Here is a 57671-nt window from a genome sequence, read left to right on the forward strand (position 1 = left end):
TCACTCGGGACTGTCTTTTTTTATGGATGCTCACCGTAACGTGTGGTTGATTTCCGTTCAGACTGTGTGCTTTGTTGCTGCCGCTTCGCTTTCGCACAGATAAAACAATTGTAGCTGACGCTTTGCTTTCGCTACAGAAAACAATTGTAGCTGCCGCTTCGCTTTCGCACAGATAAAACAATTGTAGCTACCGCTTTGCTTTCGCACAGATAAAACAATTGTAGCTGCCGCTTTGCTTTCGCTACAGAAAACATTTGTTGCTGTCGCTACGCTTTCGCACAGATAAAACAATTGTAGCTGCCGCTTTGCTTTCGCTACAGAAAACATTTGTTGCTGCCGCTTCGCTTTCGCACAGATAAAACAATTGTTGCTGCCGCTACGCTTTCGCACAGATAAATTGCCACAGGACGTGGTGTTCTTAGACTGAGTTCTTCTATTTCAGTAGGGTTTGGACACCCATTGATAGGGAACTACATTCGTATTCAACCCCTTTAGAGGTGGGAGTCTTCTACTGAATGAAGATACATGGCATACGTTTTAACAAATATCTCCCTAACTTTGGTGATTAGTTAATTCTTAGGCTCTTCACCATAACGTGTGGTTGATTTCTTTGCTAGAAAGAGCTTGTTTTTCGATAAAAGCCCAAAAAGTTTCGATAAAATGAGATTTTGTTTCGATAAAAGCTCAAATAGTTTCGATAAAGAGCGATTTTGTTTCGATAAATCCAGGATGTGATGCTCTTAGTCTTCGTTCCTCTACATGCTCGCCACAGGGTCTTATCTGTAACGCTAATCCCCAAGGAGTCGCCCAGTCGGAACGGAAATTAACCACACGTTTTGGTGGTTAGCAAATTCTTAAGAGTTTATGAATATTCTTGAAGATATCATAAGAAATGGAACAAAATGCGATTTTAATCGTATAATTATTTATATTATCAATTTACAGAAAAGGGGTTGAGCTTTTGAAAAAAACGAATATAACGGCACTCATACTATTATTCATGCTTGTTATTAGCTTTATTCTGCCTATAGATCAGGCAAAAGCGTCTGCTACTTTAGAGGTACAAGCTAAGGTAGGGATATCAGGTAAAGCTAAATACCAATCAGTTGTGCCACTTCAAGTAACAGTAAAAAATAATGGTGCAGATTTTTCGGGAGATATGGCCATCAATGCTTCCCGTTCCTTTGAGGTTGCATCAGCCCTAGTGCTTCCAATAGATATAGCTGCAGGAGAAGAAAAAACATTCAATCTTTATATAGATGGGTTAGCTGACTATAATTATTCGAATGCAGATGTGTTTGCATTTTATGAAGGAAGTATTGAAAAGGGAAAAAAGGTTGCTTATAAAGGAACAAAGCAGCTACAAGCAAACTTTTTAGATCCTTCATCCGTTTTTATTTATACATTAACAGATAAAAGCGATCGTTTATCAGCATTTTTGCGTCTAGCTCAATCTGCTCCTCAAAGTAATGTTGAAGTTTTCAATTTAAATCAAATTAAGGACTATACATTGCCGGAGGATGCACAAGGATATGCAATGGCGAACGTTATCGCCATCGATGAAATGGCTGTTGCTGATTTATCGCAAAAGCAACAAGAGTCTTTACTAAAGTGGGTGCAGGATGGCGGAACATTATTGTTCGGAGCTGCTGATCAAGTAAATGCAACAGCAGGTATTTTCAAGGATTATTTACCACTTGCATTATCACAGCAAACGACATCAGTTTCTGCAGATAGCCTATCAAAATTATCTGGGGGCGGAATTTTTACTCAACCAATTTCCGTTTATACAGCGACTGAAAATCAAGGAAGTATTCCTGTATTAACAGATAACAAGACGATTTTAGCGTCTAAGAAAAAAGTGGGCAGTGGGGAAATTATTCAAACAACCTTTTCTTTAGGGGATCAACCACTTGCTTCTATGGATGGCTACGCAGCATTGATATCGAAGGTGTTAAATATTCAAAATGTTCAGCAACAAGGGACTATGGTTAATGGTCAGTCAACAATGGACCAAATTTCATATGAACTTCGTAATGTAAATGAATTATTCCCTTCATTTGAAGTATCTGTTAGCTATATGTTAATTGTTATCATTTTATATATTGTCGTTATCGGACCTATTTTATATTTTATCTTAAAGAAAATGGATAAGCGTGAGCATGCGTGGTGGATTATACCTGCAATATCAGTTGTGTTATCTATTGCTTTATTCGTTTTTGGTGCTAAAGATCGAATTTTACAACCGCAAATTCAGCAATCAGCATTTTATAAAATAAATAACGATAGTAGCCTAAATGGTTATTATGTGGAGTCTATTTTAACAAATCGTAGCGGTGATTTTGTTGTTAACACAGATAAGGATTCAAGTGCACTTGCTTTCCGAAAGAACAATGATTTTACGGGGACAATGGGAGATTTACATGAATCATCCTATATTAAAGAAAATGCGAATGGTTCAACATTAACACTACGCGATTTGAACTATTGGTCTGTTCAATCGTTTGCAGGGAAGACGACGCCACAAAATATTGGCAAGATGGATATTGATATTACGTTAAAAAATGAAAAGCTGACTGGGACAATTAAGAACAATTTCCCGTTTGCCCTAAAGGATGTTACTTTAATCTCTGGCATTAAAGAAGTTCAACTTGGCGACATTGAAGCGAATGAAACACTTAAAGTCGACGAGGAGCTAACAGCAACAGTTCTTCAAAAGCCATCAACTTTTACTAGTTACAATTATAATTATCCATCGAAGAAGGAAGAAGTGGATCCTCAACGGATCGATCGTATGAAATCTTTGGCACTACCGCTCGTAGAAAATGAAATGAAACCTGTCGTTACTGCTTGGGCAGATCAAGCAATTGCTGGGGTTGAGCTAGAAACAAGTGCCAATATGTCACCAATTTCATATTTTGTTCAGCCATTTGACGGCAAAGTAGAGCTATCAGGTCCATTTACGATGAAGCGTAACAATTTTACGTATTCAGTAAACCCGAAATCTCCTAATTCGTATTTCGAAAAAATAGATGAACAGTTAAACAATTGGTCCTTGTCTGACGGTTTATATGAAGTATCAATTGTGATGCCAGATAATTTTATGAATGCAGTTCAAGCATTAAACGAACTGACGATTTCAAATAAAGATGTTAACCGTATGGAGCTATCGATTTGGAATAACGAAACGAAAAAATATGAGCCATTGGTAGATACGAAACAGGTGTTTACAGATAACATTACAAAATATTTCAATGAAAATAATGAGTTACTTATTGAAATTAAATTCGGACCAGATCAAACAGGTGAGCCAACAAAATTACCAGATGTAGAGCTGAAGGGAGTGGCGAAATAATGATTGAAATTCGTGATTTAACAAAAAGGTATGGCTCCTTTACAGCACTAGATCAATTAAATCTATCATTGGAGGAAGGGGTAGTATTTGGCTTTGTAGGTGCCAATGGGGCTGGTAAATCGACTACATTTTCAATATTAGCAACCCTGTTGTCTCCAACCTCTGGTGATGCGCTTATTAATGGGAAAAGTGTTATTAAGGAACCGAAGGAAGTTCGAAAGCTAATTGGCTATATGCCCGATTTCTTTGGTGTATATGATCAGTTAAAAGTAGATGAATATTTAGATTTTTATGGTGCAAGTTATGGCATTGGTGCAGCTGAGCGTAAAGTATTGATTCCTCAGTTGCTAGAACTTGTGAATTTAACGAATAAACGTTATGACTATGTAGATTTACTGTCGCGTGGGATGAAGCAGCGCCTATGTTTAGCACGTGCTCTTATCCATGATCCCAAGGTATTGATTTTAGATGAGCCTGCATCAGGATTAGACCCACGTGCACGTGTAGAAATGCGTGATATTTTACGAAATTTAAAATCTATGGGTAAAACGATTTTAATCTCCTCTCATATTTTGCCTGAGCTTGCAGAAATGTGCGATGAAATCGGTGTAATTGATAATGGCAAACTGATCGCTCATGGCAATGTGGCTTCTATTCAAGCTCAGCTACAGGGGGAGAAGCGTATTGTGATAAAAGTAACGGATCAGTTAAATGAGGTGCGTGCATTTTTAGAGGAAGATCCACTGATATCTTCTATAGATTTGATAGATAGTCGCTTAGAAATAGCCTTTAATTATCGCGGAACAGATGCTGATCAGGTGGCATTGTTGAAAAAAGCGATACTTGCAGATTTACCTATTTATGCGTTAAGTGAAGAGGAAAAAGATTTAGAGGATGTCTTTATGGCTATTACGAAGGGAGCGGACAATCAATGATGGAACGATTTTATAATCCGGTACTCGTAAAAGAATTGAAGTTACGCTTCCGTTCTTTTAAAAGCTTTTCAGGTTTAATGTTTTATTTAGCGGTTATTTGTATTTTTATCGCAGGGTTTTTACTATTAACAACTGAATTCACAGGTAAAGGATTCTTTAGACCAGAAACAAGTTTTTTGATGTTTGCGGTATTAACAATTTTACAAATGGCTCTTGTTCTTTTTATTACACCAAGCTTAACTGCTGGTGCAATAAGTAGCGAAAGGGAAAAGCAAACGTTAAATATTTTACTAACAACGACACAAAGCTCTACGCAAATCGTCATTGGAAAGTTACTATCTTCTGTAGCATTTTTAGTATTAATGCTCATCGCAGGGCTTCCATTATATAGTTTAGTATTTTTATTTGGTGGCGTATCGCCGTCTCAATTAATTTCGATATTTTTATTTTACTTATTAACAGTTGTAGCAATAGGTAGTATTGGTGTTATGTTTTCAACGATTACCAAACGAACAATTGTCGCAATGATTTCTACGTACGGCTCGATTATCTTTTTAGGTGGCATTACGGCATTTTTCTTCTTTTTAACAATGGCCTTCCATCAAATGGGTAATGTTAATGCCGTTGGTACTACCACTTCTTATATGACGTATTTCTGGGCTTCTATTAATCCAGGTGCATTGATGCTAACGCTTATTTCACCAGACATGGGCGATGCTTTAGCGCAACTTTCGGGAGTGAAATTACCTGTATGGATTGCTTATTTAATAGCTTATTCATTGATTATTGTTCTTTGTTTAACAATTGCCATTAAAAAATTACGTGCCAATATGAAAAGTAACCGATGAGGAGGAAAACTTATGGAGCATCGTAAGCAATTACGAAAATATATTCAACGTGCAAAGACGAGTTTAACAGTAGAAAGAAGCATTCCTATTGCACAGTACGGCTTGTTTTTGGCATTGCTTTCGAGTGCTTCCCTCTTCCTCGTTTCAAGGCTATTTGTTTGGCCGTATTATCGCGAAACAGCTTTTGCTGTCTTTCTCGTTGTCATACTAGCAACAGTGCTGTTTATGTGGTGGAAGCGTGTAAAAGAAAAGGAAGCATTGCATACACTGGATGATTATTTTTCTCACAATGAACTGGTGACAGCCTTATCGTTCGAGGACGATAAGGATCCACTTGTTCAATCTTTGGTAAATAAAGCAATGCAAAGCGTCGAAAATGCGTTTGCGAGTTTTAAAGCTCGAAAGAAAAATTTGTTTCGGCCAAAAGCTTTAGTTGGTCTATTCGTAACAGCTGTTGGACTGGCAATTCTTTATATGTTTCCAGCGGCTACGCAAATTGAAGCTATTGAGGTGGAAAAGGAAAAAGCTGTTATCGAAGACGTAAAGAAGGAAGTAGCTAAACTAGAGAAAAAAACAGAAACAAAAGAAGTGAAAGAGCAATTGAAGGAATTGCAAAATACGTTAAAAGAGGCAGAAACAGCTGAAGAGGCATTACGCGAAGTCGTGAAAAAGCAAAAGGAGCTTTCCTTGAAGGAACAGCAATTAAAAGATAAGCAAACTGCTAGTAAAGAGGGCGCTTCTGAAGAGCAAGGCTTATCAAAAGAAGAAGTGGAGCAATTGAAGGAGCTTGCCCAAATGCAACAGGAGCTAACGCAAAATGCCAATGCTACTCAGACAGCTATGAGCAAGCTAGGGAAACCTGCCAGCAATACTCTACAAAATGCTATTGCGAGTGCTAATAGTGCAAATAACAATCAGCAAAACAATACTAATCAAAATCAAAATTCATCAGCGAATTCACAGCCGAGCAATCAGCAAGGTCAAACCGGGCAGCAAGGCCAAAATAATTCTCAAAATGGTTCCCAACAGGCTAGTGGTAATGGTCAGGCACAAGGATCGAATCAAAGCAAACAACAAGGACAGGGCAATGGTCAAGGTCAAGGACAAGGCCAGGGCAATGGACAGGGCCAGGGACAAGGAAATGGTAATGGTTCAGGTCAAGGCACTGGTTCAGGTGGTCAAGGTGCAGGAACAGGACAGGGTGGCCGCGATTTATTAACGACACCGAATAGAATCGGTGGCTCTAGTCAGACTTCAGTTGATGGCGGAGCATTAGGAGATGGCTCGAATATTTCGGAACAACAAGGAAATGGCCCCATTACTAAAGGTTCTATCCGCCCATATGAGGAAGTTATAGGCTCCTATAAAGATAGCTATTTAGAAAGCTCAGAACGATTACAATTACCGAAGGATTTACAAAATGTCGTGCAATCATATTTCACGTCAATTGAGTCGCAGTAGGAGGAAAAAGAATGGCATTTACAGAGCAACAGTATGTTGAGATGAGTACGAAATTACAACAAGTAAAGGAAGAAATTCATCACTTTATCGTTGGGCAAGAGGAAGCAATTGATTATACATTATATGCAGTTCTTGCTGATGGGCACGCATTATTAGAGGGCTTGCCAGGTTTAGGGAAAACGATGTTAATCCGTACAATTTCTGAAGTACTAGATTTATCATTTTCACGTATTCAATTTACACCGGATTTAATGCCGGCCGATATTACAGGGACAAGTATGATTGAGCGCACACCAGATGGCAAGCAGCAGTTTTCGTTCCAGCCAGGTCCAATTTTTAGTCAAATGGTATTAGCGGATGAGATTAACCGAGCTACGCCAAAAACACAAAGTGCGTTGTTGGAAGCGATGGGGGAAAAAACGGTAACGATTTTGGGAGATACAAAGAAGATGGCAAGACCATTCTTCGTGTTAGCAACGCAAAACCCAATTGAGATGGAAGGAACGTACCCTTTACCAGAAGCACAAATGGACCGTTTCCTATGTAAAATTCTTGTACCGTACCCTGAGAAAAGTGAGCTAATGGAAATTATGAAGCGTACAACAGGCGCGAAGGAAGTTAATTTACAGAAGGTTATGAATACGGACGGGCTTATTGAAGCACAGCAAATGGTGAAGGAAGTGCTTGTCGCTGATGAAATGCTAGAATTTGCGACGGATCTTATTGTAGCTACTCATCCTGAAAGAGTGGATGCAATTGATGAGGTCAAGCGATATGCCATGTACGGTAGTGGGCCACGTGGTTTACAAAGTTTAATCAAATTAGCGAAGGCAAGGGCGCTTATGAATGGACGTTTCCACGTTTCTGTGGCAGATATTAAATCTGTTGCTAAGCCAGTTTTACGCCATCGTATGTTGTTGAACTATGAAGGGGAGGCTTCAGGCAAAACAGCAGACGATGTGATTGACGTAATTTTAGAAAAGGTACAACAAGGTGTTAGCAGGTGACGCAAAAATTATTATTGCCCGAGGATTGGTTAGCGAAAATCAGTCGCTTCCAAGTGGCGACGGCCTCCAAATTACGTGGGCAGCATAAGGGCTCGCACCGTTCGCAACGCTTCGGGGCATCGCTCGATTTCTCAGATTTTCGTGAGTATCATTTAGGTGATGATGTACGTCAGGTCGATTGGAACGTCTTTGCGAGAACGGATAAATACTTCATTAAACGTTTTTTAGATGAACAAGAGATGCGCGTACACATTTTGCTAGATACAACTAAATCTATGGGCGATCATGAAAAATGGACTTTTGCCCGGCAAATTGTCGCCTCACTTGGCTTAATGGTGCTAGGCCGTGATGATCGCTTATCATTTTCTTTTGTACAGGATGAGGTGAAGCCACCGTTTCGTCGTAAAGGTGCCATGTATCGTCGTGCCTTTTTACAGGTGGTCACAGAAATCGAGGAAGCAACTTATACAAATAGCTTTGCACAGGGAGCTTTAAAAGCATTGCCTAAAGATAGTACAGTGCTATTTATTGTTACTGATGGACTAGAACCAATCGAGGAGTGGGAGCAACTTTTAAAACGGCTACCACGTTTTGCAGGGGACGTACGTATTTTGCAAATTGTGACGCAGGAAGAAATATCACCCGAATACAATGGTGATGTACGTTTACTCGATCGTGAAACTGGCAGAGATGTGAATGTTACGATGTCTTCAAGAGTTCTGGACACATACAAGGCAAGACGTTTATTACACGAAGAGGAATTTGAAGCAATTTGTCGGCGCTTCGGTGTTCGACAATTACAGCTTAAAGTAGAGGATGGCTTACAGCACGCCATCTTTCAACAATTATTAAAAGCACATTGGATTAGGTGAGGTGAGCCGTATTGGGCTTTAGTCAAATACTTTTTAGCTGGACGGCCATCATCCCGGTCATTGTCCTTCTATATTATTTCTTTCGAAAAAAATATACCGATCAAACCGTATCCTCGACACTTTTTTGGTCGGAAATTATGCAAGAAACACGTGTATCACCGTACTTAAAACATTTACAAAAAAATGCACTGCTTTATTTACAACTGCTAGCACTTATTTTACTTGTACTCGCACTAATGAATCCTTATGTAAAAAAATCAACAATTGTTGGGGCTCAAACGATTTTTGTTGTGGACACATCTGCAACGATGTTAGCAGGGAAAGAGCAGTCAACATTTGATCAACATAAAAAGGAAATGCTGTCATTAGTAAATGAGCTTGATGGAAGACCTGTTACACTCATTACAACAGGCAATACACCAAAAGCTATACTACAGCAAGAAACGAATACAAAAGCAATTGAAAAGGCTATTCAAGAGTTGCAAGTAACCTATGAAACAGATCAGATGCATAAGGCACTTGATGCGGCACAAGCTTTTGTCGGTGACACGCCAACATCTATTTACGTCTTTACGGATACGCTCGATAAAAAGCGATTACCAATGGAAAAGGATACGGTGAAGTGGATCGTAAAAGGGTCTGCTAAGGATTTAACAAATATTGCAATTACACGTTTTGCTGCTACTACAGATGGTCAATCTACGATGGCGCTCGTGCAGCTACAAAATGATACTGACCAAGAGCAAAAAGTAACACTTTCACTAGAAAATGAGAAAGGTAATGAGATAGCTGCAGAGAGTGTCACATTACTGCCAAATGAAACTGTAAAGAAAACATTTAAAGACTTACCGTTAGAAAATACGATGACAGCTAGGTTAGATACTAATGATGATTATGTAGTCGATAATTCACAAACCGTATTGCTACAAACAGCTACTTCAAAAGTAGTTGTCGATCAAAGCATGCATCAACTTATTCAAAAAGGTTTTCAAACGATTAATAGTGCTGTGAAAATTGTTCCGTCCTTACAAGTAGCGGACAATAAAGATGCAACAGTTGTGACAAATCAAACGGCGCTACTCGAAAAGATGGACAAGCCGATTGTATTATTTGGACGTGATGATGCTAAAAAGGTTGAAGCAACTGGGGAAGTCAGTACAACGAGCGACGCATTGTTTGCATTCAGTGAGCTAAAAGATATTTATATTAGTGCTGTATATCCAGGATTCGATGGCTATCAAACGCTTGCATCAGTTGGCGATCAGCCATTTATACAGCGCTCACCAGAAGGAGATATTGTTATATTAGCGGATATTGCTGATACAGATTGGCCGCTACATCCTTCATTCCCATTATTTTTATGGAGTGCTGAACAGCAGCTTTCAGAATCAATTGGTTCACTCGGTATTTTTACACCAAATGAACAACGAGCAGTTGCTTTAGCGCAAGGTGATTGGAGTGTGTATTCACAGGATGATGAGTTTTTATCATCCATTATGAATGGTTTATTAACAGCACCGATGAAGCCAGGGATTTATACAGCACGCTCAAATAATGAAGAAAAGCGCTTCATCGTACAGCTTCATGCTCAAGAATGTGTCATTGAAAAAGGGACAAGTTATACGCTTGGAGAGCTTCCAGACGATGGGAAGGAAGAGATATCAAAAACTTCGTTCGTACCTTGGCTCATCCTCATTATTTTAGTATTACTTGTTTTAGAGTGGGAGGTGCAACGACGTCGTGGATTTACGAATTGATATGCCATTAGCATTGTTGCTTTTACTTCCATTGCTTATGTATTTTGGGTGGACCTATTGGCGTGAACGTCAGCAACTAAAAAAGAGTCATATCGCCGTACTAGGTATTCGTATTGTGGCGATATGCTGCTTGGTTTTTGCGCTTGCTGGGCCCTATATTTTATTACCTGTAAAGGAAGAACAAGTACTGTTTTTAGTTGACCGTTCTGCTTCAATGAATGGAACAGATGATGAGATGGCTCAGTTTATAGAGGAAAGTTTGCAGTCGAAAAAAGATGAACAGCTAGCTGGGATCTATTCTTTTTCATCGACATTACAAACGGAAGCCATTTTATCGAATTCTTTAAAGGAAGTGCCGAAATTTACAGCTATAAAGGAGACAGATCAAACAAATATTGAACAAAGCCTGCAGCTCGCTTCAGGTATTGTTGATCCGAAAAAAGCAACACGACTTGTACTCTTAACTGATGGCAATGAAACCAAAGGAGATGCCTTAGAATTTGCATCAAAGTTTAAAGGGTCAAATATTAGTGTGGATGTAGTGCCATTTAACCAACCTGTTACTAACGATGTATCACTGAAAAGCTTTGTAACCCCACAAGTTGCCTATGTAGGTGAACAGCAGCAGTTAGTCACAGAAATTAATGCAACTGCGGCGGGGCAAGGTGAGCTATTATTATACGAAAATGATGAGCTTATTCATCGTGAGGCAGTGGAACTTGCTGAAGGTTCCAACGTATTTACGTATAAACATGCAGCAAAAGCAGAAGGGCTTGTAAAATATGAGGCACTCGTGCAGGTTGGACAGGACGCCATTTTTGAAAATAATAAATTAACAAGCGTCACGATGGTGCAAAGTGAACCACATTTATTAATTGTTAATGGCTATGACAAAGCATCACCAATTGCTGCAGCACTTGGCAGCCAATCAATTTCCTACGATGTTGTAGATGCTAAAAGTTTGCCAAATGAGCTTTCTAGTTATTTACAATACAATGCCATCATTTTTGATAATGTGCCAGGGCATTTAGTAGGCGAGGCAAAAATGAATGTCATTGAACAGGCAGTAAAAAACTTTGGTGTCGGCTTTACAATGGTCGGTGGTGAAAATAGCTTTGGCTTAGGTGGCTATTTTAAAACGCCAATCGAAACTTTACTACCTGTTGAAATGGAGATTAAAGGTAAGGAGCAATTACCATCATTAGGATTGGTGATTGTACTAGACCGCTCTGGAAGTATGTCTGGAGCAAAACTAGAGCTCGCTAAGGAAGCGGCCGCTCGTTCAGTCGAAATGCTACGAGATGAGGATACGCTAGGGTTTATTACCTTTGATGACCGACCTTGGGAAATAATTGAGACAGGACCACTAGGCAAAAAGGAAGAAGCTGTGGACACGATTTTATCTGTTACGCCAGGTGGTGGCACCGAAATATATGGATCACTAGCTAAAGCCTATGAAAATCTAGCTGATTTAAAGCTACAGCGTAAGCATATTATTCTATTAACTGATGGTCAGTCACAGTCAGGGAATTATGAGGATTTAATTGCACAGGGTAAAGAGAAAGGTATTACACTATCGACGGTAGCAATTGGTCAGGATGCAGATGCTAATTTACTGGAAGCACTTAGCGAGATGGGAAGTGGACGTTTCTACGATGTTGTTGATGAGCAGACGATCCCTTCTATTTTATCTCGTGAAACGGCCATGATTTCACGCACATATATTGAGGATAACCCATTCTATCCAACTATATTTAATGCATCTGGATGGAATACGTTATTTACGAATGGTGTACCTCAAATGAATGCTTATATTGGTACGACAGCCAAGCAGGGAGCTACTGTTATTGCGGAAAGCGAGAAAGAAGATCCGGTGTTAGCACAATGGCAATATGGTCTTGGCAAAACATTCGCCTTTACTTCTGATTCAACAGGAAAATGGACAGGAGACTGGGCAAGATGGCAGAATTGGGGCACATTTTGGCAAACGCTTATTTCGCAAATGCTACCAAGCTATAACGATGTTGCTTATGATGTACGTCTAGAGTCAGACGGATCATTTGTCATCACTGACCCAACAAATGAAGCGGCATTTTTAGATATCGTTGCTGTCAATGAGGCGGGCGAAGAACTTGAAACACAGCTGGAAACAATTTCAGCATCACAAGTTCGAGCAGTCGTACAAGCAGAACCGGGACTAATCTTCTTCCGCATTGCCGATGAAAAACAGACGATTTACCAGGCAGGCTTAAGTGTACCTTACAGTGCTGAGTATGAATTACGTCCAGTGAATGATCAGCTAGTGAAAGAGCTAACAAAGCAAACAGGCGGCTCCGTTTTGAAAGAGCCGAACGAAGTATTCCGCGAATTTACTAATGAAGGTGCGGAACGCCAAAATATTGCAACATGGCTTTTATTAGCAGGTATGCTATTGTTCTTCATCGATATTACCATTCGACGCTTTGGTTGGGGCTTCCTAACAAGGCCGAAGAAAAAAGAACAACTTGTAGAGGAAAAACCAATACAAGCAGAGGACACAAATGTTGCCCAGCTATTAAAGGGCATGAAAAAAAGGCCTTAGAAATTTAAAACGATGGTTCATTGCTTTATAGCATGAGCCATCGTTTTTTTGTCATTGGGCCATTATCAAGAGTTGGGGATGATATTTGTTAGGAGTGGAGACTGGGGGATTCCTTGGGGTATATGTGATTTGACCATCTGACCAATGAAGCGTATGCGAAACGGCGATCCACCCCACGCTATTATGATGGGCTAATTTTAGATTGCTACTTTCGTGAAATTAGAGATTTTTTGTGGTAATCAAAATTTACCTTGTAAATAATATACACAAATGTAATAATAGATGATAGTAATGAAATATTACTATCATTTTAAAGTATTATATATTTGGGGGATCAAACATGACCAATATAATGAATTCTTTTGGTTTTCTAAGTTTTAAACTAGCAGAGGCTTTAGAAGAAAATCTCGAGAAATATATTAGCGAAAAATTTCAAATGAAATCCAGAGAAGTCGGGATCATGATGTCTGTAAAAGAAAAAAAGCTTAGCCAAATTCAAATAGGGCAGATTTTAAAGTTGGATAAAAATAGTGTCCGCTTTTTTATCGATAGTCTAGAAGAAAGAAAATATGTTTACAGGGAGAAAAATCAAGAAAATAGAAGAGAAAATTTAATATGCCTTACGGAACAGGGTGAAAATTTGGCAGAAGAATTGTTGAAGACCCTTGCGATTTCTGAGAATGAAGTTTTAAATGTACTTTCATTAGAAGAAAAAGAGCAATTGAAAGGCATATTGACAAAAGTATATGAAAATCGTGCACAGGAAAAATAAAATCATTAACGATGATGCCAAAATAAAAGGAGATGAAAGCTATGTCTCAATATCCTACGATTGAAAGAGACCCTAAATATTGGATTGGCGTGGTATCTCTCAATCATGTGCAAAAAGGGGTTGAGGGAGGATTCGGCCAGTTATGCCACGGTAAAGAAAGACCTTTGAAACGAATGCAAAAAGGAGATTGGATCATTTATTATTCTCCTAAAAAAAGTCTAGATGGTAACGAGCCTGTAAGAGCATTTACCGCAATTGGAAGAATAAAAGACGAGCGAATATACGAGTTCCAAATGGCAGAAAATTTTATTCCTTTTAGAAGAGATATAGACTTTTATAAAGAGGCAAAGGCTGTACCGATAAAAAGGATCTTAGATTATTTAGAATTTGTAGAAGATAAATCGAAATATGGTTATAAATTCAGATTTGGTCATTTTGAAATAAGCAAAAAAGACTTTTTACTAATTGCTCATGAAATGGGATTACCGTTGAAGTATGGATGAATTTAGTTGGATAAAAAACGTTACTTTCTTAATGAATTGCCATTAAGAAGTAACGTTTTTATATTGCAACCAATCATTATTTAAGCAGAGTGTTAAGGTTAGTTACAAATACTGTTTTACGCAAATTGCTAGCAATGACAATGCCTAAGACAGCACCAATAGTACTTGAAGTTAAAAAGGCTGGCATGAAAAATAAAGCAGCAACGGATGTCCCCATTAATAAGTGTGCGTAAGGTACTGCAATGAGTGAGGCAATAATACCTGTCCCGAATATTTCACCGACACCTGCTAGCCACTGCTTGCCGCTATATTTATAGGCTAGAGCTGCACATAAAGCACCAATGACACTGCCGGGTATAGCTAATAATGAGCCTGTGCCTGTTAAAATACGAATAATAGCTGTGACAAATGCGACCATAACAGTAGGCACTGGGCCAAGAATAATAGCGCCAATAACATTAATGGCATGCTGTACAGGGTAGGCACGTGCAATTCCCGTTGGTATTGAAACGAAGGTAGAACCTGCTACAGCAATTGCTACTAATAAGGCCATGATTGTTAGTTTTCGAATTGACATAATTTCCACTCCTTTAAAATATGAATTTAATCGTTAATAACGGTAAATTTGGTGTTCCGCCGGTAAACTAGTGAGATCCGCCGCTAAAACTGTGGAAAGCGCCGGTAAATCAGAGAATTCCGCCGCTAAAAGCGTGAGAAGCGCCGGTAAACCAGGAAGTTTCGCCGCTAAAAGTGAGAAAAGCGCCGGTAAATCAGGGAGTTCCGCCGCTAAAAGCGAGAAAAGCGCCGGTAAACTAGTGAATTCCGCCGGTAAAGCAGAGAAAAGCGCCGGTAAATCAGAGAATTCCGCCGCTAAAACTGTGAGAAGCGCCGGTAAATCAGAGAATTCCGCCGCTAAAAGCGTGAGAAGCGCCGGTAAATCAGAGAATTCCGCCACTAAAACTGTGAAAAGCGCCGGTAAACAAAAAAATTCCACCGCTACAGCGTAAAAAAGCCGACAACAATATAAAACCTAAAAAGGCCGCTTCCTAAAAAACATAGGAAGCGGCCTTGCATTTACATAGTAAAAAGCAAGTGTCGCCACTTCCCTCCGCTAGTGTGAACTAGATCAGGTTCAAAGGGTCCGTATATGACAATATACGTCTCAGCCTTTTAAAGACTCCCCTAGTGGTAATAATGGGTTTAACTCTTTAATTTTCTAATAATAATGTAGTAAAGACAGCCTGTTTTCCTTGATATACAAGGAGTTTTAACAGGGGAAATTAATCATAGTTACTTAACATTTTAGCACACTTGAAAGAACGGAGCTAGAACTCCTACATACTCAATGGATGGTCTAAAAGTGTCACGCTCAAAAAATAGAGAGACATCTTTCAAGTGAAGAACTGAGTTGAAGCGCAATCAAAAGTTCAGTATGTACGGAGCTTACAGAGTACGACGACCAACTTATGAAGAGATTTGTAGGGGTTTTATCATATGATGAATAATCTGTCGCCTTTTTATGTATTAAGTCTTTCCGTTTCGTGTGCATTATCACTATACAGTATTGTTGGAGGAAATGTGTAGATATATAATGAGATATGCACCGCGATACTAACTAAAGGAAAACCAAAACCATGAATACTAAACAAACCAATACGAATCGTTTAAAATTCATGCCTTTTCAGATGACGAGGGATATTTTAAGGGTGTGGAAGTATGCGTACCGTCCTTTTCTTTTATTTGAATTGGTATACAAACTGCTAACGATAAGTGTATTTATCCCGTTATTATCCATAATTTTTAACAAATTACTGGCTGTTGGGGGCTTCGAAGCGGCCGCGAATCATGACCTTCTGCGCTTCTTGTTCAGCAAATATGGCCTACTTAGTGTACTGGTAATGGTGCCAATTGCCATAATGCTCATATACACAGAGTTTACTGTGCTCTTCTATATTGCCTATTATGGGATTCAAGAGAAGCGCGCACGAATCCGCCCCGTATTGTTCAAGGCAATCTCTAGCTTACCAGGTTTATGGCGCGTCGGGGTTTTCGGACTTGCTCTCTATTTATTGCTCCTGTTCCCGCTACTTGATGTCAACATCAGCGGAACACTATTGCCGAATATGACGGTTCCGAACTTTATTACGGGCGAGCTGATGAAGACAACCTTCGGAACGATCGTTCTTGTTATCGTTGGACTGCTTATCCTGGCATTGAACTTAATCTGTATCTATGCTCTGCCGATTATGGTATTGGAAGGCAAGTATCAATTCTGGAACGCCGTTCGCGAGAGCAAGCAATTGTTCTGGCGTAGTAAGTGGTCATTAGTTAGAGCTGTGTTTGAATGGGCATTAATCTTCCTGTTGCTGTTCATTCTACTTATCTGTCTAATCAGCTTAATCGTGTTTCTCCTTCCTAGTGGAGATGGCGATTCCAGATTAATGATTACCATTGGCATCACGCTGAGCTTTGGTTTGTATATCGCAACACCGATTATGACTCCAATGTTCATTACTATTATCACCCTGCTATATGTACGCTATCAAGGCCATGACCGTGTGAATATTGATACCGATGGAGTCGATGCTTCTGTCTGGAAAGGACGCGATATGCAGCGTTCGCTCATGCGACGTTATCGTGCAGCGCTGACTGCGTTCGGAATGCTCATTCTTATTGTTATAGGCTGGGGAGCAACTACCCTGTTGACTGATTGGGGGGAAGCCAATGAGGAGTTTATCATTATGGCTCATCGGGGCGACATTACTTCAGGCATAGAGAATACAATGGGTGCCTTCGAAGGCGCTATTCGGACAGGTGCCGATTATATCGAGCTCGATATTCTACAGACGAAAGATGGCAAGCTTGCGGTCATCCATGATGAGAATTTGAAACGACTGTCCGGCAGAGATGTGAATGTTTTTGATCTTTCCCTCGCCCAGCTTCAACAAATATCGCTGCAAGTAGGCAAGTTCCAAGATAATGTGCCATCTCTTGATGAGGTGTTGGAGCGTACGAAAGGTAAAATCAAACTTAATGTGGAGCTCAAAACACATGGACATGAGAAGGACTTTGTCCCTGTCTTAGTCGATACGATTCGTAGACATAAGGCAGAACAACAGGTCATTTTCCAGAGCTTAGATTATGAGCTCGTAAAGGAAGTAAAGAAGGCTGCACCGGATTTAACAGTCGGGTATGTCATATTCGCTACATTCACTTCGCTCAATCAGTTCGAAGCAGATTTCTTCGTCGTCGAAGAGTCTTTTGCCAGTCCTCGATTGATTAGTTCAGCGAAAATGATCGGTAAGCCGATTTATGTTTGGACTGTGAATGATGTGAACAGCGTTGAACACTTCTATACGTTAGGTGTGGATGGCATCATAACGGACATTGTCAGTGACGCAAAGGAGACCGTTCAAATGCTACATAAAGAATAGAGTCGGAAATGAAAATATCATCTGCTCCTTTTTGAATAAAGCACGAACACCCGGTATTTAGCGCGAGGCCTAAATACCGGGTGTTTTGCGTTATCTATAGTTGTACATCATGACCCTCAGCCTGCAACTTTTGCTATTTCTTGTGTATATAAATCCCAATGACCGAAAGATGTTATCATACGTATTTGTTGCAAGACTATCATATCCACACTCTACACGATAGAATGTTCCGGTAGATGACATTTGATAAAGTTGGTGAATTCTTAAAAAACCTTTCTCATACGGCAAGCGAATATAATTTTCCCATATATATTGTTCAACGAGTTATTTAATGGTTGGGGTCATACTACCAAAAATAGTCAATGAATTTTCAACCTATTCTGTATCAGGATGCAAAAGGTGTGGTGCTTTTTTCATTGTCCAAATAAGGGCAAGGAAGAAGCAAGCCATTAAAATAATAGACCCGAAAATATAAGGGCTGTTCATATTCCAATCAAATAATATACCTGCTAAAGCTGGACCAATCATATTACCAAGACTCATATATGCATTGTTCAGACCAGCTGCAAAGCCTTGCTCATTCTCAGCAAGCTTCGAAATCAATGTGTTGACAGCTGGGCGAATCAATGTCGTAGCAGTAGAGAAGATTGTCGCTACAACTAAAATAAGTGCAAAGCCAGACACAAATAATATTAAGAAAATCGATACGGATGCAATAAATAAATTAACTAACACTACTTTCATTTCGCCGAAGCGCTTAAAGAGTGGCGTAATCACAAACATTTGGACAACAACACCAAATGCTCCACCAACAACTAAGATAATAGCGATATCTGTAGGTGTGTAATTAAATTTGTCTGTAACAAATAATGATAATGTTGTTTGGAAGTTAGCAATCCCAAATGAGAATACCATCATAATAATGAGCATTACAAAGTAAGGCATATGTACTGAACGTACCATTTGCTTCGCAAGGTTGTCTTGCTTCTTTGCTTTTTGCGCTTTATTTGGTTTTGTAGCAGGTAATAAAAAGAACGATAAAATAGCTGCTAAGATAGCTGCACATCCAGCAGTATAGAATGGGAAGTGTAAACTAACTTTTGATAGGAATCCACCAATGCCTGGTCCAATCATAAAACCAAAAGACATTGCTGCCCCAAGCATACCCATCCCTTTACCTCGTTCTTCATAAGTTGTAATGTCTGCCACAAAAGCCATGATAGGAGGTGCAACAAACGCAGATCCAAGGCCACCTAAAAAGCGTGCCAAGAAGAGCATCCACACATCAGTAGAAAGCCCGAAACCAATTTGTGCAAGTCCTGTAACGATAAGACCGAAAATAATAAGATTTTTTCGACCATATTGATCCGAAAGATTCCCAGCAATTGGAGAAAATACGAATTGCGCTAAGGCGAAAGTTGCAATCAACATTCCAAGGATTTGTCCTGCAGCACCAAATAGTTTTAAATACTCAGGCATGACAGGAATAATAATTCCAATACTCCCCATTGCTATAAACATATTAAACATTAAAATATACAAAGCCGCCTTATTAGACTTCTGCTGGGTCATCGAATACCCCCTTCTTTATTCAAATATATTACAGTCTACCATAAGGCTTGTACCATTGCTATTGACTAGAAGTCTGAAATAAGAGTTCAGATGACCTTCCGGCAAAACGAGGGGTTGATTTCCGTTCCGACTGGGCGCTTTGTTGCTGACGCTACGTTTGCACTACGCTTTCGCACAGAAAACATCCGCTACGCTGCAGGGTCTCATCTGTGACGCTAATCCCCAAGGAGTCGCCCAGTCTCCACTCCAATCAACCTCTTCACAAGAATGTATCTTCTTACAAATCACTCTAATTTATAGTAATAAGGTGATGTTATCCTAGCCTCTTTTTTTGTTTAGCTAATGGTAGACTTCTATGATGAAACTTGGTGCCGTATTTGTTTTAATAATTAGAATCCCACGCCTGACAGTAAAATAAAAAATATAACATCAAAAAACGCAAGAAATCAACTTTTCAAAAATTGATTTCTTGCGCTTCGAGGTTATCGAATACTCATTTTAAATTCTAAAAACAGCTCATTGTATTTGCCTAAATAATCAGGGCCTAGGTTTTTATAAACTTCTAATTTTTTGCGCTGTTCTTCAGTGGGATAGAAGCGCTCATCAGATACAACTGCCTTATCCATTAATTTCATTGCTGCAATATTTGGAGTAGAGTACCCTACGAAATCAGCATTTTTAGCACCTGATTCTGCTTTCAGCATAAAATTAATGAAGGCATGGGCACCATCTATATTTTTTGAAGTTTTCGGAATGACCATATTATCAAACCATAAGTTCGAGCCTTCCTTTGGTACAGCAAAGTCTAGCTCCTCATTTTCTGATAACATGTCAGCTGCTTGCCCAGACCAAGTGAGTGCCACAGCTGCTTCATTATTAATCATCAGCGGCGTAATTTCATCCCCGAGAATAGCTTTGACATTTGGTGCCAATGTAATTAGTTTATCAGTAGCTTCACGTAGCTCATGGTCATTTAAAGAGTTCAGTGAGTAGCCAAGATTGTTTAAGCCCATACCGATTACCTCACGTGCCCCGTCTACTAAAAAGACTTTACGTTTTAATGAAGGGTCCCATAAGTCCTCCCAAGAGGAGAAGTCTAAATCTCCAACGAGCTTTGGATTATAGACAATGCCGACTGTTCCCCAGAAATATGGAACAGAATATTTATTGTTCTCATCAAATGGTAAATCTAAAAAATAAGGATCGATATTTTTTAAGTTAGGGATTTTTGTTTTATCTAAAGGAATAAGTAAGTTTTCTTCCTTCATTTTTTCAATCATATATTCAGAAGGTATGGCAATATCGTAAGCTGTACCACCTTGTTTAATTTTTGTCATCATCGCTTCATTGGAATCAAACGTCTCGTATATGACATGAATGCCTGTTTCTTTTTCAAATTGCTTCAGCAAATCAGGATCGATATATTCTCCCCAGTTAAAAATCGTTAACGTATTTTTTCCACTTTTCCCACCACTAGCACTCAAAGCATCAGCAGCATAGAACAAAAGGGCGGAAACGACAAGTATAGCGATGGTAGCTTGAATTAATTGCTTCATTGTTGTCCCTCCGTTCTTTTACTAACGCGGCTTGTGATGAAATAATAGCCAATTACGACGATAACCGTAACAAGGAATACTAAACCAGAAATTGCATTAACTGTTAAGGAAATACCGGCACGTGCCATAGAGTAAATTTCAACAGATAATGTACTGAAGCCATTACCTGTCACGAAAAACGTTACCGCGAAATCATCTAGAGAATACGTTAAGGCAAGAAAGAACCCTGCAAAAATACCGGGCTGAATATACGGTAAAATAACACGCATCATCACATCTTTTTTCGTAGCTCCTAAATCTAATGCAGCGTCGATTAATGATTTATTCATTTCTAACAGTTTCGGTAAGACCATCAGTACAACAATTGGGACACTGAATGCTACATGTGCTAATAACACAGAAGCAAAACCTAGTTTAACGCCAATCATCGTAAATAAAATTAAAAAGCTTGCACCAATAATAACGTCTGGGCTAACAATTAACACATTGTTTAAAGAAAGTAGTGTATTGCGCATTTTTGAATTTTTAACAGTGACAATGCCAATGGCTCCTAGCGTTCCGATGATTGTAGAAATCAATGCCGAAAGTAATGCTACGATAACTGTGTTAATTAGAATAACGAGTAGACGTGAATCCTCAAAGACAGCTTTATAATGTTCTAACGTGAAGGACTCAAAATTATTCATTGATCCGCCACTATTGAACGAATAAAAGATTAAATAGAAGATAGGTGCATACAAGACGATAAAAACTATCGCTAAATACACTCTTGCTGATGCAGAAAGTTTTTTCATCGTACGCGACCTCCTTTATCCTTTTTTTGTCCTGTAATTAACATAACGATCACCATGAATAAAATTAAGAAAACGGCAATTGTTGAACCCATTCCCCAGTTTTGAGTTACAAGGAATTGCTGTTCAATAGCTGTACCAAGCGTAATGACACGGTTCCCTGCAATTAAACGAGTAATCATGAAGAGTGATAATGCAGGGATAAAGACAACTTGAATACCTGATTTAACACCGTCCATTGTTAGAGGTAACACAACGCGACGGAATGTAGTAAAGGCAGATGCTCCTAAATCACGTGCAGCGTAAACAAGAGTCGGATTTAAACGATCCAATGAGTTGAAAATCGGTAAAATCATAAATGGAATAAAAATATAAACGGATACGAATACAAAGCTAATATCAGTAAATAGCATTTGCTTCGGATCAAAGCCAAACACTTCGATAAATGCATTGATCGGGCCGTACAAGCCGAAAATCCCGATAAAAGCATATGTCTTTAACAAAAGATTAATCCAAGAAGGAATAATTATTAGTAAAAGCCAAAGCTGCTTATGTTTCGTTTTAGTTAAAAAATAAGCTGTTGGATACGAAATAAGTAACGTAAAGAACGTAATTAAAAACGCATACCAGAATGAACTTAATGTCATTTTTAGATACACAGAAGAAAAGAACGCTTTATAGTTATCGAGCGTGAAATTGCCATGTATATCTAGTAGGGAATAGTAAACAACAAGTGCAATTGGCGCGATAACAAACAATGCAATCCATAAAACATATGGAAATAAAGCTGATTTAGATGTCTTAGTTTGCATCTTCGTCTTCTCCATATGCTTCTAAACGTTTATCGAACTCTTCTTCTGTCTCATTTAAACGCATTACATGAATGGCTTCTGGATCAAAGTCTAAGCCAATTTCTGTCCCTACTTCAGCTTTTTTCAATGAATGTACGAGCCATTCATTTCCATCTTTGTCATACGTGGATAATTCATAATGCACCCCACGGAACAATTGAGTATCAACTTTCACGACAAGTTTACCTTTATCGATTGTTGTCATTTCCAAATCCTCTGGGCGAATGACAATATCGATTTTTTCATTTGGCTTCATTCCTTGGTCGACACATTCAAAAACTTTACCGGCAAATTCTACTTTGAAATCTTCAATCATTACGCCAGGAACAATATTTGATTCACCAATAAAATCAGCAACGAAGCGGTTAATCGGTTCATCATAAATATCTACGGGTGTACCTGATTGTTGAATTTCACCTTCACTTAAGACAAATATTTCATCACTCATAGCAAGTGCTTCTTCCTGATCGTGTGTGACGAAGACGAATGTTTTCCCAAGTCGTTGTTGTAATTCTCGTAGTTCATACTGCATTTCAGTACGTAGTTTTAAATCTAATGCAGAAAGAGGCTCATCTAGTAAAATCACTTCAGGATCATTCACAATCGCACGAGCAATTGCAACACGTTGACGTTGACCACCAGACATCTCTGAAATTTCACGATTGCCGTAGCCTGCTAGGTTTACGAATTTTAGTGCCTCGGTAACACGATCTTTAATTTCATTTTCAGGAAGTTTTTTAATGCGAAGTCCAAATGCTACATTTTCAAAAACATTCAAATGAGGAAATAGCGCATAATCCTGAAAAACAGTGTTTACTTGGCGTTCATTTGCTGGCACTGAGTTGATTTTTTTATCGTGAAAATAGATTTCTCCTGTCGTCGGTTCTGTGAAACCAGCAATAATACGTAAAATCGTTGTTTTACCACAACCAGAAGGACCTAGTAGTGTATAGAACTTCCCTTTTTCTAGCTCCAAGTTAATGTTTTTTAAGACGACCGTGCCGTCATTAAAGGACTTTGAAACATTTTCAAAGCGGATAATTGAATTCGTTGTCATAGATGCGCCTCCTTAAGCTATAAATATGAATCCGTTGCGACGAGTAAAATTTTTGTTTCCGCAGCATGTGCGTTAAAAATTTGATGATGATCTGTCGCATCAAAATAGAGAGCATTGCCTTCACTTGCTATATACTGTTCATCTCCTAAAACGAGACGAATACGCCCTTTGACAATATAAATAAATGTTTCCGAGAGCGAGGGTTCAAAATGTTTGAACTCGCCATCAGCAGCAAGTGTCAAGAATATTGGCTCCATCTCTTTTTCATTAGATGTAGGAATAAGCCATTGGATTTCATATTTTTTTTCTTCGTCTGTATATGTGGATTGATCTTCTTCTGTATATACAACCTTTTGTTCAGGTACTTCATCATCGAAAAATTCTTTTGGTGTTGACCCTAAAACTTCTAATATTGAAAATAGCGTTTCAATGGAAGGGGAATTAAGATCACGCTCTAATTGTGAAATATACCCCTTACTTAAATCTGTACGTTCTCCAAGTTCCTCTTGGGTAAGACCTTTTTTTAAACGAAGCCCTTTGATTTTTGCTCCTATTTGCATCTTTTCCCTCCTAGAAGAAGTTTAGCAATCATAAACTTTTGAAATATGAAGTTTACTTTAACGAAACTTTTAGTTTACTAAAACCATTACAATTATACATAATAATAAAGAATTTGCAATCGTTTTTTATGAAAAAAAAGTAGATAAAATTTTTAGAAATTATACATAAATGACGCGTGTAAAAAATGGCTCATCATCAAAAGTTTTGGAGGACATTTTCCGTGTATATAGGTCGATGATTCGTTCCAGTTGGGCGACAACTTGGAGATTAGCGTCATGGATGAGACTTTGGAGCGAGCAAGTAGAGGAACGAAAGCTAAAAGTATCACGTCTTGTGATAACGCCTTCGTGACTAACGTCGTTTTGGCCCAAGCGGCTCATTGGACCCTCTAGGAAGCTTGCTCTGCGCGAAAGCGAAGCGACAGCAACAAATGTTTTAACTGTGCGAAAGCGAAGCGACAGCAACAAATGTTTTAACTGTGCGATGTAGCTTTATAAAAAAGTTTGATCATTTATTATAAAGATTGATAATTTGTAATAAAGTTTGATTAAAAAAATCTCACCTCTATAGATTTTTAGAGGTGAGGTTTTATGATTGGAAATTTGTGATAATATCACTTTGAGATTGTGAAGAAATGTACTGTGCGAAACGTTTCCTTATAAGTGCCAAAGCACGAAATAGGAGGATTGCTGAAAGGCAAGTGTCGACAGGGGGAAAAGCTGGCGATAATTTCAAAGGCTTACCTATCTGTATGAAGAAGAAAATGTAATTTATATTAATTATCTCAGTCAAATCAAGTGGGAGATGTTAAGTTGATGTTTAATTTATGGTATAATTATAAGTATTAACCATTTGGGTAGGAGAAGTTATGAGGATTTATAAATTAGCTTGTATATGTACTTTTATTATACTCTTATCAGGGTGTAATGCATTTTCATCTCAAACAGAAGAACCATCTTCAAAAGAAGCGTCACAAGAAGCGTTAGAAGTTGTAAAAAAAGAACCTGTTATCTTAGATGTCACAGAGATGGAGAAATATCAAGGAGGAGGTTTTCATCCTCTTGAGATTGATGAAGAAATAGCGTCTCCAATAGGTGAAAGTAAATCTTATTTTACTTATTCTGGTGATATGCCATTTAAAATATCCTTATTAAATACCGGTACTGAAAGCTTTTTATTCAAAATTCGAAATATAGATAAAGAAACACTTGTAACAAGTGGTGTTTTAGACAGTAAAGAAAGTTTTGAAAAGGTGTTTGACGGATTCCCCGAAGGCGCTTATGTCATATCTTACGTTGTAGAAGAGGAAGAGTCGCCTATAGATATTAAACTGAAGGTCAAGGTAGAGTTACTTCCCTACACAACTAGATAATATGCGTATTTATACTATCTTTATAAAAGGCGGGGTTGTGCTTTCTTTTTTCATGGAGTGTTCAACGAACGTAGTCAATTCGTTTAAGAAATGGCTAAATGCCCATTGAAACCATATAGGTTTAATTGTTTGGTGGGCTATGTTTTTAATCAAAAATACTAAAAAGGAAGTAAGTTTCTTATTAAGCTCCCGTGAAAGAACGTAATCATCTTTCATTTTCTGTGGTGTAGCGCTTGTTTTTGCGCTACATGGATGGCTAACGGGTGCTTTAGTCAAGTGGAGCAAAGTCTTTTAAGACATTGCTCCTTTTACATTTAAAAGTACTTCTGATAATACTCTTTCCTTAGCCTCCCGCTTAATTGAGCGTAGATCCTAGTTGTTTCGCTTTTCTCGTGTCCCATAAGACTTTGTATGACTTCTATGGGAGCTCCATTGTTCAACAAATGAGTTGCATAGCTGTGTCTATTTTGAGAATGGTGCCTCTAGTAGAATCCGATTCTCAATCAGGTTTTTCAAGCTGATAAGGGACTTGGACGGTCCGAACTTTATAATAGAATCTTGAAATTGACCAATATCCTCTATGGAAGCAGTCTGAATCTTGATCATATAATTGTATTCACCACTAATTCGAAACATATCAGTTACAACGGGATTTCGTTCGCAAAAATCCACCAGTGCTTGACATTGCTCTGTTTTAATAAGAAAGAATGCCGTGGTCCCTCGGCCAAGCGCCTGATGGCGAAAGGTTGCCGTATAACCCGAGATGATGTCTTTTTCCTCAAGCCTTTTTATTCGTTCCCTTACCGAGGGCTGGGACATGGACACATCTTTACTTATTTGTGAAATGGAAATACGTGCATTCTGCTGAAGAAGACGCATGATGTGGTAATCAGTTTCATCCATCCAATGTTCCATATATAATTCCTCCAAATGCATTTTCAAAAATGAATAAAATTAATCGATTTTCGTTATTTTTGGAAAGCGTAATGCGATAACTTCCTTTTTTATTGTATGTATTTCCTTGCAACACTATTCTATACTAAATTCATCAGAAAGGGGAAATGATATTTGAATATCAAAGGTCTTGCTCATATTGCAATTCAGGCAAAAGATTATCCGGCAACAATCCGGTTTTACATTGAAGCATTGGGATTTAAGCGTGGACATCATTGGAGCCTTCCTTCGTTTCATATCAAGGAAGCTTCGATGCTGATCTCTCCCGATGGCCGAACATGTCTCGAGGTTTTTGATGACGATGCTGTCATTCCAGCACAAGGGAAGAAAGCGCGGTCGGAAGAGGAAGTTGCTTACGGAGCTATGCTTCACCTAGCGTTTTATGTGGAAGATGTCGACAAAGCGTTTCAAACGGCACTTGCTCATGGGGCAAAACCTTATGTGGAAGCAGACAATCTAACTCTCGGAGAGCCTCCTCTTATTATCAGAAACGCTCTAATCCACAGTCCTAATGGAGAGGTTATCGAATTTATTCAGGATGTGGATTTTGATATAGAGTCCCATAGTTCAGTGCAGTAGTTCAATAAGGTAGTGGCATTCTAAGACTTTTTCCTATCCTAGATTGCCACTTAAAGATCATTTAGTTGCATAGGCAGCCCTTTTTTCCTTTATTGAACTCCCATGAAAGAACGTAATCATCTTTCATTTTCTGTGATGTAGCGCTGGTTTTTGCGCTACATGGATGGCTAACAGGTGCAAAGTATATTGCTAGTTTTACGAAGGTCCTTATGTAGTTTTATATCGTCTGTGTGAATGTACTTAAACTCCTGTGAAAGAACTTAATCATCGTGGTGAAGTGCTTTTTTTACGCTTCATGGATGGCTAACGGGGAGCTTTAATTGAAGATTCGCATCCAGAAATAATCAATCTTTATTATCAAAATCAAACTAGATAAATAAAGAACCAACTGTTATGATCAAACTTTGTTTCAAAACAGTTGGTTTCTTTTTGTATAAAATCAGCGTTTGCAACTTACTTTTAATCGAACTTTATTCAAAAGCTACATGCGAAAGCGAAGCGTCAGCAACAACAAATGTTTTATCTGCGCGAAAGCAAAGCGTCAGCTACAAATGTTTTATCTGTGCGAAAGCGAAGCGACAGCAACAAAGCTCCAGTCGGAACGAAAATCAACCAAACGTAATGGTGGTGAGCTGAAATGTTGTTAATTCTAGAATAAAATTGTGAAAAATAGCTAATAAATATGCTGTAGTAGCCATTCCACTTGGGAAATTGACGAAAATTTGTCAGATAATTTAAATCATGTACTTCAGTGAGGCTTACTTGTTTGAAAAACTACGATTACTCTGTTATCGTAGAAGACGAGTTCGCTGGTGCGAATGGAATATATACACTACATATATAATCGGAGGGATTTATAATGGCAGAACGCATGGTAGGTAAACAAGCACCTGACTTTACAATGGAAGCGGTACTTGCAGACAAATCATTTGGTAAAGTATCATTAGAAGACATTAAAGCACAAGACAAATGGACAGTTCTTTTCTTCTATCCAATGGACTTCACTTTCGTATGTCCAACAGAAATCACTGCAATGAGCGATCGTTACGATGAGTTCGAAGACTTAGATGCAGAAGTAATCGGTGTTTCTACTGATACAATCCACACTCACTTAGCATGGATTAACACTGACCGCACTAAAAATGGTCTTGGTGAGTTAAAATACCCATTAGCAGCAGATACAAATCACCAAATTTCAAAAGAATATGGTGTATTAATTGAAGAAGAAGGTATCGCACTACGCGGCTTATTCATCATCAACCCAGAAGGCGAATTAAAATACCAAACTGTATTCGATAACAACATCGGCCGTGATGTAGATGAAACTTTACGTGTACTTCAAGCTTTACAAACTGGTGGTCTTTGCCCAGCAAACTGGCGCCCAGGTCAAGCAACTCTATAATTTAAATAGGGATGCTATGTCGGTTTTGAACAGAATTCAAGGACTGACGTAATTGATCATTCAACAAATAAAGAGTCCCCACAAACTTGCTGTGGGGATTTTTTTAAACTTGATATATATAAAGGAGAATGTTTTATGAAACTTCGTGAACAAATGCCTGAACTTGTAGGCGCAACGACTTGGTTAAATGGTGAAGTAACAAAAGCGGAATTAGTAGGCGAAAAACCTACGTTAATCCACTTCTGGTCGGTTAGTTGCCATTTATGTAAAGAGGCAATGCCAGATGTGAACAATTTCCGTGATCAATACAAAGATGAGTTAAACGTAATCGCAGTGCATATGCCACGCTCTGAGGAAGATACAAATTTAGAAACAATCAAATCGGTAGCAGCAGAGCATGACATCGTACAACCAATCTTTGTTGATAGCGAATTAAAGTTAACAGATGCATTTGAAAACCAATACGTACCAGCGTATTTTGTTTTCGATAAAGATGGTCAGCTTCGTCACATGCAAGCAGGTGGTAGCGGTATGAAAATGCTAGAAAAACGTGTGAATCGCGTTTTAGATGAAATGCGCAACGCAGAATAATAGCAGATTAAGAGGCGGGGAGAAATAATTCCCCGTCTTTTTTATGTGAAAATATAATTTCAGTTACCACAACGGTTGTGTTTTCACCTGAGCGTAGAAGAGTCGAGTGCAAAACGCTATGACCCGAGCGAAAAGGGGTGAAGCCGATCGATTCCAGACGCAATTATGCCGAGGATAATTGATAGATGTCTTTTAGGGACGAATAGTTGCTTGTTTTGACGATACATATAACAGAGAATGCGTTACAATAATGGTATAGTAGTTTTCGGAGGGATTTTTAATGATGAAAAAAGAGTTTGCTGTCATTGGACTTGGACGTTTCGGAGGTAGCATTGTTCGGGAACTAATGAGTCAAGGCGCACAAGTTATGGCGATAGACCATTCCTCAGAGCGGGTGGACGAATTTGCTTCTATTGCCACACAGGCTGTTATCGCAGATTCGACAGATGAATCGGTATTAAATTCATTAGGTATTCGTAATTTTGAGCATGTGATCGTAGCGATTGGTGAAGATATTCAGGCTAGTATTTTGACGACCATCATATTAAAAGAAATCGGTGTTCAACAGATTACTGTAAAGGCTCAGAATGACTACCATGAAAAAGTACTGCGCAAAATTGGTGCAGATTTTGTCGTTCATCCTGAGCGTGATATGGGAATACGTATTGCCAATAATATGCTGTCTAATACAGTGCTTGATTATTTAGAGCTTTCGGATGAACATTCCATTATGGAGATTAAGGCCAATGATACGATTGCAGGTTACTCCGTTATGGACTTAGATATTCGTGCAAAGTACGGCATTAATATTGTAGGCATTAAGCGTGGTTCAGATATAATCGTATCTCCACAGGCAAGTGATAAAATTTTGCTAGGAGATATTATGCTTGTCATTGGGGCGGATGTAGATATCAATCGCTTTGTCAAAAAAGTATTGAATGGGTACTAACAAATGAATAAACGCAGATGGAAATTAGTCATATTTGCTGTAATAATACTTATTGTCGCTTTTACTATGCAGTTTCGTGAAAAAAATGAGGAAGAGGCTATTTCTCGCATTTTAGATCACGCAGCAGAAATTGATGCAATTGAGCTTTTTAAAGGCGAGCAATCTTTATTTAAGTCAACAGGTAAGGATGCAACGATTTATAGTGAAAATAGTCCTCTGAGCCATGTTAAAAAACTAAGCAAAAAAGAAAGAGCTATTTTTGAAGAGAAGCCAGTCTATCATATCGTTTACGAAATTAAGGGTGAGCCGTTATATGAGGTGGATGTTTTAAAGGTAGCTATTAGCTCTGAGCTAAGTAAAGAATTACAACAGATGGTTTTTAATGTTGGAGATCAGCAATATTTAATATATTGGACAAAAAAGAAAAAAGCATTTGAGCAATCAACAAATACGCAACGCTTGCTTGAACAATATGGTAAATAAGAAAGGGTAGTGAAACAGCAACTAAGCTGTCTCACTACCCTTTCTTGCTATTAAAGAAACTAACCAAGGTTATAGTTTTCGTCTAGGCTAAAGCGTTACATTCTCGAGGTCGTTTCGATCCCTCGGGCAAAAGTGGTGGAGCGTTTACTTTGCTTCGGGCTCTCCAGTGCATGTCGGATGTAAACGAGCGCTTTAGCGCATTTGTTCCTAAGATACAATAGTAGTTTTACCTTGAAGTGCACGTTCTTGCATTTCTACGTCAAACTCTTTTTCTGATTTTGATATGACTACACAAGCTACACCGTTACCAATTAAGTTTGTTACGGCACGTGCCTCTGACATGAAGCGGTCAACACCAATTAGTAGCGCAATACCTTCTACTGGAATCATTGGGAAGGCAGCAAGTGTCGCTGCTAATGTGATAAACCCAGATCCTGTAACACCAGCTGCACCTTTAGATGTAATCATTAATATCCCAAGAAGTGTAATGATTTGAATCCATGTCAAGTCCATACCGTATGCTTGTGCAATGAATAATGCAGCCATTGATAGATAGATGGAAGTTCCATCAAGATTGAAAGAATAACCTGTTGGCACTACTAATCCAACTACTTGTTTGGAGCAACCGAAATTTTCTAATTTACGCATCATTGAAGGTAAAGCAGATTCAGATGATGATGTACCGATTACTAAGAAAATTTCCTCTTTAATATAAGCGATGAATTTGAAAATGTTAAAGCCGAAGTATTTTGCAATTGTGCCTAAAACAACGGCTACGAATAAGAACATTGTAATATATACTGCAGCCATTAATAGACCTAAGTTGCTTAACGATTTCAATCCAAAGTTACCAATTGTATAGGCCATTGCACCAAATGCACCGATTGGAGATATTTTCATGACCATACTTACGATTTTGAAGAAAATTTCTGCCACTTGTTCAAAAAATGTAATGACAGGTTTTGCAGGTGCACCAATAGAGGCAGCCGCTAAACCGAATAATATTGCAGAGAATAACACAGGAAGTAATTGTCCTGTTGCAAGTGCACCTACTACGTTTTCAGGAATAATGCTAGAGATGAAAGCTCCTAAGCCTTGCTCAGTCTCAGCAGCAGCAGATGTATATTTTGAAATGTCAGTTTCGGCAGCGCCTGATGTATCTAATCCAGTACCTGGGCTAACGATCATTGCAACAGCAATCCCGATTGCTAAGGCAATAGTAGAGACAATTTCGAAGTACAGCAACGCCTTACCTCCGATTTTCCCAACCTTTTTCATATCACCCATACTACCGATTCCAATTACAACTGTTAAGAAGATAATAGGAGCGATTAACATTTTAATTAACTTGATGAATAAATCCGCTAAAATTTTAAGGCTCGCACCAAACTCAGGGAAGAGTGCTCCGACAATAACCCCTAAAATGATCGCAGCTATAACCTGAACAGTCAAATTTTTCAGTAATTTCATTTTATGCTACCTCTTTTCTAAATTTTCTTTTTGATATCGTTTTCACTAGAATTATCATAGCGAATCCTTTATAAAAAAAGAGATTTAGAAAATAAGAAACATATCGTTCATTAAGTATATTTTCCAATAATTTAAAAGAAATGTAGTGTTCTCAACAATTCAATCTGTTATGGTACTCTAAAACCAATTGATTATTGTTATAATACAAAAATAATAAATGATAGAAAATTCCGTTTTATAGCACTTTTTTGTAATATTGTTCATTAAGTTCATCATTTTCTCTTACTTATGTCAACTAAAAGTGTTGTCAAAAGAATTTTTTGAAGATAATCTTAAAGGCATATCAATCATTAGTAGCGGTATGTATATTAGGCAAATGCAGATTGGAAAGGAAGGAATCTTTAAATGATGAAAATGCCCGTAAACGGCAAAATACTGTTAGTGACATTTTTAATCATTGCATTCTCCTTTTTACTTGGTGGCATTTTTGTACTTGGTAATCTATTAACCGAGCAAGAAAAGGATTTTGGTCAGCGTGCTATGCTCGTTGCGCGGACTGTATCGAATGTGCCAGAGATAAGTATGCATTTAAAAAATGACAATATTAAAGAAGCGGCGAAAAATGTCAATAAAATTGTAGATGGTATTCGTGTTGTTAATAAAGCAGAGTATATTGTTGTGATGAATATGGATCGCATTAAACTATCACACCCAGTCCGTAAAGAAATAGGGAAACGTAGTGAATCACAGGATTTAAATGCTGCCTTTAGTGAGCATTACTATGTATCGAAGGCGCAAGGGGAAGCCGGTGTAATGATTCGAGCTTTTGTTCCTATCATTGATGATAAAAAAGAACAAGTTGGCATAGTTGTTGTAGGATATTCACTGCCAACCTTTAGAGATATATTGCAAAATTATGAGCATGACATCTTTATTACTATTCTCATATCACTTGTTTTTAGTATTTGGGGGGCATACACACTTGGGCGACATATTAAAAAGCAAATGTTTGGGCTCGAACCTCATGAGATTGCAAAGATGTATGTGGAACGAACAGAAACGTTCAATGCTATGCATGAAGGCATTATAGCGGTTGATAAGGAAATGAATATTACAATTTTTAATGAAAAAGCAGCAGATATATTAGGCGTTACTAGAAAGATAGAGGATTGTATCGGTGAAAAGATTTACGATGTTTTGCCGGATACGCGATTGCCTGAAATTGTTGAAACGGCAACCCCTGTATATGATCAAGAGTTATACATCAATCATCATAGTATTTTGAGTAATCGAGTTCCGATTATTGTAAATGGTGAGTTAGTCGGTGCAGTTGCCATGTTTAAAGATTTAACAGCGGTGAAAAAGCTTGCGGAAGAGGTAACAGGTGTTAAAGCTTTTGTTCAAGCACTGCGTGTACAAACGCATGAGCATAAAAATAAACTTCATACGATTGCGGGGCTTCTACAGTTGGGACATACAAAGCAAGCTCTTGAATATGTTACAGCTACTACCGAAAATGAAGCCTCTTTAACGAAGTTTTTGAATGAACGCTTTCATAATGAAAATATTTCAGGATTATTGCTAAGTAAAGTTAGTTATGGCAAGGAATTGGGAATACAAGTGGAAATTGACCGAAAAAGTCATTTTAAACGTTTTCCACCTTTATTAGATCATCACGATTTTGTTGTTTTGTTAGGCAATTTAATTGAAAATGCATTTGAAGCGTTAAACGTTCTTTCCAAGGATGATAAATATGTAGCAATTTCTGTAGATGAGCATGACGGTGTGTTAGCGATTGCTGTTTCTGATAATGGAATCGGAATGTCTGAAGAGGTGCAAGCACGTATGTTTGAAAATGGATTTTCTACGAAGGCAAGTGAGAATCGTGGAATTGGGTTGCATTTAATACATGAAATTGTTAGGAAAGGCAATGGCGATATTGAAGTAGTGAGTGAATTATTGAAAGGGACAAGTTTCTTAATCTTATTTGAGTTAGGAGAAGAATAGATGAATGTAATTAAAGTGTTATTAATCGAAGATGATCCGATGGTACGAGAAGTGAACAGGCAATTTATTGAACAAATCAAAGGATTTTCGCTAATAGGCTATGCTGGCAATGGAATCGAAGGTATTGAGAGAATTAAACAACTAAAACCTGATCTTGTCTTTATGGATATTTTTATGCCTGAGCAAAATGGCATTATTACACTAGGGAAAATACGTGAAGAACATCTTCCGGTTGATGTTATTGCTGTGACCGCAGCTAATGATATGCCAACTGTGCAACGAATTTTACACTTAGGTGTCTATGATTATATTATGAAACCCTTTACGTTTGAACGAATTGAGGAAACTTTAATGAATTATCAAGCGTATAAAAAGAAAATAAGTGACATGCAAGATCTAACACAACATGACGTTGATCATCTAATGCAGCAGCGCATACCTGATCAAATAGTTGTTCCGCCAGTCACTGAGGCAATTATCATTAACGATCTACCAAAGGGTTTTAACCGAGCAACATTAGATAAAGTGCTTGCTTATATTCAAGAAAGCAACGAAGCGGTTTCAGCAGAGGAAGTGTCCACATACATTGGAACAGCCCGTGTAACAGCTCGACGTTACTTAGATTTTTTAGAAAAACAAAATTTATTAAAGGTGGATATACAATATGGAAGTGTGGGACGTCCTATCCATCGATATTATATTTAACTTATTTCGGCGGATGTCACGGAATCGGAATTGGTTGTCTTATAAAGTTGTTTAAAACATCTTTTGTAGGGTAACCTTTTGTTAATTCACCATGAGAATTTTAACATTTGATTCATCACTAATATATGGGATTTAAATACCATTTCGGCTCATCACCAAAAGTAGTGGATGGCATTAGTTAAAACGTATGCTATGTATATAAGTTGATTGGAGTGGAGGCTGGGCGACTCCTTGGGGATCAGCGTCACAGATGAGACCCTGGAGCGAGCAACGCGAGTGAAGCGGCTCATCGGACGCCCCCAGGAAAGCGCCCAGCCGGAACGGAAATCAACCACACGTTTTGGTGATGAACCACCATTTCTACATTGTATAAAAGGCAACAAGTGAATTTTTTATATGTTTTGTCACTTGCTTTGACGATACATATATATCAGAGAATTCGTTACACTAATGGTATGGGATTTTTTTATTTCAGAAAGCTTATGGGGAGTAGGTTTAGTACATGTTTAAAGTTCGAAAAGAGTCTCTATTTAAATTTTTGAAAATTCTTCTTCCAACAGTACTTTTAGCGATTGCTATTTTTGAAATTCAACAAACGGTAAGTGGGATAGATGTTCATTTACTTCAGAAAGAAGTGAATGAATTACAGTTGTGGGAGCTCTTGTTGATTTTTTTCATCACCTTCTGTGCTATTACACCGATGCTTTTTTATGATGTTATTTTAGTGAAAATATTGGGCATCAAAATAAATAACCGCAAATTACTGAACCATTCATTTATCGTGAATACATTCTCAAATCTTATTGGCTTTGGTGGCCTAGTTGGCGTATTTCTGCGTAATTATTTCTATTCAAAATATAAAGAGGACAAGGAAGACTTGTTAAAAAGTATTGCCTCCGTAACACTCTTTTATTTAACAGGGATTTCTCTGTTAGCTTGGATAATGTATATATTCTTTTGGGACTTCCCGTTGCTGAAAGAAGTACGATGGTTATCGATGGCAGTCATAATTGTCAGCTTATATGTTCCGGCTTTTATTGTTATGCGCATTATTCGCTATAGAAAAGCGAATTCTTTAAATCCAAAGGTATCTCTTCAGTTGATGATAACTTCAGTAGCTGAATGGCTTGCGATCTTTTTAGTTATTTGGATATTAACTTTAATTTTGAAGATACCGATAGAATTATCCGCTTTAATTCCAATATTTTTAATTGCTTCCTGTGCGGGAATAGTCAGTATGATTCCTGGTGGAGTTGGCTCATTTGACCTTGTTTTTTTGTGGGGGACTCAAAATTTAGGAATTGCTGATGAAAAAGTGCTTTTTTTATTAATTTTGTACCGGGTTGGCTACTTTGTACTTCCATTTTTAGTTTCCTCAATCTTATTTATAAGAGAATATTGGAATCGTTGGAATCAATCATGGGAAGACTTGCCGAATATTATTTTTCAGAAGCTTAGTCATATGTTGTTAACGGTATTGGTATTTATCTCTGGCATTGTGTTATTACTATCAGCGGCGGTGCCTGGTATTTTAAGTAGACTAAAAATAACTCAGGAATTTTTATCCTCGCCAATCATGAATGTCTCTCATCAATTGACTGTTGCAGCAGGTTTTATTCTCTTAGGATTATGTAGGGGGATTAAATATAAAGTAACAAGGGCATATCAGTTTACCATCATTGTGTTAATTAGTTCCGCACTGTTTTCAATTTTTAAGGGCTTTGACTATGAAGAAGCTATTTTTTTAGTGATTGTCACAGTGCTGTTAATTGCATCAAAAAAACAATTTTACCGTGAAAGTTATGTTTTGACATGGGGGATAGCCTTGTTTGACCTTGCCGTAGTGACAATCATTACAGCGATGTATTTATTGATTGGGTATGTGAACTTACCTACTTCTATAATTCATATTCCGGCTGCTCTACAGGACTATATCATTACAGATTACCGAGATCTATTTCATAGTGCTCTAATGGGTATCCTAATAGCAATTTTCATTTTTTATATAGGTTATTTTATCCGTGCACCTAAAAGAATGGAAATGCTTTTGTCTAGTGAGCAAGAAGATGCAATCAAAAATCATTTGATGACCTATAAAGGGACGGAGTATTCACACTTGATTTTTTTACATGACAAATTTGTACATTGGAATGAAAAAGGTACAGTTTTATTTTCTTATCAAATATTTGCTGATAAGATCGTAGTGCTTGGAGATCCAGTAGGGGATGAATCTGATTTTTTATCTGCTATTCAGGAGTTTTTAGGATTGGCGGATAAGCATAGTTATAGACCTGTCTTTTATGAAATTAACAATAAAATTTTCTCTTCATTACATGAGAATGGGTATAGTTTTTTTAAACTTGGCGAGGAAGCATTTGTAGATTTAGAAAAGTTTACATTTGCCGGTAAGGGAATGAAGGGAAGTCGAGCGATAAAAAATAAATTTGAACGAGAAAATTTTACTGTGGAATTTATAAGCCCTCCGTACTCACAGGAAGTCATGAATGAATTGGAAGAAGTATCAACGAAATGGTTGCAGGGAAGGGCTGAAAAGGGCTTTTCTCTTGGCTTTTTTGATGAACGCTATTTAAGCACTTCCAACATTGCTGTTTTACGTGGAGCAGAAGGAATTATTGGCTTTGCCAGTATCATGCCAATGTACGATAATGGCGAAAGCATCTCAGTAGATCTGATGCGTTTTAAACCGGGAGCGCCATCTGGCACGATGGATTTCATTTTTTTATCACTATTTGAATGGGCAAAAGCAGAAGGCTATCGCGTTTTCAATATAGGGATGTCGCCATTATCAAACGTCGGACAGTCTAGGTTTTCCTTTTTAAGTGAAAAAATTGCAGCACAAATATTTTTACATGGGCACTACCTTTATCATTTTAAAGGATTAAAAAACTTTAAATTAAAATATGCAGATTTTTGGGTGCCAAAGTATGTAGGATATCGAAAGAAATCTTCATTGCCGTTTACAATGGCTCAAATCACGCTATTAATTGGCAAAAAGAGAAAATAAATAGCCAGGAGATCTCACGCTGCTTACTTAGAGAAGAGTGGGAAGCGATTGTAAGGAGTCTGTGCTGCCAACATAATTAAATGCATTGGTCGCCCTACTTAGACGGAAGTATTCGTTTAGCCAATTCAAAAAAAGATGCATTGCAAAATTACTTTGCGATGCATCTTTTTTGATGGGTTTTTATCATCGGAAGAATGGACACCAACGCAGGTAGAACAGTGGACATCGCTGATAAAAGTGTCGGAATCGCTGATAAAACCTCGAACATCGCTGATAAAAGAGCCGGAATCGCTGATAAAACCTCGAACATCGCTGATAAAAGAGCTGGAATCGCTGATAAAACTTCGAACATCGCTGATAAAACCTCAAACACCGCTGATAAAAGTGTTAGGATCGCTGATAAAGCATCGAACATCGGTGATAAAAGTGTTAGGATCGCTGATAAAACCTCAAACATCGCTGATAAAAGTGTGGGAATCGCTGATAAAAGGGCTAGAATCGCTGATAAAACCCCGAACATCGCTGATAAAAGGGCTAGAATCGCTGATAAAACCCCGAACATCGCTGATAAAAGGGCTAGAATCGCTGATAAAACCCCGAACACCGCTGATAAAAGTGTCAGAATCGCTGATAAAACCCCGAACATCGCTGATAAAAGGGCTAGAATCGCTGATAAAACCCCGAACATCGCTGATAAAAGGGCTAGAATCGCTGATAAAACCCCGAACATCGCTGATAAAAGTGTCAGAATCGCTGATAAAACCTCAAACATCGCTGATAAAAGTGTCGGAATCGCTGATAAAACCTCGAACATCGCTGATAAAAGGACGAGAATCGCTGATAAAACCTCGAACATCGCTGATAAAAGTGTCAGAATCGCTGATAAAACCTCAAACATCGCTGATACACGGAAATCAACCCCACGTTTTGATAAAGAGTCTAAAAATTGTAAATTTATATTTGATTTACCATTGTAGCTTTGCAATAATAGAGAAAATTTTAATTCTAGATATAAGATTACTAGTAAAAATTGAAACTTATTAAGGGGAGGGAGCTAGTTTGCGTATTCCGAATAAATTAACAGTAGGCGATGAGATACGCGTTATCGCACCTAGTCGTAGCGCAGCAATCATAACAGAGGAAGGCGTTGATCAAACAAAGAAAAAACTTGAAGAGTTAGGCTTTACTGTATCATATGGGCGTCATATTTTTGAATGTGATCTTCAACATTCATCATCAATTGAGCATCGAGTTTCTGATATTCATGATGCCTTCCGTGATGATAATGTGAAGGCTGTATTAACAGTCATTGGTGGTTTTAACTGTAATGAGATATTACCCTATTTAGATTACGACATGAGAGCAAATAACCCAAAAATACTTTGTGGTTTCAGTGATATCACCGCTTTAGCAACCGCTATTACGAAAAAATGTGGATTTATTACGTATTCGGGGCCACATTTTTCTAGCTTTCTTATGGAACAAGCACAAGACTATCAGTTATCCTATTTTCAAAAATGCTTAATGGGAAATAAGCCATATACGATTAAAGCATCAAGCATTTGGAGTGATGATGCATGGTATTTAGATCAACAAAATCGGCATTTTGAAGCGGCTAGCTGGAAGGTATACTCTGATGGAGAAGCAAGTGGACAATTATTTGGTGGGAATTTATGTACATTAAATCTACTTCAAGGTACACCATATATGCCTGATTTATCGGATAGTATTTTATTTGTAGAGGATGATGAACTAGTTACTCCAGAAATATTTGCCCGTGATTTTACCTCATTATTACAAGCTACTACTAATATTAAAGGTATTGCGATAGGGCGTTTTCAAAGAGCTTCTAAAATGACAGAGCAGCAACTACATTTTATTTTAGATAAACACCAAAGTTTAAGGGAAATCCCGATTATTTATGATGTGGACTTTGGACATACACAGCCAATTTTTACGTTTCCTATCGGTGGAGAAATTCAAATGAACACGAAAGATTTCATCATACATGTTACTAAATTTTAGAAAGAAAGGAGTCAATAAAATGTTAATAAGGGAAGCAAAAATAGAAGATGCTGAACAAATAATAGCTGTTATGAAAAATGCGGAAGAGTCTAATTTTATGTTATTCGGGCCAGGTGAACGACAGTTAGAAGCTGAACAATTTACTAGATTTATTGAGAATATTAACAATAGCAGTCATTCAGCATTATTTATAGCTGAAATAGATCAGACAGTGGTCGGTTATTTAATTGTTCAAGGGAGTACACCATCTAGACTTTCACATCGAGCCTATATTGTCATTGGCATTCATAGTGAGTATAGAGGAAGAAAAATTGGCACTGCATTATTTGGCCACTTAGACGATTGGGCAAAAGAGAAGGGCATTCATCGTTTGGAACTTACAGTAATGGTGAGTAATACTGCAGGCATAGCTTTATATAAAAAAATGGGGTTTGAAGTTGAGGGAACTAAAAGACATTCCCTATATGTTGATGGTGAATATATGGACGAGTATTACATGTCAAAATTATTTAACGTTTAAGAAACACAAATCGAATTAAAAGTACTACCTATTGCAAAAATGTCTATAGTACGAGGCGTGATTGTAAACTAAATAAGTAGAGCCTTGTTGAATTTTCAGCAAGGCTCAATCTTTGTAAAATAATCATTGTCAATAATAGCATACATTTTCACATTTTGATGATTACCCTTAACAAACATACTTTTTCGTAACAGACCCTCATAAAGCATACCCGATTTTTCCATTACTTTTTGGGAACCGATATTTTCTTCAAAGCACCTTGCTTGGATTCGAACTAACTTTAACTCATTAAATCCATAGTCAATCAATTTTTTTGTTGCTTCAGTCGTAATTCCTTGATTCCAATATTCTTCAGAAAGAACATAACCAATCTCCGCAAATTTATGCTGATCATTAATTGAAACAAAGTCAATAGTGCCAATCAATTTCTGCTCATATTCAATGCCCCATAATAGGTGTTTGCCTTGTTTATACCAGTTTAAAATTAATTCAATAAACTCTTTTGTATCGTCTAAACTTTTATGTGCATCCCATGTAACATAGCGTGCTACATTTTCGCAGGAAGCATAATCAATTTCGCCTTGGCGTAATTGCGTCCGGATTTTGAATTGTGCCCGCACAATTCATTCCTTTCAAAATCCGTGACATCCGCCGGAGGCTTTATCTTCATTCAGTAGGTATTTGGATACCCACTAAAAAGGAACCACATCAGCATTCATCTCACCACCTTTAGAGGTGGGAATCTTCTACTGAATGAAGATAAAACATTGCTTCTAAATCATTTGAAGAAATCGGTCTTAATGTTAGTCTTGTTGTTTTTAAAACAGGTATGGTTTGTTTAAAAATGTTGTCGCTCACAAAACCCCTCCTTTATTTGTGAAAGCATTTTAATGTAATTTATTATAACAAGATTTGTTAAATATTGTTAAGGCTTTTTTAAAATATTGAGAGGGGGGCTTGTTTAGTAGTTTGTAATCTATATTTAAAAGTGTTAACTTATGAACTTGGTGATTTTAAACAACGCCTCAATCCTTCGTGACCAACACCGTCGCTGCCGCTTTGCACTCCGCTTTCGCGCAAAAAACATATGTTGCCCCAAGTGGCTCATCGGACACCCTCAGGAAGCTTTGCTCTGTGCGAAAGCGACAAATGTTTTATCTGCGCGAAAGCGAAGCGGCAGCGACAAAAACGCCCAGCCGTAACGGAAATCACCCCCACGTTATGCTAATGAGTCATAAAAATAAAAATAATGTAGTTTGTATAAATGACGGTAATGCTCCATCAAATTATAGAAATAAGGGCCCCCTTCATAGGAGAGCCCTTATTTTACATGTAATTATTAATTTTCTTCAATATCTTTTCGGTTTTTCTTTAACATTTTAGATAACATTTCATAGACGATTGGTACAACTACTAATGTTAATAATGTCGAAGATAGTAAACCACCAATTACAGTAATTGCTAGGTCTTTTGAAATTAGACCACTGCCACCACCGCCGAGTGCCATTGGGATCATCGCTCCGATTGTTGCAATGGCTGTCATTAGAATTGGGCGTAAACGAGTGGCACCTGCTTCTAAAATGGCCTCCCGCATAACGAGTCCGTCGCGTTCCATATGGATAATGCGGTCTACTAATACGATGGCATTTGTTACAACGATACCAATCAGCATTAAGAGTCCCATCATAACAGAAACAGAAATTGTTTGATTTGTGACAAACAAGCCGACAAATGCCCCAATTACTGCGAATGGTAGTGAGAACAGAATAGCGAATGGTGCTAAACCTTCACCGAATGTTACTACTAGAATGAAGTACACGATAGCGATTGCAGCTAACATAGCAATTCCAAGCTGTGTAAATGTTTCTTGCATATCTGCAGCCACACCTGCAACACCTGTCGTTACACCTTTAGGTAAATCTAATTTATCGATCTTTTTATCAGTAGCAGCAGTTACTTTTGAAATATCTTCTTCAGTAATCGTACCAGAAACTGTTGCGTAATATTCGCCCTTAGAGCGAGATAATGAATTAAGCGTAGTGCCTTCTTCTACCTTTACTAATTCACCGATTGTCATTGTTGTGCCTAAAGCGGTCTTGATTTCAGTAGCTAATACATCATCAAGAGAAGTAGCCGCTGCCTTTGCTTCACGTTGTACAATGACATCAATATCTTCACCATCATATTTGACTGATGTTAAAACTTCTGGTGATGTATTGGCGTTCAAGGCCATTACAATTTGAGCAGTAGTTAAACCATATTGTAGAACATTCTTTTGATCTACTTTTAAGGTATGCTCAACATATGGATCTTCATTATTAGATTTAATGTCTTCTAAGCCATCAACTTCTTTTAATGCACCTTCGACTTGTTTCACAGCATCACGAAGCTTATCTAAGTCCTCACTATATAATGAGTAGCTTACTTCATTTGAAGACCCAGACATTGACGAGAAGTTTTGAGATTTCCATTTTCCTGATTGACCAATGTTAGCTATATAGTCTTCTACTTCTTTACGTGCTTCAGGGAAGTCCTCCATATCTGGATCAAAGATGAGGTACATTAATGCACCACCAGCGCCGCCGCCCATCATCGTTGCAGCAGGATCAACATTTTTAGGGTCATTGATAGAGACTTGTAAAATATCAATATCTTTGCGTTTCATTAATTCTTTTTCTACTGTTGCCACATTTGCTTCTGTATCTTTCATTAGCTCGCCTGTAGCAGGTGTATACGATAAGTACATCACCTTTTCTTCTTGAGAGCCCATGAAGCTGAAGCCGATGAGTGGTGTTAATGCAAGAGAACCAACAAGCAGTACAATCGCTATAACCGATGTAATGATCTTATGGTTTAATGCTTTTTCTAGTACACCTTTATACCAAGTAGCTAGTTTACCAACTTCTTTATGCTGACTTTCTTTTTTCTCACCGTATAATTTTTTACGGAATAGGAAGTGAGATAAAGCTGGAACTATTGTAATCGCCACGATTAATGAAGCACCTAGCGCAAATGACATTGTTAACGCAAACGGCATGAATAATTCGCCAACCATACCACCTACAAAAATTAAAGGAGCGAAAACTGCTACAGTTACTAATGTAGAAGAAAGGATTGGTTTGAACATTTCAAGTGTCGCTTCACGAATAAGGGCACGACCGGTTAATTTTTCTTCTTTTAAATGGATACGTCGATAAATATTTTCAACAACTACAATGGAGTCATCAATTACACGACCAATTGCTACGGTAATCGCACCGAGGGTCATAATGTTTAATGTGATATCCATCCAGTTTAATAGTAGTAAAGCCATGAATATTGAAACTGGGATAGAGATAATTGAAATAATTGTTGATTTGAAATCACGTAAGAATAGTAAAATAATTAGTACGGCAATTGCGCCACCAAATACTGCTTTTTCAATCATTGTGAAGACTGAATCTTCAATCGGAGCACCTTGGTCAAGTGAGATTTCCACTTTTAAGCCGTCTATTAATTTTTCTTCTTCTTTAATGAGATCCTTTACAGCATTTACGACTGTTACCGTATTTGCATCTTGGCTTTTAACAATTTGAATAGCAATCGCATCTTTACCATTTGTACGTGATACAGATTGTACTTTACCTTCTACTTCAATCGTTGCAATATCACCTAAGCGAACGAATGGAGAAGGGTTTGCGGCTGAAGGTGTAACTGGGATTAATAAGTTTTTTAATTCATCTACAGATTTAACTTTACCGTCTACCGAAACAGCTTGCTCGCCGACAGTAAATTGATATAAACCGAGTGAAAGTGACATATCACTTGCTTGAATCATTTGCTGAACTGATTCTTCTGTTAAGCCGAGCTCAGCCATTTTCTTTTCATCATATTTAAATGACACTTGATTAATGTGCTGACCTGTAATGGTTGCAGAAGCAACACCATCAATTTTTTCGATTTTAGGAAGTAAAATGTCTTCTACCGTTGATGTTAATTCAACAATATCTTCCTTAGAGCTACTAACTGATAAAGCCACAACAGGCATCATATTCATACTGATGGCCATAATTGTTGGCTTTTGAGCACCTTCAGGTAATTTTACATTATCTAAAGCGGACTCTAATTGGCGCTTTTTCTCATCCATATCAATGCCGTAGTCATATTCAACTTGAACTTGTGCTACGTTTGAAGAGGATGTTGAGTAAACGGCCTTAACATCCTCTAAGCCTTCGATTGATTTTTCAAATGGAATGGAAAGTTCATTCATGATCTGTTCAGGTGTTGCGCCGGGATAAACACCCATAACAATTAAATATGGTATAGAAATATCAGGTATGGATTCCATTTTCATTTTTGTACCTGAATAAATACCGGAGACAGTGATGATAATTGTTAATAGCCACACTGCCAATTTGTTTTTCAATACGAAATTAACTAAACCTTTCACCTTTACACCTACCCTTTATTGACTTACTAATTTCAATTATTTATACTAATGACTAATTGGTCACTTGTCAATGAAATACATTAGGAGAGAATTAAAAGTATGTTAAAAAAGCAATTAATTATGGAAAAAGCATTAGAGTTATTCTCGGAACAAGGATTTGAAGCTACATCTGTACAGCAAATTACAGAACGATGTGGAATTTCAAAAGGAGCATTTTATTTATCTTTTAAAACAAAGGACGAACTTCTTTTTTCGATGGTAGAGTACTATCTACAGCAACTTGTTACCGAAATTGACCATGTAGTCAGAAGTTCGCTTAGTAAAGATGTCAAAATTGTTGAGTTTTACAAAAGTGTTTTTCAAGCATTTAAAAAACATTCTGCATCTGCCCGCGTTTTTTTTAATGAGAAACTTCTTTTTACAAAAAAGGAATTGCTCCAAAAAATAAGTGCTTATGATGCGGATATGTCAAAGTCGATCATCTATATGCTTGAGCAACTATATCGGGATGAACTAAGCAAGACAAAATATGATGTTATGTACTGCATTAAAGGATTTATGAAGAGTTATGCAGAACTTTGTATTTTTTCCGATATACCATTAGATTTAGATCAATTGGCAAAATCTTTAGCAGAAAAGACGGATATTATAGCACGGTATACAACGATTCCTTTTATCACAGAAGAGCTTGTTCAATTGACAGCAAAACCATGTAATGAAGAAGTTACAAAGGAATCTTTGTTACAATTAATCGATCAACACCTAAGTGACTTAGAGGAGTCAATTGAACGCGAGTCTCTTGAATTGCTAAAATCTCAACTTGAAAATCTAACCTATAGTAAACCAATTGTAAAAGGTTTAATCGAAAATTTACGCTTACAGCCAGAGTGTAGATGGGTTGCTTATGGATTAACGAAATATTTTAAAATTTAACTTCTTTCAGCATTGATCTCACCACTATAGGCGGTGAGATCAATGTGGTTTTAAGTCGCTTTTCAGCGGGGGTCCAAACATCCGCTGAAAGAAGTTAAAGCCGAATCTGGACGCAATTATGCCGAGGTATAATTGATCTATAGGGATAGAATTGTTCACTAACGGGGTGAACAATTCTATTTTTTTATCTTTATTCAATGCTGGCACAATTCATAATCCGGACGTATTGTTTATCTGCTGAGTCTAAATTGACTGGTAGTAACTGTAGTGCTTCCTCTGAACTGTTAAAAGGCTGTTGAATCCATAATAATCGTTCAAGGAAATTTTTCACATCATTTGGTAGAGCCAATTCTTCTTGCCAAGGTTTTTCTTTATTTGTAGAAGGTTTGTAGCTTGAGTAAAGTAAATATAATAAAAAATGACCAACAAAATATAAATCGCTAATATGATTTTCGGCTCGCTTTGGGTTTTGGATTGAAGAGAAATCCACATTTTTTTTAACGGAAGCAAGGCCGAAATCAATAATATACAATTGTTGATTGGCAAATAAAATATTAGGGATACGTAAATCTCGATGTACTATGCCATTTTCATGTAAAACAATTATTTGTTGCAATAGTTGTTTCGTGATTAAAAGCGACTCAGAGATTGTGAATGTTTGGCCTTCGTCAAAAATGAGCTGTTCAAATGTTTGGCCATTTATATAATCCATAATAAAAAAAGGTATGTTTTGAATAGTGCCTGTTAATTGAATAGACGGAATACTAGACATTGTTAAACGCTGGAGAATTTCAATTTCCTGCATAAATTTATTTTTCGTTTTTTTATGACGACGATGTTTTAAACGCAGGCATTTTAAAACATAAAGCTTTCTCGTGGATTTTTCTTCTATTAAATATGTTCGACCGTATGAGCCGAAACCAAGAAATTTAACAAAAGCGAAATTTTGCTGCTCTGTTATATACTGTTGAACTTCTTGATCAAAACGTTTTTCTAATAATTGATTCCACCACATTAGCTACTGAAGAAACTCCTTGAACTAAAGAAGCTACGTGAGCTTTTTCGATGGCTACGTTTATAATGTTTGTGCCCATAATAATTATGACGTTTGGAATACTTTTGGCGACTACTAGATGAATGATGATGTTTTTTAGATGACCCATTGAGTATGGAATGAAGGATTTTATCTAACATAAGAACTCTCCTCTTTTGTTTTGATACTACTATATACGGAAAATAAAAAAGAGAGGTTTCAAAATTTTAAAAAAATATTTTGCTGTTTGTTAAGGGTTCTTCACTTTTTTTGCTATCGCCGTTTTGGGCTTTTTTGTTGGGCTACATGTTTTTCGTGAACTACACTCTAAGCAGGGGCAAGAACCGATTAAAAAAGAAGCTACGCAATTTGCGTAGCTTCTTAGTAATGAGGCTAAACCTCCATTATAATCGGTAAAATCATTGGTCGACGTTTTGTTTTTTCAAATAAATATGGTCCTAATACGTCAGTAATTTCATTTTTCAGCTCAGTCCATTGAGGAGTTTTGCTTTGAATTGACTCATTCAGGTGACGATTTAGCATTTTTTGTGCTTCATTAATCATCGTACCTGACTCACGCATGTAAACAAAGCCTCGTGAAATAATGTCTGGGCCAGAAACCATTTTTTGATTTTCCATATCCACACTTACAACAACGATCACTAAACCTTCTTCAGAAAGAATGCGTCGATCACGTAAGACGATATTGCCGATATCTCCAATACCATTGCCATCAATATAAACGTCTCCTGAAGGGATACGACCAGCAACATGTGCCTCATTGGGGCTTAATGCTAGCACGTCACCATTCTCCATAACGAATGAATTTTCAAGTGGAACATCACAATCTTCTGCTAGATGAGTATGCATTTTCAACATACGGAATTCACCGTGAATTGGCATAAAAAATTTAGGCTTCATTAAGCGTAGCATCAATTTTTGTTCTTCTTGAGAACCGTGACCAGACGTATGGATGTTATTAAGTGCACCATGAATAACTTCTGCACCTGCACGGAAAAGTAGGTTGATAATCTTATTTACACTTACCGTATTTCCTGGTACTGGCGAAGAAGAGAAGATAACTGTGTCACCAGGCTGAATTTGAATTTGACGATGTGTACCATTGGCAATACGAGAAAGGGCTGCCATTGGTTCACCTTGAGAGCCTGTACATAATATCATAACTTCATTAGCAGGAAGTCGATTAATGCTTTGGGCATCAATGAATGTATCCTTCGGTGCATTAATATAACCAAGTTCACGACCGATTGTAATGGCATTATCCATTGAACGGCCAAAGACAGCGATTTTTCTTCCGTATTTTATGGCAGCATCTGTTGCTTGTTGTAAACGATGAATGTTTGATGCAAAAGTTGCAAAGATAATACGACTATCAACTTTACGGAAAATTTCATCGATACTTTTTCCAACTGTCCGTTCTGACATTGTGAAATTTGGCTTTTCTGCATTTGTACTATCTGAAAGTAAGCACAGTACTCCGTCGCGACCGATTTCAGCCATTTTTGTTAAGTTAGCTGGCTCGCCTACTGGTGTAAAGTCAAATTTAAAGTCACCTGTATGCACGATGTTACCGGGTGGCGTTTTTACGACAACTCCGTAAGCATCTGGAATACTATGTGTTGTTCTAAAGAAGCTGACAGATGTTTTTCTGAATTTAATAATATCCTCTTCTTTAATTTCGATAAGTTTTGTTGTACGAAGCAAGCCGTGTTCATCTAATTTATTGCGTAATAAGCCGAGTGCTAGCTTACCGCCGTAGACAGGGACATTTACTTGACGTAATAAGTAGGGGATACCACCGATATGATCCTCATGTCCATGCGTAATAAATAATCCCTTGATTTTGTCGACGTTACGTACTAAATACGTATAATCTGGAATAACATAGTCAATGCCGAGTAAGTCGTCTTCTGGAAATTTAATGCCGGCATCGATTAAGATAATTTCATCTTGAAATTGAACGCCGTAAGTGTTTTTGCCGATTTCGCCCAGTCCGCCGAGCGCGAAAACAGCTGCTTGGTCATTTTTAACAAACTTCATGTTTGTTAAATTTCCTCCAAGATGAAGTTCGGACTTGCTTGTTCGTAAGTTAAATAGTTACCTTCAAGCAGTTGAATGAACTCAATGTTGTAGTTTCGGTCTTTTAGCTTTTCACGTACTTCGCGCTCTGAAGCAGCTTCAAGGTATAGACTTTTAGTGTTTTCGCGAACTGGAATCTCATTTGCATATTCTTGATAATAAACTTTGTAAATCATAGTTTGCTCTCCTTTTATTGCGTACAATTTTATTGCACCTTTGACTAATACCACACACGTGCTACAAGAAAAAACAGCGAATTTCTAGTATACTGAGAAAGAAATAAGGCGTTTGAAGTTCTTGTATCTCAGTGTTTCAAAATTTGCACTACGACAAGGCGTAATTGAATAAAACATTGAGACAGTGGTTGCACATAGCCAAATAAATGCATTTCCTTTATATTATCACGCAGTTACTCTAAAATAAAGAAAAGCCCTTCAAATAATGAAGGGCAAATGTTAGGCAATTGATTTTTTTCCGAGTATGCCGCGAAGTTGCTTCAATAATTTCCGTTTGAGTTTCTTCAGCATGGCACATCACTCCTTAGGATCATTATAATAAAAAAATATGCCTGTGTAAAGTTATTAGCCTTGGCAAAATAATACATAATGAAGGGGACTATAAGATGAAGAAAATTTTATTTTTTGATGTAGATGGTACGCTTTATAATAGTGAAAAAATATTACCTGCTTCTGCGAAAGAAGCACTTTTTGAAGCTCGTCGGAAAGGATATGAGCTAGCGATTGCAACTGGGCGTGCGCCTTTCATGATTCAATCCTTATTAGAAGAGCTAGATATTAATACGTATGTGACTTTTAATGGACAATATGTTGTGTATCGTGGTGAGGTTGTCTATACAAACGGTATTGAGAAAGACGAGCTAGCCAAAATCGTTGCCTTTGGTGAAGCACGGAACGAACCTGTAGTATTTTTAGATGACAAACAAATGATTGCATCTGTTGAAAATAACGATATGGTGGCAGAAAGTTTAAATACTTTAAAATACCAGTATCCAAATTTAGACTCAACTTATTATATGCAGAACGATGTCTATCAAACACTTATTTTTATGGAAGAAAAAGATGAACATTTATATCGTGAAGCATTTCCGAACGTACAATTTGTACGCTGGCATCACTATTCTTGTGATATTTTACCAAAGGGTGGCTCGAAGGCTGTTGGCATTGGGAAGGTCCTTGAGAAAATGGGACTGACATTAAATGATGCAATCGCTTTTGGAGATGGTATCAACGATATAGAAATGCTACAGGCTGTTGGAACAGGTGTGGCGATGGGGAATGGACATGAGAGAGTGAAGGCTGTTGCTACTTATGTTGCAGATCATGTGGATGAGGACGGCCTTGCTAAAATTATGCGCGAATTAAAAATCATCTAATTAAAGATAAAGAAGCAACTAGTTGGAGATAATACTACAGCTAGTTGCTTTTGTTTTGGTCTTTAGTTAGATGAATAATCGCAATTGAAAAGAAAACAGCTCCCTGCAGATGTAAAATAACTGTAAGGTTGTTTTCTTTACATCGTGCTTCTAATCACGCTCATATGGAGTAGAATCCGGAATTTCCGTAAATGGATTTTTTTCATTTATGCGATCGTAAAACATTATACCGTTAAGGTGGTCTAATTCGTGTTGGAAGGCTATAGCAGGCAAGCCTTTAAGTCTTAATTTTTTCTCTTCACCGTCGACTGTTTTAAATTTAACTGTAACGCGTGCGTGGCGTGGTACATAGCCTGGGACATTGCGATCTACAGAAAGGCAACCTTCGCCTGTAGAAAGGTATGTGTTTTCTACAGAGTGACTGACAATTTTAGGGTTGATTGCTACAAAGCTTAGTTGTTCGCCATTCTCATCTTTTAAATGAAGGGCAAACATTCGATGTAGACTATTTACTTGATTGGCAGCTAATCCAATGCCGCTACGTAAATCATATTTATCTGCAATTTCAGGGTCTTGGCTGTTTATTAAATATTGAAGCATGTCTTCTGCAAGCTGTTTTACTTCATCGGTTAAAGGGAATTTAACCTCCTCGGCTTTTGTGCGTAAAGTCGGATGTCCTTCGCGAATAATATCATCCATTAAAATCATATGTGAATCTTCCTTTCAACTTTTAGGCCTTACTTATAAGTATACATCACGTATTAAAACAATCACATGAAAAAAGACCTTATTTGAATATACTTAAAAAATTTTTTTATAGCTATTAGATTGTCTAGAACTGGGGCATTCTACTATTGGTGATCGTATAGGAAAACCTAATAATTGTGCACTTTAAACATATTGTTATAATACAGTTGTTGTTATTTAATGATACAGAATAAGACAGATGTGTTTAGTCGTTATTTCAGAAAAAATCTTATTTTGTACGCGTAATATATGATTGACCGACCGTATTTTATTCAGTATACTGAGTGCAAAGAATAAGTTGTACTAGTTAAAAAGGTGATTTATTTTAATACAGTTGAAAGGGAGATGTGACAAATGAGCAAGAAAAACAACAATATTTTTGATGCTAAACAAACGCTAACTGAAATCGAAGATAAGTTTGAATTGTTTCAAATTTTGAATGAAGAAGGCGAAATTATAAATGACGAGGCAGACCCGAAGTTATCTGATGAGGAGCTAGTTGAACTAATGACGCGTATGGTTTATACACGTATTTTAGACCAACGCTCTATTTCTCTTAACCGTCAAGGTCGATTAGGTTTCTATGCTCCAACAGCAGGTCAAGAAGCGTCACAACTTGCTTCACAATATGCGTTAGAAAAAGAAGATTGGATTTTACCAGGTTACCGTGATGTACCACAAATCGTATGGCATGGTTTACCTTTAGATAAAGCGTTTTTATTCTCACGTGGTCATTTCGCTGGAAACCAAGTGCCAGAAGGCGTAAACGTATTACCTCCTCAAATTATTATCGGAGCCCAATATGTACAAGCAGCAGGTGTAGCACTTGGTCTTCAAAAGCGTGGTAAAAAAGCAGTAGCTGTAACTTATACAGGTGATGGTGGTTCATCACAAGGGGATTTCTATGAAGGCATTAACTTTGCAGGTGCATTTAAATCACCAGCAATCTTCATTGTACAAAATAACCAGTATGCGATTTCAACACCTCGTGAATTACAAACAGCTGCAAAAACAATTGCTCAAAAAGGTGTAGCAGCAGGCTTACCAAGTATTTTAGTAGATGGAATGGATGCATTAGCTGTTTACGTAGCAACGCGTGATGCACGTGAGCGCGCAGTGAATGGCGAAGGTCCAACGTTAATTGAAACACTATGCTATCGCTATGGTCCTCATACAATGGCAGGGGATGATCCAACACGTTATCGTACATCTGATACAGATAGCGAATGGGCACAAAAAGACCCTCTTGTACGCTTCCGTAAATACCTAGAGGCGAAAGGTCTATGGGATGAGAAAAAAGAAGAGGCTGTAATTGAGCGTGCAAAAGAAGAAATTAAAGAGGCTATTAAAAAAGCTGATGCAGCTCCAAAACAAAAAGTAACAGAGTTAATGGAAAACATGTATAAAGGCGAAATGCCATCTAATTTAAAAGAACAGTATGAAATCTACAAAGAGAAGGAGTCGAAATAACCTATGGCACAAATGACGATGATTCAAGCAATTACAGATGCACTTCGTACAGAATTAAAGAATGATGAAAACGTTCTTGTATTCGGGGAAGATGTAGGTGTCAACGGTGGGGTATTCCGCGCAACTGAAGGCCTACAAAAAGAATTTGGTGTTGACCGTGTATTCGATACACCATTAGCAGAATCAGGTATTGGTGGCTTAGCAGTCGGTCTTTCTCTAGAAGGTTTCCGTCCAGTTCCTGAAATTCAGTTCTTCGGCTTCGTTTTTGAAGTAATGGATTCAATTAGTGGTCAATTAGCACGTATGAGCTATCGTAGCGGCGGTGTCTATAATGCACCAGTAACAATTCGTTCTCCATTCGGTGGTGGAGTGCATACACCAGAAATGCACTCTGATAGCTTAGAGAGCTTAATGACAGCACAACCAGGTTTAACGGTTGTTGTACCTTCAACACCATACGATGCTAAAGGTTTACTGATTTCTTCTATTCGAAATGATAATCCAGTCATTTTCTTAGAGCATTTAAAATTATACCGTTCGTTCCGTGAAGAGGTACCTGAGGAAGCATACGAAATTCCACTAGGTAAAGCGGATGTAAAACGTGAAGGTAAAGATTTAACGATTATTGCCTATGGTTTAATGGTTCACGAAAGCTTAAAAGCTGCAGAAGAGCTGGAAAAAGAAGGTCACTCTGTAGAAGTTATTGATTTACGTACAATTCAACCAATTGATATTGAAACTATTATTGCATCAGTTGAAAAAACAGGTCGTGCAATCGTTGTACAAGAAGCCCAAAAACAAGCTGGTATTGCGGCAAATGTAGTGGCTGAGATTACAGAGCGTGCGATTTTAAGCTTAGAAGCACCTGTACTTCGTGTGGCTGCACCAGATACTGTGTACCCATTCCCACAAGCTGAAGGTGTTTGGTTACCGAACTATAAAGATGTAATGGCAACAGCGAAAAAAGTTTTAACATTCTAACTTCGTTTCAGTAGAAACTTGAAGAACAGTAAATAGAAAGGATGGGTACACATGGCATTTGAATTCAGATTACCGGATATTGGCGAGGGTATTCACGAAGGAGAAATCGTAAAATGGTTCGTTAAAGCTGGAGATACAGTAAAAGAAGACGATATTCTTTGTGAAGTACAAAACGATAAAGCAGTAGTAGAAATCCCTTCTCCAGTAGAAGGGACAGTTGAGGAAGTTTTAGTAGGAGAAGGCACAGTAGCAGTTGTTGGTGATGTCTTAATCCGCTTTGATGCACCTGGCTATGAAGACTTAAAACTAAAAGGCGATGACCATGCTGAGGCGAAAACAGAAGCTCAAGTTCAAGCAACGGCTGAGTCAGGTCAGAAAGTAGAAAAAGCACCTGTTAAAGCTGAGCAGGCTCCGGAAAAGACTCCAGAGAAAGCTCCTGAAAAGTCTGAAGCTGTAGCAGATGACAATAAACGTATCATTGCAATGCCTTCAGTACGTAAATTTGCACGAGACAATGATGTCAATATTCGTGAAGTTAAAGGTACCGGCAAAAATGGTCGTATTTTAAAACAAGATATTGAGAATTTCCTAAATGGTGGAGGCACTGTAGAAGCTGAAGCACAAGTTGCTAATGAAGAAGCTGTTCAACAAGAAACAGCTGTACACGCAGCGCCAGTAGTCCTTGAAGGAGAATTCCCTGAAACACGTGAGAAAATGTCGGGCATTCGAAAAGCGATTGCAAAAGCAATGGTTCACTCGAAACAAACGGCTCCACATGTTACACTAATGGATGAAGTCGATGTAACAGCTCTTGTAGCGCATCGTAAAAAATTCAAAGATATCGCTGCTGAAAAGGGTGTCAAATTAACGTACTTACCATACGTAGTTAAAGCGCTAATTTCAACTTTACGCGAATTCCCAGAATTTAACCGCTCATTAGATGATGCAACTCAAGAAATTATTCAGAAGCACTACTATAATGTTGGTATTGCAGCAGATACAGAAAAAGGCTTATTAGTACCTGTTATTAAGCACGCAGATCGTAAATCTGTGTTTGCGGTATCTAATGAAATTAATGAGTTAGCGACTAAAGCACGTGAAGGTAAGCTTGCACCACATGAAATGAAGGGCGCTTCGATGTCGATTACGAATATCGGCTCTGCAGGAGGACAGTGGTTTACTCCGGTAATTAATCATCCTGAAGTAGCGATTTTAGGTATTGGTCGAATTTCAGAAAAACCTGTAATAAAAAATGGTGAAATTGTAGCCGCACCTGTGTTAGCATTATCATTGAGCTTTGATCATCGTATGATTGATGGAGCCACTGCGCAAAATGCTTTAAATCACTTAAAGCGTTTGTTAAGTGAACCAGAATTATTATTAATGGAGGCGTAACAAAAATGGTAGTAGGAGATTTCCCAATCGAAACAGATACTCTTGTCATTGGTTCAGGTCCTGGAGGATATGTAGCAGCAATCCGTGCAGCTCAAACTGGCCAAAAAGTAACAATCGTTGAAAAAAATGTACTTGGTGGTGTGTGCTTAAACGTAGGTTGTATCCCATCAAAAGCATTAATTTCAGTAGGTCACCGTTTTGAGCATGCTAAACATTCAGATGACATGGGTATCATCGCTTCTGATGTAAAATTAGACTTCTCAAAAGCACAAGCATTTAAAGAAAGCGTTGTTAAAAAATTAACTGGCGGTGTTGAAGGCTTACTTAAAGGTAACAAAGTTGAAATTGTACAAGGTGAAGCTTATTTCGTTGACGCTCATTCAGTACGTATCATCAATGGTGAATCTGCTCAAACTTACACATTTAACAATGTAATTATTGCAACAGGTTCTCGCCCAGTTGAAATTCCAACATTTAAATTCACTGATCGCGTACTAAACTCTACTGGCGCACTTTCTTTACAAGAAGTTCCTGGTAAATTAGTTGTTATCGGTGGAGGCTACATTGGTACTGAGTTAGGTTCAGCTTATGCTAATCTTGGCTCACAAGTAACAATTATCGAAGGCGGAAAAGATATCTTAGCTGGCTTCGAAAAACAAATGACACAAATCGTGAAAAAAGGCCTTAAAAAGAAAGGCGTTGAAATGGAAGTAAACGCATCTGCAAAAGGCGTTGAAGAAACAGAAAACGGCGTAGTAGTAACTTATGAAGTTGGCGGAGAAGAGAAAAAAGTTGAAGCTGACTATGTATTAGTGACTGTAGGTCGTCGTCCAAATACAGATGAAATGGGCCTTGCTGAAATCGGTGTTGAATTCGGTGAACGTGGTCTAATCAATGTTGACAAACAATGTCGTACAAATATTCCAAACATCTATGCAATTGGTGATATTGTAGCAGGTCCTCAACTTGCTCATAAAGCATCTTACGAAGGTAAAGTTGCTGCTGAAGCAATCGCTGGTGAAAAATCAATCGTTGATTATTTAGCGATTCCTGCTGTATGCTTCACAGATCCAGAGATGGCAACAGTTGGTTATAACGAAGATGAAGCAAAAGCTGAAGGCATTGAATACACTGCAGCGAAATTCCCATTCGCAGCAAATGGTCGTGCACTTGCATTAAACCAAACAGAAGGTTTCGTGAAGCTTGTTGCTCGTAAAGAAGATGGCTTATTAATCGGTGCTCAAATCGTAGGTGCTGGTGCATCTGATATGATCGCTGAAATGGGCTTAGCTATTGAAGGTGGCATGACTGCGGAAGATATTGCATTAACAATCCATGCTCACCCAACATTAGGTGAAATTACAATGGAAGCTGCTGAAGTATTACTTGGCAACCCAATCCATATTGTAGCAAAAAAATAATAAAGTTTATGAAAACGGCTATAAAGCATTTGCTTTGTAGCCGTTTAATTTTGTTGAAAAACTATTTTCAAAGTATGGTTCTTCGGCAAAACGAGGAGGTGATTTCCGTTCCGACTGGGCGCTTTCCTGGTGTCCGATGAGCACTTAGGCCAACAGATGTTTTTTGCGCGAAAGCGAAGCGACAGAAACGAGTTGAGAATCGCTGATAACAACAAGAAAATCGCTGATAAAAAGCTGAGAATCGCTGATAACAACGAGAAAATCGCTGATAAAAAGCCGAGAACCGCTGATAGCAACATGAGAACCACCGATAGCATCATGAATCGCTAATAAAATGCCAAGAATCGCGCCCATAAGAAAGCGAGTAAATCACCCTCATTTAACGCGCTACAAAGTTCACAATTGTTTTTCAACACTATGGAACGGCTATAAGCATTTGCTTTGTAGCCGTTTTTTTGTATAGTACTTGTAATTTTGATAAAGTAAATGTATCGAATGAATATTCGAAAAATATAGTTCGATTTAGAATATATAAAGTAATAGACTAGAAGTAGGATCTGCCAGGTAGAACTGGTGAACCAACAGATAGACCTTTCGGAGCGGCGAATAGAGCTGGCGAATCGACGGATAGGGCAAAGCGGTGGATAGAATAAGCGAAATGACGGATAGATATCGGCAACTGACCGCTAGAATTTTGCATATGTAACGGACGCCTACCGAACAAGTGAATTAGAACAAAAAATCGGGGGGAGACAAATGGAACTAGGCTTAAAGGGGAAAGTAGCAGTTATTACAGGTTCAAGTAAGGGAATTGGTTATTACACGGCGATGCAGCTTGTGAAAGAGGGGGCGAAGGTCGTGCTTTGCGCTCGTGGCGAAAAACAGCTCCAAGTGGCCGCTGGGTGTATTAAAAACGAAACAGATGAGGACGTTTTAATTGTCCCAACTGATATTACAAAGGAAAAGGATTGTAAGTACTTAATTGAACGGGCAGTAGAGCATTTCGGTCGCCTTGATATTCTTATAAATAATGCTGGTACAGCTTCAGCAAATCCATTTGAATCGGTTAGTAGTGAGCTATGGCAGGCTGATTTAGATTTAAAAGTGTTTGGTGCTGTCAATTGTTCCAAATATGCTGTACCTCATTTACGTAAGGTTGGTGGCGGTGCAATAGTTAATGTGACTGCGGTAATGGCTAAAACACCACCAGCAAGCTCACTTCCTACTACTGTAAGTCGTGCAGCAGGTCTTGCATTAACGAAAGCTATGAGCAAAGACTTAGGTAAAGACAATATTCGTGTAAATTCTGTTTGTATCGGGCTTATTCGAAGTGATCAAATAGAGAAGAAATGGAAAGAAGAAAAACCGGAGCTTTCGTGGAATGATTATTCTCGCAAAGTAGGTCAAGCGATTCCACTTGGTCGCGTAGGGGATACTCAAGAAGCGGCAAATGTCATTACTTTTTTAGTATCAGATGCAGCTAGCTATGTGACAGGAACTTCTGTAAACATTGACGGCGGTTCAGGTCACGCATTATAGAAGTATGAAGAAAAATGGCTCATCTAACGCCTTTAGGAAAGCGCCTTGTTGGAACGGAAATCAACCACACTTTAGGGTGATGAGCCTGAAAAGTTTGTTAAAAAGTATACAATGTAGTTGATTGGAGTGGTGGCTACTCCTTGGGCTTACCCGATTACTTTCGAGGCTAAATCTCCGGATCAAAGCTCACTTACAGCTCCCCGAAGCATATCGGTGTTAGTGCCGTCCTTCTTCG

The 57671-nt window shown here is 38.0% G+C and carries 53 protein-coding genes, 1 pseudogene and 1 riboswitch; of the genes and pseudogenes, 32 read left to right on the top strand and 22 right to left on the bottom strand.

The window, feature by feature from the left end; all coding sequences use genetic code 11:
• Nucleotides 1-57 precede the first annotated feature (57 nt).
• On the bottom strand, nucleotides 58-390 hold the full coding sequence (locus QUF91_RS05265) for a hypothetical protein (RefSeq protein ID WP_289417077.1): 333 nt from the start codon (nucleotides 388-390) through the stop codon (nucleotides 58-60).
• A 571-nt stretch (nucleotides 391-961) separates the two neighbouring features.
• Here QUF91_RS05265 and QUF91_RS05270 point away from each other — a divergent pair.
• The 10 genes from QUF91_RS05270 to QUF91_RS05315 all read left to right on the top strand — a co-directional run bounded on the left by QUF91_RS05270 (nucleotide 962) and on the right by QUF91_RS05315 (nucleotide 14091).
• Nucleotides 962-3355, top strand: coding sequence for a hypothetical protein (locus QUF91_RS05270; RefSeq protein WP_285397447.1), 2394 nt, complete (start codon nucleotides 962-964; stop codon nucleotides 3353-3355).
• On the top strand, nucleotides 3355-4290 hold the full coding sequence (locus tag QUF91_RS05275) for an ABC transporter ATP-binding protein (protein ID WP_285397448.1): 936 nt from the start codon (nucleotides 3355-3357) through the stop codon (nucleotides 4288-4290). Before QUF91_RS05270 ends, QUF91_RS05275 begins: the two co-directional genes overlap by 1 nt.
• Nucleotides 4287-5138 carry an ABC transporter permease gene (locus QUF91_RS05280; RefSeq protein WP_285397449.1) on the top strand — a complete coding sequence of 284 codons (852 nt, stop codon included), beginning with the start codon at nucleotides 4287-4289 and terminating at the stop codon, nucleotides 5136-5138. The genes QUF91_RS05275 and QUF91_RS05280 overlap by 4 nt, the downstream gene beginning before the upstream one ends.
• Before the next feature lie 12 nt (nucleotides 5139-5150).
• Nucleotides 5151-6599, top strand: a complete 1449-nt coding sequence (locus QUF91_RS05285; protein ID WP_285397450.1) for a hypothetical protein — start codon at nucleotides 5151-5153, stop codon at nucleotides 6597-6599.
• 11 nt (nucleotides 6600-6610) lie between these two features.
• Nucleotides 6611-7606, top strand: a complete 996-nt coding sequence (locus QUF91_RS05290; protein ID WP_285397451.1) for an AAA family ATPase — start codon at nucleotides 6611-6613, stop codon at nucleotides 7604-7606.
• Nucleotides 7603-8478 (top strand): DUF58 domain-containing protein, encoded by an 876-nt coding sequence (locus tag QUF91_RS05295; protein ID WP_289417078.1) that lies wholly within the window; start codon nucleotides 7603-7605, stop codon nucleotides 8476-8478. Before QUF91_RS05290 ends, QUF91_RS05295 begins: the two co-directional genes overlap by 4 nt.
• 11 nt (nucleotides 8479-8489) lie before the next feature.
• Entirely contained in the window at nucleotides 8490-10235 is a 1746-nt protein-coding gene (locus tag QUF91_RS05300; protein WP_289417079.1) for a vWA domain-containing protein, read from the top strand.
• Nucleotides 10219-12816: a VWA domain-containing protein gene (locus QUF91_RS05305; protein WP_289417080.1), complete on the top strand. Its 2598-nt coding sequence runs from the start codon at nucleotides 10219-10221 to the stop codon at nucleotides 12814-12816. Before QUF91_RS05300 ends, QUF91_RS05305 begins: the two co-directional genes overlap by 17 nt.
• Before the next feature lie 340 nt (nucleotides 12817-13156).
• Entirely contained in the window at nucleotides 13157-13588 is a 432-nt protein-coding gene (locus QUF91_RS05310; protein ID WP_289417081.1) for a MarR family winged helix-turn-helix transcriptional regulator, read from the top strand.
• Nucleotides 13589-13629: 41 nt separating this feature from the next.
• Nucleotides 13630-14091 (top strand): EVE domain-containing protein, encoded by a 462-nt coding sequence (locus QUF91_RS05315; RefSeq protein WP_285397456.1) that lies wholly within the window; start codon nucleotides 13630-13632, stop codon nucleotides 14089-14091.
• Nucleotides 14092-14167: 76 nt separating this feature from the next.
• On the opposite strand, the gene thiW is transcribed toward QUF91_RS05315, so the two are convergent.
• Together thiW and QUF91_RS05325 are read right to left on the bottom strand one after the other, a co-directional pair.
• Nucleotides 14168-14668 (bottom strand): energy coupling factor transporter S component ThiW, encoded by a 501-nt coding sequence (gene thiW, locus QUF91_RS05320; RefSeq protein WP_289417082.1) that lies wholly within the window; start codon nucleotides 14666-14668, stop codon nucleotides 14168-14170.
• Between the two features lie 33 nt (nucleotides 14669-14701).
• Entirely contained in the window at nucleotides 14702-15085 is a 384-nt protein-coding gene (locus tag QUF91_RS05325) for a hypothetical protein (protein ID WP_289417083.1), read from the bottom strand.
• A gap of 92 nt (nucleotides 15086-15177) precedes the next feature.
• Nucleotides 15178-15285, bottom strand: a riboswitch (TPP riboswitch).
• 440 nt (nucleotides 15286-15725) lie between these two features.
• On the opposite strand from QUF91_RS05325, the gene QUF91_RS05330 reads away from it, so the two are divergent.
• Entirely contained in the window at nucleotides 15726-17525 is a 1800-nt protein-coding gene (locus QUF91_RS05330; RefSeq protein ID WP_289417084.1) for a glycerophosphodiester phosphodiesterase, read from the top strand.
• Between the two features lie 375 nt (nucleotides 17526-17900).
• On the opposite strand, the gene QUF91_RS05335 is transcribed toward QUF91_RS05330, so the two are convergent.
• The 6 genes from QUF91_RS05335 to QUF91_RS05360 all read right to left on the bottom strand — a co-directional run bounded on the left by QUF91_RS05335 (nucleotide 17901) and on the right by QUF91_RS05360 (nucleotide 23912).
• Complete coding sequence (locus tag QUF91_RS05335) at nucleotides 17901-19097, bottom strand: MFS transporter (RefSeq protein WP_285397460.1); 1197 nt, start codon at nucleotides 19095-19097, stop codon at nucleotides 17901-17903.
• A 482-nt stretch (nucleotides 19098-19579) separates the two neighbouring features.
• A complete protein-coding gene (locus tag QUF91_RS05340; protein WP_289417085.1) occupies nucleotides 19580-20653 on the bottom strand; it encodes an ABC transporter substrate-binding protein in 1074 nt (357 codons plus the stop codon).
• Complete coding sequence (locus QUF91_RS05345; protein WP_285397462.1) at nucleotides 20650-21447, bottom strand: ABC transporter permease; 798 nt, start codon at nucleotides 21445-21447, stop codon at nucleotides 20650-20652. Before QUF91_RS05345 ends, QUF91_RS05340 begins: the two co-directional genes overlap by 4 nt.
• Complete coding sequence (locus tag QUF91_RS05350; protein WP_285397463.1) at nucleotides 21444-22256, bottom strand: ABC transporter permease; 813 nt, start codon at nucleotides 22254-22256, stop codon at nucleotides 21444-21446. Before QUF91_RS05350 ends, QUF91_RS05345 begins: the two co-directional genes overlap by 4 nt.
• Nucleotides 22246-23352 (bottom strand): ABC transporter ATP-binding protein, encoded by a 1107-nt coding sequence (locus QUF91_RS05355; protein ID WP_289417086.1) that lies wholly within the window; start codon nucleotides 23350-23352, stop codon nucleotides 22246-22248. Before QUF91_RS05355 ends, QUF91_RS05350 begins: the two co-directional genes overlap by 11 nt.
• A 17-nt stretch (nucleotides 23353-23369) precedes the next feature.
• The gene (locus QUF91_RS05360) at nucleotides 23370-23912 is read right to left on the bottom strand and encodes a helix-turn-helix domain-containing protein (RefSeq protein WP_289417087.1); all 543 of its coding nucleotides are present in this window, start codon (nucleotides 23910-23912) and stop codon (nucleotides 23370-23372) included.
• An 869-nt stretch (nucleotides 23913-24781) separates the two neighbouring features.
• Between QUF91_RS05360 and QUF91_RS05365 the strand changes: the two genes are divergently transcribed.
• Nucleotides 24782-25285 (top strand): hypothetical protein, encoded by a 504-nt coding sequence (locus QUF91_RS05365; RefSeq protein WP_285397466.1) that lies wholly within the window; start codon nucleotides 24782-24784, stop codon nucleotides 25283-25285.
• Nucleotides 25286-25599: 314 nt separating this feature from the next.
• On the opposite strand, the pseudogene QUF91_RS05370 reads toward QUF91_RS05365, so the two are convergent.
• Nucleotides 25600-25737, bottom strand: a pseudogene (locus tag QUF91_RS05370) (tyrosine-type recombinase/integrase); the annotation flags it as partial.
• A gap of 10 nt (nucleotides 25738-25747) precedes the next feature.
• On the bottom strand, nucleotides 25748-26200 hold the full coding sequence (locus tag QUF91_RS05375; RefSeq protein WP_289417088.1) for an Lrp/AsnC family transcriptional regulator: 453 nt from the start codon (nucleotides 26198-26200) through the stop codon (nucleotides 25748-25750).
• A 153-nt stretch (nucleotides 26201-26353) separates the two neighbouring features.
• Between QUF91_RS05375 and QUF91_RS05380 the strand changes: the two genes are divergently transcribed.
• From QUF91_RS05380 to QUF91_RS05405, 6 genes are all read left to right on the top strand, one after another.
• A complete protein-coding gene (locus tag QUF91_RS05380) occupies nucleotides 26354-26818 on the top strand; it encodes a VOC family protein (RefSeq protein WP_285397468.1) in 465 nt (154 codons plus the stop codon).
• Nucleotides 26819-27247: 429 nt separating this feature from the next.
• Nucleotides 27248-27454, top strand: a complete 207-nt coding sequence (locus QUF91_RS05385) for a hypothetical protein (RefSeq protein WP_289417089.1) — start codon at nucleotides 27248-27250, stop codon at nucleotides 27452-27454.
• 223 nt (nucleotides 27455-27677) lie between these two features.
• Entirely contained in the window at nucleotides 27678-28220 is a 543-nt protein-coding gene (locus QUF91_RS05390) for a peroxiredoxin (RefSeq protein WP_285397472.1), read from the top strand.
• A gap of 135 nt (nucleotides 28221-28355) precedes the next feature.
• The gene (locus tag QUF91_RS05395) at nucleotides 28356-28811 is read left to right on the top strand and encodes a TlpA family protein disulfide reductase (protein WP_285397477.1); all 456 of its coding nucleotides are present in this window, start codon (nucleotides 28356-28358) and stop codon (nucleotides 28809-28811) included.
• Nucleotides 28812-29094: 283 nt separating this feature from the next.
• Nucleotides 29095-29760 carry a potassium channel family protein gene (locus QUF91_RS05400; RefSeq protein ID WP_285397478.1) on the top strand — a complete coding sequence of 222 codons (666 nt, stop codon included), beginning with the start codon at nucleotides 29095-29097 and terminating at the stop codon, nucleotides 29758-29760.
• A gap of 3 nt (nucleotides 29761-29763) precedes the next feature.
• A complete protein-coding gene (locus QUF91_RS05405) occupies nucleotides 29764-30243 on the top strand; it encodes a hypothetical protein (RefSeq protein WP_289417090.1) in 480 nt (159 codons plus the stop codon).
• 207 nt (nucleotides 30244-30450) lie between these two features.
• Here QUF91_RS05405 and QUF91_RS05410 read toward each other — a convergent pair whose 3' ends face one another.
• Nucleotides 30451-31713: a dicarboxylate/amino acid:cation symporter gene (locus QUF91_RS05410; RefSeq protein ID WP_289417091.1), complete on the bottom strand. Its 1263-nt coding sequence runs from the start codon at nucleotides 31711-31713 to the stop codon at nucleotides 30451-30453.
• A 405-nt stretch (nucleotides 31714-32118) separates the two neighbouring features.
• On the opposite strand from QUF91_RS05410, the gene QUF91_RS05415 reads away from it, so the two are divergent.
• From QUF91_RS05415 to mprF, 4 genes are all read left to right on the top strand, one after another.
• A complete protein-coding gene (locus QUF91_RS05415) occupies nucleotides 32119-33720 on the top strand; it encodes an ATP-binding protein (protein WP_289417092.1) in 1602 nt (533 codons plus the stop codon).
• Nucleotides 33721-34425 (top strand): response regulator, encoded by a 705-nt coding sequence (locus QUF91_RS05420; protein ID WP_285397476.1) that lies wholly within the window; start codon nucleotides 33721-33723, stop codon nucleotides 34423-34425.
• A 231-nt stretch (nucleotides 34426-34656) separates the two neighbouring features.
• Nucleotides 34657-34812: a hypothetical protein gene (locus QUF91_RS05425; RefSeq protein ID WP_289417093.1), complete on the top strand. Its 156-nt coding sequence runs from the start codon at nucleotides 34657-34659 to the stop codon at nucleotides 34810-34812.
• A 115-nt stretch (nucleotides 34813-34927) separates the two neighbouring features.
• A complete protein-coding gene (mprF, locus tag QUF91_RS05430) occupies nucleotides 34928-37450 on the top strand; it encodes a bifunctional lysylphosphatidylglycerol flippase/synthetase MprF (protein ID WP_289417094.1) in 2523 nt (840 codons plus the stop codon).
• A 148-nt stretch (nucleotides 37451-37598) separates the two neighbouring features.
• On the opposite strand, the gene QUF91_RS05435 is transcribed toward mprF, so the two are convergent.
• A complete protein-coding gene (locus tag QUF91_RS05435; protein WP_289417095.1) occupies nucleotides 37599-38435 on the bottom strand; it encodes a phage tail family protein in 837 nt (278 codons plus the stop codon).
• A gap of 74 nt (nucleotides 38436-38509) precedes the next feature.
• Here QUF91_RS05435 and QUF91_RS05440 point away from each other — a divergent pair, with 74 nt between their 5' ends.
• Nucleotides 38510-39475, top strand: coding sequence for a S66 family peptidase (locus QUF91_RS05440; protein WP_289417096.1), 966 nt, complete (start codon nucleotides 38510-38512; stop codon nucleotides 39473-39475).
• Nucleotides 39476-39494: 19 nt separating this feature from the next.
• On the top strand, nucleotides 39495-39995 hold the full coding sequence (locus QUF91_RS05445) for a GNAT family N-acetyltransferase (RefSeq protein WP_289417097.1): 501 nt from the start codon (nucleotides 39495-39497) through the stop codon (nucleotides 39993-39995).
• A 95-nt stretch (nucleotides 39996-40090) separates the two neighbouring features.
• Here the strand turns inward: QUF91_RS05445 and QUF91_RS05450 are convergent, their stop codons facing one another.
• Both QUF91_RS05450 and QUF91_RS05455 read right to left on the bottom strand, forming a co-directional pair.
• The gene (locus QUF91_RS05450; protein ID WP_289417098.1) at nucleotides 40091-40615 is read right to left on the bottom strand and encodes a GNAT family N-acetyltransferase; all 525 of its coding nucleotides are present in this window, start codon (nucleotides 40613-40615) and stop codon (nucleotides 40091-40093) included.
• A 109-nt stretch (nucleotides 40616-40724) separates the two neighbouring features.
• Nucleotides 40725-40853, bottom strand: coding sequence for a hypothetical protein (locus QUF91_RS05455; RefSeq protein ID WP_285397020.1), 129 nt, complete (start codon nucleotides 40851-40853; stop codon nucleotides 40725-40727).
• A gap of 241 nt (nucleotides 40854-41094) precedes the next feature.
• Here QUF91_RS05455 and QUF91_RS05460 point away from each other — a divergent pair, with 241 nt between their 5' ends.
• Entirely contained in the window at nucleotides 41095-41223 is a 129-nt protein-coding gene (locus tag QUF91_RS05460) for a hypothetical protein (protein ID WP_289417099.1), read from the top strand.
• 111 nt (nucleotides 41224-41334) lie between these two features.
• Here QUF91_RS05460 and QUF91_RS05465 read toward each other — a convergent pair whose 3' ends face one another.
• Nucleotides 41335-44424, bottom strand: a complete 3090-nt coding sequence (locus tag QUF91_RS05465; protein ID WP_289417100.1) for an efflux RND transporter permease subunit — start codon at nucleotides 44422-44424, stop codon at nucleotides 41335-41337.
• Between the two features lie 99 nt (nucleotides 44425-44523).
• On the opposite strand from QUF91_RS05465, the gene QUF91_RS05470 reads away from it, so the two are divergent.
• The gene (locus QUF91_RS05470) at nucleotides 44524-45357 is read left to right on the top strand and encodes a TetR/AcrR family transcriptional regulator (protein WP_285397022.1); all 834 of its coding nucleotides are present in this window, start codon (nucleotides 44524-44526) and stop codon (nucleotides 45355-45357) included.
• A 190-nt stretch (nucleotides 45358-45547) separates the two neighbouring features.
• On the opposite strand, the gene QUF91_RS05475 is transcribed toward QUF91_RS05470, so the two are convergent.
• From QUF91_RS05475 to QUF91_RS05485, 3 genes are all read right to left on the bottom strand, one after another.
• Entirely contained in the window at nucleotides 45548-46372 is an 825-nt protein-coding gene (locus QUF91_RS05475; RefSeq protein WP_289417101.1) for a protein kinase domain-containing protein, read from the bottom strand.
• Between the two features lie 411 nt (nucleotides 46373-46783).
• The gene (gene rnjA, locus QUF91_RS05480) at nucleotides 46784-48451 is read right to left on the bottom strand and encodes a ribonuclease J1 (RefSeq protein WP_285397024.1); all 1668 of its coding nucleotides are present in this window, start codon (nucleotides 48449-48451) and stop codon (nucleotides 46784-46786) included.
• 5 nt (nucleotides 48452-48456) lie between these two features.
• A complete protein-coding gene (locus QUF91_RS05485) occupies nucleotides 48457-48666 on the bottom strand; it encodes a DNA-dependent RNA polymerase subunit epsilon (protein ID WP_285397025.1) in 210 nt (69 codons plus the stop codon).
• A 446-nt stretch (nucleotides 48667-49112) separates the two neighbouring features.
• On the opposite strand from QUF91_RS05485, the gene QUF91_RS05490 reads away from it, so the two are divergent.
• Nucleotides 49113-49883 carry a Cof-type HAD-IIB family hydrolase gene (locus tag QUF91_RS05490; RefSeq protein ID WP_289417102.1) on the top strand — a complete coding sequence of 257 codons (771 nt, stop codon included), beginning with the start codon at nucleotides 49113-49115 and terminating at the stop codon, nucleotides 49881-49883.
• A 150-nt stretch (nucleotides 49884-50033) separates the two neighbouring features.
• Here QUF91_RS05490 and def read toward each other — a convergent pair whose 3' ends face one another.
• Nucleotides 50034-50591 carry a peptide deformylase gene (gene def, locus QUF91_RS05495; protein ID WP_289417103.1) on the bottom strand — a complete coding sequence of 186 codons (558 nt, stop codon included), beginning with the start codon at nucleotides 50589-50591 and terminating at the stop codon, nucleotides 50034-50036.
• 393 nt (nucleotides 50592-50984) lie between these two features.
• On the opposite strand from def, the gene pdhA reads away from it, so the two are divergent.
• From pdhA to lpdA, 4 genes are read left to right on the top strand one after another with little or no spacing between them, the layout of a single operon-like run.
• Nucleotides 50985-52100, top strand: coding sequence for a pyruvate dehydrogenase (acetyl-transferring) E1 component subunit alpha (pdhA, locus tag QUF91_RS05500; protein WP_285397028.1), 1116 nt, complete (start codon nucleotides 50985-50987; stop codon nucleotides 52098-52100).
• Between the two features lie 3 nt (nucleotides 52101-52103).
• The gene (locus tag QUF91_RS05505; protein WP_068983307.1) at nucleotides 52104-53081 is read left to right on the top strand and encodes an alpha-ketoacid dehydrogenase subunit beta; all 978 of its coding nucleotides are present in this window, start codon (nucleotides 52104-52106) and stop codon (nucleotides 53079-53081) included.
• A 51-nt stretch (nucleotides 53082-53132) separates the two neighbouring features.
• Nucleotides 53133-54476 (top strand): dihydrolipoamide acetyltransferase family protein, encoded by a 1344-nt coding sequence (locus tag QUF91_RS05510; protein ID WP_285397029.1) that lies wholly within the window; start codon nucleotides 53133-53135, stop codon nucleotides 54474-54476.
• Between the two features lie 5 nt (nucleotides 54477-54481).
• Nucleotides 54482-55897, top strand: a complete 1416-nt coding sequence (lpdA, locus tag QUF91_RS05515; RefSeq protein ID WP_289417104.1) for a dihydrolipoyl dehydrogenase — start codon at nucleotides 54482-54484, stop codon at nucleotides 55895-55897.
• 144 nt (nucleotides 55898-56041) lie between these two features.
• Here the strand turns inward: lpdA and QUF91_RS05520 are convergent, their stop codons facing one another.
• Complete coding sequence (locus QUF91_RS05520) at nucleotides 56042-56251, bottom strand: hypothetical protein (protein WP_285397032.1); 210 nt, start codon at nucleotides 56249-56251, stop codon at nucleotides 56042-56044.
• A gap of 190 nt (nucleotides 56252-56441) precedes the next feature.
• A complete protein-coding gene (locus QUF91_RS05525) occupies nucleotides 56442-56597 on the bottom strand; it encodes a hypothetical protein (protein ID WP_289417105.1) in 156 nt (51 codons plus the stop codon).
• Between the two features lie 56 nt (nucleotides 56598-56653).
• Here QUF91_RS05525 and QUF91_RS05530 point away from each other — a divergent pair, with 56 nt between their 5' ends.
• Nucleotides 56654-57436: an SDR family NAD(P)-dependent oxidoreductase gene (locus QUF91_RS05530; protein WP_289417106.1), complete on the top strand. Its 783-nt coding sequence runs from the start codon at nucleotides 56654-56656 to the stop codon at nucleotides 57434-57436.
• Nucleotides 57437-57671 lie beyond the last annotated feature (235 nt).

This window comes from Lysinibacillus sp. G4S2, from assembly GCF_030348505.1.
Taxonomy (GTDB): Bacteria; Bacillota; Bacilli; order Bacillales_A; family Planococcaceae; genus Lysinibacillus.

Bases quoted from the DNA above. Each gene is read 5' to 3' on its own strand.
- QUF91_RS05275 (WP_285397448.1), top strand. From the start codon at position 3,355: ATGATTGAAATTCGTGATTTAACAAAAAGGTATGGCTCCTTTACAGCA.
- QUF91_RS05280 (WP_285397449.1), top strand. From the start codon at position 4,287: ATGATGGAACGATTTTATAATCCGGTACTCGTAAAAGAATTGAAGTTA.
- QUF91_RS05285 (WP_285397450.1), top strand. From the start codon at position 5,151: ATGGAGCATCGTAAGCAATTACGAAAATATATTCAACGTGCAAAGACG.
- QUF91_RS05290 (WP_285397451.1), top strand. From the start codon at position 6,611: ATGGCATTTACAGAGCAACAGTATGTTGAGATGAGTACGAAATTACAA.
- QUF91_RS05310 (WP_289417081.1), top strand. From the start codon at position 13,157: ATGACCAATATAATGAATTCTTTTGGTTTTCTAAGTTTTAAACTAGCA.
- QUF91_RS05315 (WP_285397456.1), top strand. From the start codon at position 13,630: ATGTCTCAATATCCTACGATTGAAAGAGACCCTAAATATTGGATTGGC.
- thiW (WP_289417082.1), bottom strand. From the start codon at position 14,668: ATGTCAATTCGAAAACTAACAATCATGGCCTTATTAGTAGCAATTGCT.
- QUF91_RS05330 (WP_289417084.1), top strand. From the start codon at position 15,726: ATGAATACTAAACAAACCAATACGAATCGTTTAAAATTCATGCCTTTT.
- QUF91_RS05335 (WP_285397460.1), bottom strand. From the start codon at position 19,097: ATGACCCAGCAGAAGTCTAATAAGGCGGCTTTGTATATTTTAATGTTT.
- QUF91_RS05340 (WP_289417085.1), bottom strand. From the start codon at position 20,653: ATGAAGCAATTAATTCAAGCTACCATCGCTATACTTGTCGTTTCCGCC.
- QUF91_RS05345 (WP_285397462.1), bottom strand. From the start codon at position 21,447: ATGAAAAAACTTTCTGCATCAGCAAGAGTGTATTTAGCGATAGTTTTT.
- QUF91_RS05350 (WP_285397463.1), bottom strand. From the start codon at position 22,256: ATGCAAACTAAGACATCTAAATCAGCTTTATTTCCATATGTTTTATGG.
- QUF91_RS05355 (WP_289417086.1), bottom strand. From the start codon at position 23,352: ATGACAACGAATTCAATTATCCGCTTTGAAAATGTTTCAAAGTCCTTT.
- QUF91_RS05360 (WP_289417087.1), bottom strand. From the start codon at position 23,912: ATGCAAATAGGAGCAAAAATCAAAGGGCTTCGTTTAAAAAAAGGTCTT.
- QUF91_RS05365 (WP_285397466.1), top strand. From the start codon at position 24,782: ATGAGGATTTATAAATTAGCTTGTATATGTACTTTTATTATACTCTTA.
- QUF91_RS05375 (WP_289417088.1), bottom strand. From the start codon at position 26,200: ATGGAACATTGGATGGATGAAACTGATTACCACATCATGCGTCTTCTT.
- QUF91_RS05390 (WP_285397472.1), top strand. From the start codon at position 27,678: ATGGCAGAACGCATGGTAGGTAAACAAGCACCTGACTTTACAATGGAA.
- QUF91_RS05395 (WP_285397477.1), top strand. From the start codon at position 28,356: ATGAAACTTCGTGAACAAATGCCTGAACTTGTAGGCGCAACGACTTGG.
- QUF91_RS05400 (WP_285397478.1), top strand. From the start codon at position 29,095: ATGAAAAAAGAGTTTGCTGTCATTGGACTTGGACGTTTCGGAGGTAGC.
- QUF91_RS05405 (WP_289417090.1), top strand. From the start codon at position 29,764: ATGAATAAACGCAGATGGAAATTAGTCATATTTGCTGTAATAATACTT.
- QUF91_RS05410 (WP_289417091.1), bottom strand. From the start codon at position 31,713: ATGAAATTACTGAAAAATTTGACTGTTCAGGTTATAGCTGCGATCATT.
- QUF91_RS05415 (WP_289417092.1), top strand. From the start codon at position 32,119: ATGATGAAAATGCCCGTAAACGGCAAAATACTGTTAGTGACATTTTTA.
- QUF91_RS05420 (WP_285397476.1), top strand. From the start codon at position 33,721: ATGAATGTAATTAAAGTGTTATTAATCGAAGATGATCCGATGGTACGA.
- mprF (WP_289417094.1), top strand. From the start codon at position 34,928: ATGTTTAAAGTTCGAAAAGAGTCTCTATTTAAATTTTTGAAAATTCTT.
- QUF91_RS05445 (WP_289417097.1), top strand. From the start codon at position 39,495: ATGTTAATAAGGGAAGCAAAAATAGAAGATGCTGAACAAATAATAGCT.
- QUF91_RS05470 (WP_285397022.1), top strand. From the start codon at position 44,524: ATGTTAAAAAAGCAATTAATTATGGAAAAAGCATTAGAGTTATTCTCG.
- QUF91_RS05475 (WP_289417101.1), bottom strand. From the start codon at position 46,372: ATGTGGTGGAATCAATTATTAGAAAAACGTTTTGATCAAGAAGTTCAA.
- rnjA (WP_285397024.1), bottom strand. From the start codon at position 48,451: ATGAAGTTTGTTAAAAATGACCAAGCAGCTGTTTTCGCGCTCGGCGGA.
- QUF91_RS05485 (WP_285397025.1), bottom strand. From the start codon at position 48,666: ATGATTTACAAAGTTTATTATCAAGAATATGCAAATGAGATTCCAGTT.
- QUF91_RS05490 (WP_289417102.1), top strand. From the start codon at position 49,113: ATGAAGAAAATTTTATTTTTTGATGTAGATGGTACGCTTTATAATAGT.
- def (WP_289417103.1), bottom strand. From the start codon at position 50,591: ATGATTTTAATGGATGATATTATTCGCGAAGGACATCCGACTTTACGC.
- pdhA (WP_285397028.1), top strand. From the start codon at position 50,985: ATGAGCAAGAAAAACAACAATATTTTTGATGCTAAACAAACGCTAACT.
- QUF91_RS05505 (WP_068983307.1), top strand. From the start codon at position 52,104: ATGGCACAAATGACGATGATTCAAGCAATTACAGATGCACTTCGTACA.
- QUF91_RS05510 (WP_285397029.1), top strand. From the start codon at position 53,133: ATGGCATTTGAATTCAGATTACCGGATATTGGCGAGGGTATTCACGAA.
- lpdA (WP_289417104.1), top strand. From the start codon at position 54,482: ATGGTAGTAGGAGATTTCCCAATCGAAACAGATACTCTTGTCATTGGT.
- QUF91_RS05520 (WP_285397032.1), bottom strand. From the start codon at position 56,251: ATGGGCGCGATTCTTGGCATTTTATTAGCGATTCATGATGCTATCGGT.
- QUF91_RS05525 (WP_289417105.1), bottom strand. From the start codon at position 56,597: ATGCAAAATTCTAGCGGTCAGTTGCCGATATCTATCCGTCATTTCGCT.
- QUF91_RS05530 (WP_289417106.1), top strand. From the start codon at position 56,654: ATGGAACTAGGCTTAAAGGGGAAAGTAGCAGTTATTACAGGTTCAAGT.